Raw genomic sequence first — 56,523 nt, forward strand, 5'->3', positions numbered from 1 at the left:
CGGCGGCGCCCCTCCCGTCGCGCGGGGGCCCCCCCCGCGGGGGCGGGGGGTGGGGGGGCGCCCGGGGGGGGGGCCCCGGGCGGCGGGGGGCGCCCCCGCCCCCCCGCCCCGCCCACGCCGCCTGGCGGGCCCGCGAGTCCTTCCCCGACGGCATCCTGTACGCCGACCTGCGCGAGACCACGGCCCCCTCGGCCGTCCTGGAGGACTTCCTGCGCTGGCTGGGCTGCCCGGCCCAGGCCATCCCGGCCGGGCTGGAGCAGCGCGAGCGCCTGTTCCGCACCTACACGGCCAACCGCCGCCTGCTGGTCCTGCTGGACAACGCCGCCGGCGAGGCCCAGGTGCGCCCGCTGCTGACGTCCTGCCCGACGGTCGTGACCAGCCGCTCGTCGCTGGGCGGCCTGACCGGCGCGACCCGGCTGTCAGTCGGCGTGCTCGACCGGCAGGACGCCCTGGCCCTGCTCGTGGCCGGCTCCGGACGGCCCGCGGACGAGGCGCTGCACCGGCTTGCCCGCTTCTGCGGCGGCCTGCCGATCGCGCTGCGCATCGCCGCGTCCAGGCTGGCGGCCCGCCCGAACTGGACGGTGGACTACCTGGTGGGCCTCCTTGAGGACGAGCACAAGCGGCTCGACCGGCTGCATGCGGGCGACCAGACGGTCCGCAGCGTGTTCGCCATCGGCTACGACGGGCTGCCCGAACCGGCCAGGCGGACGTTACGCGGCCTCGGCGCCCTGTCGGCCCCCGACTTCGCCGACTGGCTCACCGACCGGCTCGGCGGCGGCGCCGAGGCCCTGGTGGACGCCGGCCTGCTGGAGACGCACGGCGTGGACGCGGCCGGCCAGATCCGCTACCGCATGCACGACCTGACCCGGCTGTTCGCGCGCGAGCAGCCGCTGCCGGGCGTGCTGGCCGAGGTGTCGGAGCTCGTTCTGGCCCGGGTGCGCGCCTCGCGCTTCTCGCTGGTGTCGGGCGACCCCGGCACGGCCGTGGCGACCAGGGACATCAGGGAGTCGGTCGAGTGGCTGGACGCCGAGCGGCCGTTCCTGGTGAGCCTGCTGGCCGATCTGCACGCCGCCGGGCTCGACGATCCGTGCTGGCGGCTGGCGCACCTGCTGGGGCCGTACCTGGAGCGGCACCGGTTCCTCGACGACTGGCGGGCGGTCTCGGAGCGGGCGCTGGAGTCGGCGCGGCGGGCCGGGGACGACCGGGGTGAGGCGCTCGTCCTGCTCGGCCAGGGCGACCTGCACCTGGCCGAGCGCGAATGGGACCTGGCCCACGAGAAACTGCGGCTGGCGCTCGGCATGTTCCTGCGGCAGGGCCGCACCCGCGACGTCAACCAGACCCGGCGCCGCCTGGGCCGGGTGCACCTGGAGCGGGACCGGCTGGAGGAGGCCGAGCGGGCGCTGCTGGCCTGCCTGGAGGCGGCCGACCACCAGCGGGACGCCGCCGACGCCGAGCGCGTGCTCGGCGCGGTGCTGCGCCGCGCGGGCCGGTTGGAGGAGGCCGCCGTCCACCTCCTGGCCGCCGTCGGTCACCTGACGGAGCTGGGCGACCGTCATCGGCAGGCCGACACCCTGCTCGACCTGGCCGCCGTACGGCTGGCGCAGGGTGCCAAAGCCGACGCCAGGTCGGCCGCCGAACGTGCCAGGGGCATCGCCGTACGGCTCGGCGACCGCCTGCTGGACGCGTACGCGCTGCTGGCCCTGGCCGGGGTCAACCGGGCCGAGGGGGCCGCCGGGCGCGCCCGCGAGCTGGCCACGGCCGCCCTGGAGGTCTTCGACGAGACCGGCGACCGCCGTGCCGCCGCCAACGCCCGCGCCTTCCTGTCCACCCCCTGACCCCGCTGCTGTGCGCCCCGCGGGTCCGCACTCCACTACCCCGCGGCCCTGCACCCCGCAGGCCATCACCCGGGCCCCGTCGCCCCCTCCCCACCCCCGCCCGCCGCGGTGGGTGGCCGGCTTGGTGACGAGTCCGTCGCGTCGGGTGGTGAGGGCCGGGGGCCCGGCTTACAGTGATCGTGTGGCCGATGACCTCAAGCCCGCCCGGACGACGTCCGCCCGCCGCGGCGCCGCGCTGGCCGTCGCCGTCGCGGCCGCCCTCCTGGTGCTCACCGCGATCATGCCCTGGGCCGGCGTTGAGGCCCGCAGCGACCTGATCGGCGCCGGCGTCTCCGACGACGTGCGCGGCGTCGACGTCAGCACGGGCCTCTACACGCTGCTCGCCGGGCTGGCCGCGCTGGCGCTCGGCGTCACGGGCCTGCTGGGCGGCCGGCCGCGCGTGGCGGCGCTGGCGGTGGTGCCGGGCGCGGTGGCCACGCTGCTGCTGGTGATGTTCGTCGCCGACCCGCAGCGCGTCGGCGACCGGCTCTCCATCGACCTGGGCGGGCTGCTGTCGGTCGAGCCGGTCATCAGGTTCGGCTGGTTCGCCGCGCTGGCCTGCTCGGTCGCGATCGTGGTGCTGTCCGTGCTGGCCCTGGTGCGCCGCGCACGCTGACCGCCCGGCCCGGCGGGATCACCGGCGGGATCATGGGCAGGATCACCGGCGGCGTCAGTCGAAGAAGCCGAGGCGGCGCAGCTGCTTGGGGTCGCGCTGCCAGTCTTTGGCCACGCTGATCCGCAGGTCGAGGTAGACCCGCGTGCCGAGCAGCGCCTCGATCTGCTTGCGGGCCTTGGTGCCCACGTCGCGCAGCCGCTCGCCCTTGTGCCCGATGACGATGGCCTTCTGGGAGGGCCGCTCGACGAACATGTGGGCGTAGATGTCGAGCAGGTCGTCGCGGCCCTCGCGGGGCATCATCTCGTCGACCACCACGGCGATCGAGTGCGGCAGCTCGTCGCGGACGCCCTCCAGGGCCGCCTCCCTGATGAGCTCGCCCACCATCACCTGCTCGGGCTCGTCGGTGAGCTGCCCGCCCTCGTACAGCGGCGGCGACTCGGGCAGGTGCTCGATCAGCACGTCGCCCAGCACGTCGAGCTGCTCGCCCGACTGCGCCGACACCGGCACGACCGCCGCGAACTCGGCCACCTGCGACACCGCGAGCAGTTGCTGGGCGACCTGCTCCCGGCTCGCCAGGTCGCACTTGGTCACCACGGCGACCACCGGCGTCTTCTTCACCGCCGCCAGCTTGTCGGCGATGAAGCGGTCGCCCTTGCCGATCGGCTCGTTGGCCGGCACGCAGAAGCCGATCACGTCGACCTCGGTGAGCGTGGACAGCACCAGGCTGTCCAGCCGCTCGCCGAGGAGGGTGCGCGGCCGGTGCAGGCCCGGCGTGTCCACGATGACGATCTGGGCGTCGGGGCGGTGCACGATGCCCCTGATGACCCGCCTGGTCGTCTGCGGCTTGGACGAGGTGATCGCCACCTTGGCGCCGACCAGGGCGTTCATCAATGTGGACTTGCCGACGTTCGGCCTTCCCACGAAGCAGGCGAATCCGGCGCGATGATTGTCTGGCGAAGTCACATTGTGCATTGTCGCTTATCAGCTGCCATGTTCACGCCACCAGGCGAACGCGTCGGGCAGCGCCAGGGGTGTCCAGGCCGGCGTCGTCAGGCCGCCGGCCTCGTGCTCGGTCACCCACCGGTAGTCGTTGATCTCCTCGCCGTCGGGGGTCGGCGTGCCGGAGGCGAGGGTGCAGGCGTACATGGCGATGACGTACGCCACCTCGTGGCCGTTGGGGTAGACCGTGCGGTACTCGGGGCCGCCGTAGACGCCGACCAGCCCGCGTACCTCGACCTCGACGGCCAGCTCTTCGCGCAGCTCCCTGACCACCGCGTCCTGCGGGCGCTCGCCGGGGTCGACGCCGCCGCCGGGGGTGGCCCACAGGCCGTCGTCGCCGTGCCGGGCCATCAGCACCCGCCCGGCGCGGTCGAAGACGCACCCGTTGACCGACGGCAGCATGAGCAGGTCGTTGCCGATCTTGGCGCGCAGCCGGGCCAGGAACGGCGACATGGCCACGTCAGGACCTCAGCGTGCCGTCGGGACCGGCCACGAGCAGGGCCTTGACGCCCAGCTCGGCCGCGACCGCCTCGTCGGCCGGGTCCGGCTCGCCCGCCGTCACCAGCGCGACCGCCTCCAGCGAGCGCGCGCCGCCGGAGACCGCCATGGCCACCGCGACCTGCACGGCCGACAGCGTCAGCGACGACAACGCGACGCCGGTCGCCGAGTACGTGCGGCCGGTCTCGTCGCGCACGGCGGCGCCCTCGGCGGCCTCGTTGCGCGCCCTGACCGCCCGCGCCAGGGTGATGATCTTGCTGTCTTCAGGATCGAGAGTCACGGGAACCAGGTTAGGCCGTGGACATCGACAGCAGGGCGGCGACCAGCTTCCTCGTCCGGTCCCGGTCGACGTCGCTCATGCCCGCGTGCACGACCGACACCAGCGTGTCGCCGTCCCGCGAGAGCACGACGTCGAGAGCGTACGGGTAGCCGTTCAGCCGTCCGCGCAGCCGTGCCGCGGCGGCCTCGTCCCCGGAGCGGGCGGCGTCGCCGACGTCCAGCCTGCGGGCCCGCAGGGCGGTGCCGCCCGACGTCCGGATCTCCCTGCACGACTCCAGGGCCTCGCTCAGGTCGTCGAAGCGCGCCTCGGCCTCCTCGCCGGCGTACCTGGCCAGGCCGACGGCCGCCCGCTCCCCCAGGCCGTCCCCCTGGTAGCTGACCGCCGCCTGGCCGGTGAGCCCCTCCTCGGGCGCGTGCCCGGCCGCCACGTCGAGCGCGGCCCGGCACGCCTGGTCCACCCGGCCGAACGGCACCCGCCAGGCCTGCTCGGGCCGTTGCGCGAAGCCGTCCGGCAGGCTCGGCCGCCTGGTCAGCACCTCACGGAGCTGGGCCATGGCCTGGGCGTCGACGACGGCCGCCACCTTCCCGTCCGCCCCGCCGCCGCTGCCCGCGCAGCCCGTCAGGGTCGCGGCCAGCAGCCCGTACACGATGATCCGCGCTTTCATGATTCCCCCTGGACCGCAGCCTCCCCCGGCGACGAATGCGGCAATCTCCGCAGAGGTTCCACCAAACGCAAAAAGGGTGCCCTCGCCCGGTTTCCAGACGAGAACACCCCTTACGCCGATCGACGTCCTGGCCGGCTAGCTGGCCGGAACGCCGTCGTCCCCCCAGGAGCGCCCTCCGGCCGCGAACCCCACCCGGCGTTCGGACGCTTCCTCGTGACACCCACCGCACCGGGTGTCAGGTATGAGACTGCCGGACCCCGCTTGCAGACGACTTGTAGAACGCTTGCGACATCTCCCCGCAAAGTGGTCAGTCACGGTCGGCGGCGGCCTGGACGTCGTCCTCCGCGGACGGCGCGACCCGGCGGACGACGACCGTGCTGATGCGGTTGCGCCGCCCGGCCAGGCTCTCGGCCGTCAGCTCCAGCCCGGCCACCTCCGCCTGCGACCCGGCGATCGGCACCCGGCCGAGCGCGTGGGCCAGCAGGCCGCCGACCGTCTCGACGTCGTCGACCTCGATCTCGGTGTCGAACAGCTCGCCCAGCTCGTCGACCGGCATGCGGGCGGTCACCCGCAGCGCGCCCTCGGACATGGTCTCCACGCGCGGGGCCTCCTGGTCGTACTCGTCGGTGATCTCGCCGACGATCTCCTCCAGGACGTCTTCGATGGTGACCAGGCCGGCGGTGCCGCCGTACTCGTCGATGACGATCGCGATGTGGATCTGCCGGGCCTGCATCTCGCGCATGAGCTGGTCGATGGGCTTGCTCTCCGGCACGTACGCGGCCCGCCGCATGATCGACTCGACCGTCTCCTTGCCGCCGCCCTCGCCCGACTCGTGAATCTTGCGGGCGATGTCCTTGAGATAGGCGATGCCGATGACGTCGTCCTCGTTCTCGCCCACGACCGGGATGCGGGAGAAGCCGCTGCGCAGCGCGAGCGACAGCGCCTGGCTGATCGTCTTGCCGCGCTCGATGTAGACCATGTCGGTGCGGGGCACCATGACCTCGCGGACCAGCGTGTCGCCCAGCTCGAAGACCGAGTGGATCATCTCGCGCTCGTCCGGCTCGATCACCCGGCGCTCCTCGGCCAGGTCGACCAGGTCGCGCAGCTCGGCCTCGGAGGTGAACGGGCCGTCGCGGAAGCCCTTGCCGGGGGTCAGGGCGTTGCCGAGCAGGATGAGCAGCTTGGGCAGCGGGCCGAAGATGCGGGTCAGGCCGTAGACGATCGGCGCCCCGGCCAGCGCGACCGGCTCGGCGTGCTGGCGCCCCAGCGTCCGCGGCATGACCCCGACGACGACGTAGCTGACCACGATCATGACGGCCGCGGCGGCCACATAGGCCCAGCCCTGGTCGTGCATGAGGTCGATGAACAGCAGCGTGGCGATGACCGTCGCCACCAGCTCGCAGCTCAGGCGCAGCAGCAGGAGCAGGTTGAGGTAGCGGGGCGGGTCGGTGACGATGGCCTGGAGCCGATCGGCCCCGCGCCGGCCCTCGCGCACGAACTCCTCCGCGCGCACCCGGGAGATGCGCGTCAGTGCCGTTTCCGCACTGGCGATCAGGCCACCGATGATCACAAGGGCGATGGCCCACAGCAACCAGGCGTTCACCGCGAGTCGCGCACCTCCTGCCAGGACTCGAGCATCTGGGCCTGCAGCCCGAACATCTCCTTGTGCTCCTCAGGCTCGGCGTGGTCGTAGCCGAGCAGGTGCAGGATGCCGTGGGTGCACAGCAGCTCCAGCTCGGCCTGGGCGCTGTGCCCGGCCTCCTTGGCCTGCCTGGCCGCGACCTGCGGGCAGAGCACGACGTCGCCGAGCAGCGCCGGGTCGGCCGGGCTCTCGCCGTCGCCGCGCGCGCCGCCGCCGGGACGCAGCTCGTCCATCGGGAAGGCCAGCACGTCGGTCGGGCCGGGCTCGCCCATCCACTTCTCGTGCAGCTCGGACATGGCGTCTTCGTCGACCACCACGATGGACAGCTCGGCGAGCGGGTTGATGCCCATCTCGCCGAGCACGTGCGTGGCCAGCGCGACGAGGTTCTCCTCGTCGACGCCGACGCCGGACTCGTTGTTGATCTCGATGCTCACGGGCGTCGTTTCCCCCGGTGGATGGCCTTCGGCTCCTGGGCGGCCTGGGTGGCGTCGTAGCGCCCGTAGGCGTCGACGATGTCGCTCACCAGCTTGTGGCGCACCACGTCGGCGCTGGACAGGCGGGCGAAGTGGATGTCGGGGATGCCCTCCAGGATGTCCTGGACGACCCGCAGCCCGCTCACCGTGCCCGAGGGCAGGTCGACCTGGGTCACGTCGCCGGTCACCACGATCTTGGAGTTGAACCCCAGCCGGGTCAGGAACATCTTCATCTGCTCGGCCGAGGAGTTCTGGGCCTCGTCGAGGATGATGAAGGCGTCGTTGAGGGTACGGCCGCGCATGTACGCCAGCGGCGCGACCTCGATCGTGCCCGCGGCCATCAGCTTCGGGATCGAGTCGGGGTCGACCATGTCGTGCAGCGCGTCGTAGAGCGGCCGCAGGTAGGGGTCGATCTTCTCGTAGAGGGTGCCGGGCAGGAAGCCGAGCCGCTCGCCCGCCTCGACCGCCGGCCTGGTCAGGATGATGCGGTTGACCCGCTTCTCCTGCAGCGCGCGCACGGCCTTGGCCATCGCCAGGTACGTCTTGCCGGTGCCCGCGGGCCCGATGCCGAACACGATCGTGTGCTGGTCGATCGCGTCGACGTACCGCTTCTGGTTGACGGTCTTCGGCCTGATCGTGCGGCCGCGGGAGGACAGGATGTCGAGCGAGAGCACCTCGGCCGGACGGTCGGAGGTCATGCGCAGCATGGCGATGCTCCGCTCGACCGCGTCGGGCGTGAGCTCGCCCCCGCTGCGCAGCACCTCGACCAGCTCCTCGAACAGGCGCACGACCGCGCCGCTCTCGTCGGGGCTGCCGGTGACGGTGATCTCGTTGCCCCGCACGTGGATGTCGGCCCTGAAGGCGCCCTCGATGACGCGAAGCAGCTCGTCACGGGAGCCGAGGAGGCTGACCATCGGGTATTCGTCCGGAATCAGCACCTTGGCTTGAGTGCGCGAGGGAGGTGCCGTGCGTCGGGATTCATGTAGTTCGGACATGGGCAGGCCAGCGGCCTGATGCCTCCCGGTCTGTTCGGTGTTCTTCTCCGCCCATCGTATCCGCCACCAGGCTGATTGCTCGCGTCAATATCAGCCGGGCGGCCACGTGAGGTCACGCCCTCCGAGAACATGGGCGTGCACGTGGAAGACGGTCTGGCCGGCGCCCGGGCCGGTGTTGAAGACGATCCGGTAGCCCCCCTCGGCCACGCCGTCCTGGACGGCGACGGCGTGCGCGGCCTTGAGCACGTCGTCGGCGAGCCCGTCGTCGGCGGCGGCCATGGACGCCGCGTCGGGATGGTGCGCGCGCGGAATGACCAGCACGTGCGTCGGGGCCTGCGGATTGATGTCGCGGAACGCCAGCGCCCTGGCGTTCTCGTAGACGACGTCGGCCGGAATTTCCTTGGCCACGATTTTGCAGAAGAGGCAGTCGCTCACGGCAGTACCCTATCGAGAGCGACCGTTCGGCAGTCCGTTGCGAATCGGTAATCCGTGGTGTCGTGCGCCCGAAGATCCGCGCGGTTAGGGTGAGTGTGCGACACTTCAGAGCAAAAAAGTTGATTCAGGGTCGGGCGAGCGCCACCTGGCGAGGAACACGACTGGGTAATGCACCCTAAGGAACCGGGGAAACCTTCAGAACCGGAAGAGAGTAAACCCTCTGGGAAGGCCGCGCGTCCCACTGATGTGACCACCGAAACCCTTCTGGCCGACAGGTCGATGGGGGCGGTGCCGGTCGGGTGGGATGCCGACATGGCCGTGACCGCGCTCTACAGCGCGCACTTCCGGTCATTGGTGCGTCTCGCGGTGTTGCTGGTGCGTGACATGGCAACTGCCGAGGAAGTCGTGCAGGACGCGTTCGTCGCCATTCACGGCGCCTGGCGCAGACTGCGCGATCCCGACAAAGCACTCGCTTACCTGCGTCAGTCTGTCGTCAACCGGTCCCGTTCCGTGCTGCGTCACCGCGCGGTCGTCGAGAAGTACGCACCCAAGGGCCTGCCGGACGCCCCGAGCGCCGAGAACGGCGCGATCGGCGAGCTGGAACGCTCCGCCGTCATCGAGGCGTTACGCGCCCTGCCGACCCGACAGAGAGAAGCACTGGTTCTGCGTTATTACGGAGATCTGTCCGAAGCTGAGATCGCCCACGCCATGGGCATCAGCAAGGGCGCGGTCAAGAGCCACACCGCCCGTGGAATGGCCGCGTTGCGGTCCGTCCTGGAGAAGATGTCATGACTCAGCCCCCCGACGAGTACGGCGACGTCCTGCGCCGTGCGCTCCGCGCGGAGGCGGACGCGGTCGTGCCCTCGCCGGAAGGACTGCAGATCATCCGCGCCCGCATCGAGCGGCGCGGCGTCCGTAACCTGTTCTGGTGGCGTGCGGGCGCGGCGGCGGTCAGCGCCGTGCTGGTGGCGGGGACGATCGTGATGGTCGTTCCCGGGCTGCGCTCCCAGATCTTCGAGACGCCCGTCAAGGTGGTGGACAACTCGACCACCACCCCCGGCAACTCCTCGACCAGGCTGTCCACGCCGCCCAGGCGCGACAGCCACAGCGCCGAGCCGCCGCCCGCGGTGGTCGTGCCGCCCAGCCACAGCGAGACCCACCGGCCCTCCGAGACGGCCAGGTCGACCAGGCAGCCCACGCCGTCGCCGACGCCGTCCTCGACGCCCTGTCCGAGCGGTGAGCCCGCCGGCGACCAGGAGTGCCCCGAGATCACGCCGACCCCCACGCCGACCCCGCCGGAGACGACCGAATCGCCGACGTCGTGCCCCTCCGACGAGTGCCCACCGGACGACGTGCCCACCGGCCCGAGCGACCTGAGCAGCCCGCTGGTGGACGTGCCGCACACGACACCCTGAGCTGGAATCACCAGCGCCCGGTACGCGCGAGCAGCACGGCCGCCGCCGCCACCCCCGCCGTGGAGGTGCGCAGCACGGTGGGCCCGAGCAGCACGGGCACCGCCTTGGCCGCGGCGAACCTGCGCAGTTCCTCCTCCGAGACCCCGCCCTCCGGCCCCACGACGACGACGATGTCGCCGCCGGGCGGCAGCGCCACCTTCGACAGCGGCTCGGCGGCCTCCTCGTGCAGCACGAGCCCCAGCGCCGCGTCGGCCAGCAGCCCCTCGACCTGGGCGGTGGAGGCGAGCTCGGCCACCTGCGGCAGGTGGAACCGGCGCGCCTGCTTGCCGGCCTCGCGGGCCGTGGCACGCCAGCGGCCCAGCGCCTTGGCGATCTTGTCGCCCTTCCACTGCGTGATGCTGCGCGAGGCGGCCCAGGGCACGATCACGTCGACCCCCACCTCGGTCATCATCTCGACGGCCAGCTCGCCCCTGTCGCCCTTGGGCAGCCCCTGGACGACCACCAGCCGCCGCGCGGGCGGCTCGACGGTGTAGCGGGCGAGCACGTCGAGCGCGAGTGCGTCCTTGAACACCTCGCGCACCACGCACTCGGCGACGTCGCCCGCGCCGTTGGTCAGGTCGACCCGCTCGCCGGCGCGCAGGCGCCGCACGGAGGCCGCGTGCCGCCCCTCAGGGCCGTCGAGCGTGAGCTCGGCGCCGTTGAGGTCCTCGGCGAGGAACACGGGGACGGTCACGGGTGATCGTCACCTGCCGTTGAAGGCGTCACGCAGGCGGGAGAAAAAACCCTGCTGCCCCGGGGCGAACTTTCCCGGCGGCCGCTCCTCGCCGCGCAGCCTGGACAGCTCGCGCAGCAGGTCCTCCTGCGTCTGGTCGAGCCGCATCGGGGTCTCGACGTTGACATGGATGAGCAGGTCGCCCCTGCCGGACTCGTTGAGCCGCTGCACGCCGCGCCCGTACATGGTGATGACCTGGCCGGACTGGGTGCCGGGGCGCACGTCGATCTCCTCGGAGCCGTCGAGCGTCTCGACGGCGAGGATGGTGCCGAGCGCGGCGGCCGTCATCGGGATCTGGACCGTGCAGTGGAGGTCGTCGCCGCGCCGCTCGAAGATCTCGTGCGCGCGTTCGACGATCTCCAGGAACAGGTCTCCGGGCGGGCCGCCGCCGGGGCCGACCTCGCCCTCGCCGGCGAGCTGGATGTGGGTGCCGTCCTCGACGCCCGCGGGGATGCGGACCTTGATCGTACGGCGGGTGCGCACCCGGCCGTCGCCCGAGCACTCCTGGCAGGGGTGGCGGATGATGCTGCCGAAGCCGCCGCACTGGGGGCACGGCCGCGAGGTCATGACCTGGCCCAGGAACGAGCGGGTGACCTGGGAGATCTCGCCGCGCCCGTTGCACATGTCACAGGTGTCGGGGTGGGTGCCGGGGGCCGCGCCGGCGCCGTGGCACACCTCGCACAGCACGGCGGTGTCCACGACCAGCTCGCGGGTGGTGCCGAACGCCGTCTCGCGCAGGTCGAGCTCGACCCGGATGGTGGCGTTGCGGCCCCTCCTGGCGCGCGAGCGCGGCCCGCGGGTGCCGCCCGCGGTGCCGAAGAAGGCGTCCATGATGTCGCTGAAGGGGAAGCCCGCGCCGAAGCCGCCGGCGCCCGCGCCCGCACCCGCGCCGCCGCCGAAGGGGTCGCCGCCCAGGTCGTACATCTGGCGCTTGTTCGGATCGGACAGCACCTCGTAGGCCTGCGTGATCTCCTTGAACCGCTCCTGGGTCTCAGGATCGGGGTTCACGTCGGGGTGCAGCTCGCGGGCGAGGCGGCGGTAGGCCTTCTTGATCTCGTCCTGACTGGCGTCACGGCGCACCCCGAGGGTGGCGTAGTAGTCGCTGTTTGCCACTTATCGACCTCTTAAGATGCAGCCAGGATCTGGCTGACGTAGCGTGCCACCGCGCGTACGGCGCCCATCGTCACGGGGTAGTCCATCCTGGTGGGACCCAGCACGCCGAGCCGGGCCAGTTGGTTGTCGCCAGAACCGTATCCGGTTGCGACGATGGACGTGCCGCGAAGGTAGGGGTTTTCCGAGCCGATGCGCACGGTGAGCGCGGACGGGGTGTCTGTGGATGTCTCGCCGAGCAACCGCATGAGCACGACCTGCTCCTCCAGCGCCTCCAGCACGTCGCGCAGGCCGGTGGCGAAGTCGGCGCCCGCGAGATTGGCCGCGCCGGCGAACACGATCTTCTCGTCATGGCGTTCGACGAGGGTTTCGAGCAGCACCGACAGGATCGTGGCCACGGCGGGCCGGTCCTCGGCGGGCAGCCGCTCGGGCAGGTCGGCGACCAGCTCGGGGACGTTGCTCAGCCCGCAGCCGTCGAGGCAGGAGTTGAGCACCGCGCGCAGATGGGCGATGCGGTCGTCCTCCACCACCTCGGGCAGCTCGATCACGCGCTGCTCGACGCGCCCGGTGTTGGTGATCAGCACGAGCATGACCCGCCGCTCGTTGAGCGGGACCAGCTCGACGTGCCTGACCGTGGAACGGGTCAGCGTCGGGTACTGCACGACCGCGACCTGCCTGGTGAGCTGCGCGAGCAGCCGCACGGTGCGGAAGACCACGTCGTCGAGGTCGACCGCGCCGGCGAGGAAGGTCTCGATCGCCCGCCGCTCGGCCCCCGACAGGGGCTTGACCTGCGAGAGCCGGTCGACGAACAGGCGGTAGCCCTTGTCCGTCGGCACGCGGCCCGCGCTGGTGTGCGGCTGGGTGATGTACCCGTCCTCCTCCAGAGCGGCCATGTCGTTCCTGACCGTTGCCGGGGAGACCTTGAGGTTGTGGCGCTCCGCCAGCGCCTTGGAGCCCACCGGTTCGTTGGTGGACACGTAGTCTTCGACAATGGCGCGGAGCACCGCCAGCTTCCGTTCGTCGAGCACGTGCTCACCTCCTGCCTCTGCCTAACAGGGAAACGACAGGTCTAGCACTCCGTGTTCCCGAGTGCCAAGTGTACGGCTCTCGCCCACAAGGTGCGATAACACCAGGTCCCATCCTGTTGCTAGCGACTTACAAGCGACAGGCCTCACACTTGCCGCATGACCGACAATTCCCAGCCCCCGCAGTACGGACCGCCCCAGGGGCAGGGTCCCTACTACGGTCAGCCGAACCAGTACGCCCAGCCCCCGTACCAGCCCCAGCAGCACGGCCAGCCGCCCTACCAGCAGCAACAGCCGCCCGCCCAGTACGGCCCCCCGCCCCAGTACGGCCAGCAGAACCAGTACGGCCAGCAGAACCAGTACGCCCAGCCCGACCAGTACGCCCACCCCGACCAGTACGGCCCCCACAACCAGTACGGCGGCCAGCCGCAGTTCCCGGCCAGGATCGACGGCAAGGCGATCAAGCCCCGCCTGTGGTGGATCGCCGTCGTGTGGGCCGTGGCCGTCGTGCTCGGCGTCGTGGGCGTGGTCGTGTTCGCCGGCGGCGTGCTGAGCAGCGTCTCGGACATGGCCCCGACGAGCACGTTCGCGTCGGGCGAAAGCGTGAAGGTCGCGATCGACCCCGCCAAGCGCCCGGCCGTCTACATCGCCACCGACACGCGGGTCAACTACCAGTGCGAGATCTCCGGTGGCCCGGCCCAGGCCAGGCTGGTCAAGGTCTCCGGCACCCAGACGCTCAGCGCCGGCGGCACCACCTGGCAGGAGATCCTCGCCGTCAACGCCCCCGCCAAGGGCGACTACCAGCTGACCTGCGCCACGCAGGAGGAGTCGTCGGCCCGCTTCGGCGTGGGCCGTGACGTGCTCTCCGCGGCGGGCGGCCTGTTCGGCGGGGTGGCGGCGCTGTTCCTGTTCCCCGGCGCCGGTCTGCTCATCGGCATCATCGGCACCGTCGTCGTCCTCGTACGGCGCAGCGGCGCGCGTAAGCGCCTTGCGGTCAGCGGGTGATTTGCTACGGTCCCCGTGTGTACGAGGGCGATGTGCTGGCGGGCAATTGGCGGCGGCCGGGCAAGGGCAAGATCCCGAAGGTGCCCGCCGAACTCGACCTGGTCGTGGAGGACGCCGACAGCGGCTTCTGCGGCGCCGTGGTGGCCTGCGACAAGGAGGCCGTCACCCTGGAGGACCGGTTCGGCAAACGCCGCCTGTTCCCGCTGGCGCCGGCCGCGTTCCTGCTGGAGGGCAGGCCCGTGACGCTGGTGCGCCCGGCGGCCGCGGCCCCGGCGGGGCCCAGGCGCAGCGCGTCCGGGTCCATCGCCGTGGAGGGGCTGCGGGCCCGGGTCGCCAAGGAGAGCCGGATCTACGTCGAGGGCGTGCACGACGCCGCGCTCGTGGAGAAGATCTGGGGCCACGACCTGCGGGTCGAGGGGGTCGTGGTCGAGTACCTGGAGGGCGTCGACGACCTGCCCGCCATCGTGGCCGAGTTCGCCCCCGAGCCGGGCCGCAGGCTGGGCGTGCTGGTCGACCATCTGGTGCCGGGGTCGAAGGAGAGCCGGATCGCGGCCCGGATCACCTCGCCGCACGTGCTCGTCGTGGGTCATCCGTACATCGACATCTGGCAGGCGGTCAAACCGTCCGTGCTGCGCATCCCGAGCTGGCCCGACGTGCCGCGCGGGGTGCCGTGGAAGGAGGGCGTGCTCGCCGCACTGGGCTGGCGCATGGAGCCCGCGGACGCCTGGCGGCGCATTCTGGGCGCCGTCTCGTCCTACGCCGACCTGGAGCCGGAGCTGCTCGGCCGGGTCGAGGAACTGATCGACTTCGTTACGGAGGCATCATGAGCCAGGCCCCGCCACCCCCCGACGACTCCACCCCGGACGTCCCGCCCTCTGACGTCCCGCCTTACGACGTCCCGCCTTACGACGTGCCGCCTTCTGACGTGCCCCGCGACCAGGGCTCGGGCCCCCAGCTCGGCTACGGGCAGCAGCCGGGTTCCCAGCCCGGCTACGGGCGGCAGCCGCCGAGCCGGCCCGGTCCGCAGCCCGGCCCCATGCCCACGCCGCCCCCCTACGTGCCCCCGCCGCCCGGCTACGGCCAGCCCCCCGGCCACGGCCAGGCTCCGGGCTACGGGCAGCAGCCGGGTTACGGCTACCCCGCCGGGCCGTACGTGCCCGGCCGGTTCGGCCCGCGCCGCGGCAGCGACGACACCACGATGGCCATGCTCGCCCACCTGCTAGGCCTACTGGTCTCGTGGGTCGGCCCGCTGGTCATCTACCTGATGAAGAAGGACGAGTCCCCTTATGTCAGGGACCAGGCGGCCGAGGCGCTGAACTTCCAGATCACGATGTTCATCGGCTACGCGGTGGCGATCGTGCTGTCGATCGTGCTGGTCGGCCTGCTGCTGTTCCCGATCATCTGGATCGTGTCGCTGATCTTCCACGTCCAGGCGGCCATCGCCACCAACCGGGGCGAGAACTACCGCTACCCGTTCGCCATCCGCCTGGTCACATGAGCTCGGTGATCAGGGCGTCGGCCAGCAGCCGCCCCTTGAGGGTGAGCACCATCCGGCCCGCCCTGAACGGCCCGGGCTCCAGCAGCCCGCGCGCCAGCGCGCTCGCCACGGACGTGCGGGCGCCGGGGGCGACCTCGGCGAGCGGGTAGCCGGAGATCAGCCGCAGCTCCAGCATCAGCCGCTCGGCGGCCCGGTCGTCGCCGGTGAGCACCTCGCGCGCGTGCGCGGGCGAGGTGTCCGCCGCCAGGCGCTGGGCGTAGGCGGCCGGGTGCTTGACGTTCCACCAGCGGGTGCCGCCGACGTGGCTGTGGGCGCCGGGGCCGGCGGCCCACCAGTCGCCGCCGGTCCAGTAGAGCAGGTTGTGCCGGCAGCGGGCCTGCTCGGAGGTGGCCCAGTTGGACACCTCGTACCAGGAGAAACCGGCCTCTGCCAGCATCTCCTCGGCGATCAGGTAGCGGTCGGCGGCGACGTCGTCGTCGGGCATCGGCAGCTCGCCGCGCCGGATCCGGGCCGCGAGCCTGGTGCCCTCCTCCACGATCAGCGAGTACGCCGACACGTGGTCGGGCCCGGCCTCGATCGCGGCGGCCAGCGAGGCCCGCCAGTCGTCGTCGGACTCCCCCGGCGTGCTGTAGATCAGGTCGAGGTTGACGTGCTCGAACCCGGCCGCCCGCGCCTCCTGGACGGCCCGCGCCGGACGGCCCGGCGTGTGCCGGCGGTCGAGCACCTGGAGCACGTGCTCACGCGCGCTCTGCATGCCGAAGCTGATCCGGTTGAAGCCGCCCTGACGGAGTTTGTCGAGGTAGGCGGGTTCGACGGACTCGGGGTTGGCCTCGGTGGTGACCTCCGCCCCCGGCCGCAGCCCGAACTCGGCGTCGATCGCGGCCAGGACGCGCGCCAGGTCCTCGGGCGGCAGCAGCGTGGGCGTGCCGCCGCCGAAGAACACCGTCTCCACGGGCAGGTCGGCGTCGCCGAGCACGCGCCGGGCGAGGCGCACCTCCGCCACGACCGTGTCGGCGTAGTCGCGGTGGGAGGCGCCGGGCCCTAGCTCGGCGGCGGTGTAGGTGTTGAAATCGCAGTAGCCGCAGCGGGTGACGCAGAAGGGCACGTGCACGTAGAAGCCGAACGGGCGCTCGCCGAGCCCGCGCAGCGCGCTGTCGGGCAGCTCGCCGGAGGCGGGCGCCGGATCGCCGTCGGGCAGGGTGGATGGCACGTCATCCAGTGTGCCTGCTCACGGGTGTGCTCCGAGCCATCGAAGGAGGCGGCACATGACGGGCGTGGGAATCGTGGGCGCGGGGATCTCCGGCCTGACGCTGGCCCTGCGACTCCAGCAGCTCGGCGTCGCGACCACGCTCTACAGCGAGGGCGACGCGGCCGACCTGGGCCGCGGGCGGCTGCCGAACACGGTCGGCAGGATGGGCCGCGCGCAGGACCGCGAGCGGGAGCTGGGCAGCCTGCACTTCCTCGACCCCGGCTGCCTGCTGGTCAGCGGCAGGCTCTCGATCAAGGGCGATCCGCCGCTGGAGTTCACCGGCCGCGTGACCGAGCCGTTCCACGGGCTCGACTTCCGGGTGCTGCTGCCGGCGCTCATGGACGACTACACGAGCAGAGGCGGCCGCCTGGTCGTCGATCCCCTCCCGCCGGACGCGGGCCAGGTCGCCCACTGGTCGCGCGACCACGAGCTGATGGTGGTGGCCACCGGGCGGCGCTCGGTGCGCGAGCTGTTCCCGCGGGTTCCGGCCTGGTCTCCGTACGAGGCGCCGCAGCGGATCCTGGCCGCCGGGCTGTTCCACGGGTTCGATCCCGGGCCGGCCTTCGGCTTCAACATCTCGCCCGGCTGCGGCGAGATCCTGTGCATGGCGATGATGACGCGGTCGGGCGTGCATGGCGGCGTCCTGGTCGAGGCGATCCCCGGCGGGCCGCTCGACGTGCTGGCCCGGGTGCCCGCCGACGAGTTCTGCAAGACCTTGCTCGCCCTGCTGCCCGAGCACGCGCCGCGCCTGGCCGAGCTGATCGATGCGGCCGCGTTCGAGCTGCTCGGGCCGGAGGACCTGTTGCAGGGCGCGATCACGCCGGTCGTGCGCGAGGCGGTGGCCGAGCTGCCCGGCGGCGGCGTGGCGCTGGCGATCGGCGACGCCTGGGTCACCAACGACCCGATCACCGGGCAGGGCGCGAACCTGGGCTCGGCCTGCGCCTGGATCGTGGCCGAGGCCATCGCGGCGGGCGGCCCTTACGACGCGGCGTTCGCGCGGGAGACGGCCCGGCGCATGTGGGTGGCGGCCGAGCCGGTCGTCGCGTGGACGAACGCCTTCCTGCGGCCGCCGGCCGAGCACGTCCTCGCCCTGCTCGCCGCCGCCGCGACCAGGCAGGAGGTGGCCGATCTGGTGCTGTCGCTGTTCGGCGACCCGGCGCGCGCGTGGCGGCTGTTCTCCAGCGCCGAGGAGGTGTCGCGCGTCGTTGACGGCACGGGGTGACGGTTCTACGATCGCGTCAACTTATAGGAAAGTTTCTTATAAATTCACCCCCCAGGAGCGCCCGTGAAGAAGATCCTCCTCGCACTCTCGCTCTTACTCGGGCTCACGGCGGTGTCCGCGCCCGCCGAGGCCCATCCCGGATTCAAGCGGGTCGCCTACTTCATCCAGTGGGGCGTGTACGGGCGCAACTACCACGTCAAGGACGTGGACACCAGCGGCGCCGCCGCCAAGCTCACCCATCTCAACTACGCCTTCGGCTTCGTCAACGCCGAAGGCTCCTGCTACTCGGCCGACCCCTGGGCCGACTGGCAGCGCCCGGTGCCGGCCGAGCAGAGCGTGGACGGCGTCGCCGACCAGCCGGGCCAGGCGCTCAACGGCAACCTCAACCAGCTGCGCAAGCTCAAGGCCAAGCACCCCGGCCTCAAGGTGCTGATCTCGCTCGGCGGCTGGACCGGGTCCAAGTACTTCTCCGACGCCGTGCTCACCGCCGAATCGCGGTCCGCGCTGGCCCGGTCGTGCGTCGACCTGTGGCTGCGCGGCAACCTGCCGGGCCTGGAGCCCGGCGCGGGCGCCGGCGTGTTCGACGGCGTCGACCTGGACTGGGAGTGGCCGGGCTCGGCGGGCAACGACGGGAACGTGATCAGGCCCGAGGACCGGCGCAACTTCACCCTCTTCGTCGAGGAACTGCGCGCCCAGCTCCGGGCCTTCTCGGCGAGCTCCCAGCTCACCGCCTTCCTCCCGGCCGCCGCCGCGAAGATCGACGCCGGGTTCGAGGTGCGCCGCGTGTTCCGGTCGCTCGACTTCGCCACCGTCCAGGGGTACGACCTGCACGGCACCTGGGAGTCGCGGACCGGGCACAACGGGAACCTGTTCAACGACCGGCGCGACCCCAACCCCGTCAGGTACAGCGTGGACCAGACCGTGCGCGACTACCTGTCGCGCGGCGCGCCCGGCCGCAAGATCGTCGTGGGTGTGCCCGCGTACGGGCAGGGCTGGACCGGCGTGACCGGCGGCGGCGACGGCCTCTGGCAGCCCGCGACCGGACCGGCCGCCGGCAAGTGGGGGCCGGGCAGCGAGGACTACAAGGACCTGGCGGCCAAGCCCGGCAAGCGCTACCGGGACGTGCGCACCGGCGCGATGTGGCTCTACGACGGCAACGAGTTCTGGTCCTACGACGACCCGGCGTCGCTGCTGGAGAAGGCGGCCTACATCCGGCTCAAGGGCCTGGGCGGCTCGATGATGTGGTCGATCGACCAGGACGACGCCCGCGCCTCCCTCACCTCGGCCCTGTACGCCGTCCTGCGCTAGACGGACGGCCGGCCGGGTGGGCGGGCTCTAGCCGCTCGCCCGGCCCGCGCGCGCGGCCAGCTCGTCCCATTCCGGGGCGTGGCCGGGGACCGCGAGCACCCGGGCCAGCGCGTCGGCGTCGCCGTGGCGGGCGCGGAAGGCGTCCGCCACGGTCATCCCGGTCTCCGGGCGCGAGACGATCTCCACCTCGTCCCCCGCGCCCAGCTCGCCCAGTTCGACCACGGCCAGGTAGGCGCCTGGCCGCGCGGCACGAGTGAAGCGCTTGAGCCAGCCCGGCTCGTCCATCCAGTTGCGGAACACCACGCAGGGGATGCGCGGGCCGGTGACCTCCAGCAGGGCGCTGCCGACGCGCCACCGCTCGCCCACGAGGGCGCCGTTGACGTCGAGGCCCGCGGTGGTCAGGTTCTCCCCGAAGCGGCCGTCGCGCAGGTCGCGGCCGAGCTCGCCCTGCCACCAGTCGTAGTCCTCGCGGGCGTAGGCGTAGACGGCGTGGGCGGGGGCGCCGTGGTTGGGCGTGTCGGCCCGCTCGTCGCCGGCCAGGCCGTTGCGCAGCACCTCCACCCGATGGGGCACGGCCCGCTTGTCGATCGCCGTACGGCCGAGCTTGCCGGCCCATTCCGCGTCGCGCGACAGCCCGACGTTGACGGAGAGGATGCGCATGCCGCGACGGTAGCGGACGGATGGGCCCGCGACGCACCGATTTTTCCGCCTTTCTCACCCTATCAATGGAGAAGAACGGACATGTGATTATTCGGCCTGTTCGCCGAGCCGTCACCCGCGACTGTCGTCGGGCTCCGGCGGCACCCGGGCGAGCTGGGACTCGGCGTCGAACTCGGCCAGCTGTAACAGGGTCTCCAGGGCCGCCTGCCTGGTCTCCTCGACCGAGCCGCCACGTTCGCCGAAACACTCGGCCGCGACGTCGAGCAGCGCCGCCACCACCGCCGCGTCGGGATAGGGCACGTCGACCACCACCCTGCCGTCGCCGCCCACCTCGGCGGGTCTCAGGTGAAGCCGCAGCAGCCGCCTGGTCTCCTCCGCCACGGCCACCCCCAGCACAGCGGCACGCTCGAATCGCTCAGAAGCAATCACGTCACCCTCCAGTAGCACTGGTGTTCGGGAACAGCAAAGGTAGCGACCGGCACCGACAGAATCGGCTCTCCCGCCCCGGGATGGCCCCGGGAAGGGCCCGAGAAGGCCGCGGGAAGGCCGCGGGAAGGCGGGGGCAAGGCCCGGAAGGCCCTGGAGACCGATCGCGCGGGCGGCCGGTGGGGTGGCTACGCTCGAACGGTGAGCGATTTGATCATCGAAGTCGCGGACCTGTCCGTCGAGCTCGGGGGCAATCCCGTGCTCCGGAGCCTCGACCTGGCCGTCGAGCCGGGTGAGGTCGTGGCGGTCGTCGGGCCCAACGGATCGGGCAAGTCCACGTTGCTGCGCTGCCTGGCCGGCCTCCAGCCCGCCACCTCCGGCGAGATCCGCGTGTTCGGCGCCGAGCCCGCCGACGACGCGCCCTTCTGGCGCCGCGTTGCGCTGCTCGGCGACGAGCCCGCCTGGTACCCGGGGCTGACGGCGCGCGAGCACCTGGAGCTCATGGGCGCCGTGTACGCCGAGGCGCGCATGACGGTGGACTCGGCGCTGGAGGAGTTCGCGCTGACCGAGCGGGCCGACGCGCCGCCGCTCAACCTGTCCACCGGCCAGCGCCAGCGCCTCTGCCTGGCCGCCACGCTGCTCAGGCCGAGCACGCTGCTGCTGCTCGACGAGCCCGAACGCGGCCTCGACGCGGCCTTCCGCGTCCGGCTCGGGGAACTGCTGGAGGAGTACGCCGACGAGGGCGGCACCGTGGTGATGGCCACCCACGACCAGGCCCTGGCCGACGCCGCCCGCCGGGTCTCCCCCGCCGGGGTGCCCGCATGAGCGGCCACGACGCCGTCGTCCGGGAGACCGGCCTGACGGGGAAGGCGGGCGGGCGGTGAGCGCGGGCGAGGTGAGCGTGCGGTCGGTGCGGGCGTTCGTCCGGGCGCGCGGGCGTGCCCCGGCCGGGCTGATCGATCGTTACGTCAGCCTGTTCGGCCTGTGCATGCTGCTCGCCGTCGTCGGGCAGCCGCTGTCCTCGGTGGTCTCCGGCCTGGGCGGGGCGGTCGAGCCGGGACGGATGGGCGCGGGGGTCGCCCTGGTGCTGCTGGGGTTCGCGGGCTGCCTGGCGCTGGCGCGGGCGGCCGGGCCGGTGATGGTGCCGGCGGCGGAGGCGTCCTGGTTGCTGACCTCGCCGCTGGACCGGCGGCGGCTGCTCGGGCGTTCCGGGCGGGTGCTCATGGTCGTCGCGCTGGTGGCGGGGCTGCTGCTCGGGCTCGGGCTGCTGGCGGCGCTCGGCGCGCCCGGCGCGCTGGTGTGGCGGCTGCTGGCCGCCCTGGCGGTGGCGACGGCGGCGAGCGTGGCGGGCATGGCGCTGGCGATGCTCGCCCAGTCCTCCCCGACCTGGAACCTGTGGCTGACCGGCGTGCTGGTCGCGCTCCTGGTGCTGGCCGTGGTCGCCGTCAGCGGGCAGGCCCGTACGGCGCTCGCGGCCGCCGCGAACGCGCCCCTGCCCGCGCTGGCCGCCACGGCGTCGGCCATGGCCGCGCTCGCCGCCGTCCTGGCCCGCCGGGCGTGGGGGTCGCTGGCCGCCATCCCCACCCGTCTGCTGCTGACCGCCTCCACCCGGGCCGGGCACGTCACCAGTGCCGCCGTCACCCTCGATCCCGGCGCGCTGACCTGGATCGCCGAGGACAACCACTGGCGGGCCAGGAAGCTCGCCTCGCGGCCGTGGCCGGGGCTGCCCGCGCCGCTCGCGCTGGCCTGGCAGGACTGGGTGCGGCTCGGCCGCCGGCCCTGGCGGCTGGCGGCCACTGCCGCGAGCGCGGCGTTGCCCGCCGTGTTCGCCCAGGCGGGCGCCGCTCCGGCGGCTCTCGGGCTGGTCGTGCTCGGCGGGGCGCTGGCGGTGGCGGCGTCCGGCACGTCCGGGGCGCGCCGGGACGCCGACAACCCCGCCCTGGCCCGGCTGACCGGCGTGGGCCGGCGTCCGGCGCTGGCGGCGCGGGCGCTGCTGCCCGGCCTGCTGGGCGGCGTGTGGGCGGCCCTGGCCCTGGCCGGCGTCGTGGCGGTGGGCGGGCTTCCGTCCGGCATCTGGGTGTTCGGGCTGCTCAGCGCGCCCGCGCTCGCGGCCGGCGCGCTGCGGGTGGCCAGGAGGGGGCCGGTCGACCATTCGATGCCGGTCATCGACACCCCCGGCGGCGCGGTCCCGACCGGCCCGGTGTTGTGGGCGGCGACAGGCGCCGACCTGGCGCTGCTCGGCTGCCTGCCCGCGGTGGTCGCCCTGGCCACCGGGCCGGCCGCGCCGGGCGGGTTCCTGGCGGCCCAGGCGGTGGCCGGCCTGGTGGCGCTGGCGGGCGTCCTGGTGCGGCCCCGTCCGGGCCGGCGTGCCCGCCCCTGAGCGGCCAGGCGACGGCTCACGCGACCCGGCTCAGAGCGGCCGGGCGACCGCTCTCGGCGGTCAGGCGACGTAGACGTCGCTCGGCACGCCGCCGTACGGGATCGTGCGCTGCCTGTGCAGGCCCGCCTTCTCCGCCACCCGGCGGGACGGCTCGTTGCCGTCCCCGATCAGGGCCACCACGGTGCCCAGGTCGCGCCCGACGCGCAGGGCCGCCCTGGCGAGCTCGACCGCGTACCCGTGGCCCCAGGCGGTGGGGCGGAAACGGTAGTACAGGTGGAGCACGTCCTCACCGTCCAGGGCCGCGTGCCGCAGGCCGCCGACGCCCAGCACCTGTGAGCCCTCGGTCAGCCGGGCGGCCCAGTAGCCGATCCCCCGGTCCGCCCAGTCGGCCAGCCACAGGTCGAGCATGACCCGGCTGGCCTCCAGGTCGACGGTGGGCCCGGCGGAGCTGTAGACGTTCGTGCGCGGGTCGGAGTGGATCTCGTGCACGGCTTCGAGGTCCTCCGGGCGGATCCGGGAGAGGACCATTCGTTCCGTACGCACCACTTCCACCCTTTCAGGGTATCCGCCGCCATCGCTAGGCTATCGGTAGCAATCGAAGAGCGATGAGGGAGCGCCGATGGACATCGCCCGCGTGCAGGCCTCGCTGCGTCTGATGGCGCGCGGCCTGGAGGAGCTGGCCGCCGCCCTGGGCGACGAGGAGCCGGGCGAGGCCGAGCGCACGGCCCGGGTCATCGCGGAGTGGGGCCGCCGCGGTCTCACCCAGAAGGAGGCGTCGGCGCTGTTCCAGCGGCACGGCTTCGCCCCCCAGACCACGGGCGGCTGGGCCCGCGGCGACTGGGTGGAGCTCGGCGACGACGGCCTGCGCTACCTCACCGCCAAATCGCACGCCTGGCTGGAGGAACGATCATGACCTTCTCGGTCCGCATCGCCGTACGCGGCTACGAGCTCGACACCCAGGGCCACCTCAACAACGTGGTCTACCACCAGTACGGCGACCACGCCCGCTGGGAGTGCCTGCGCGCGGCCGGCATCTCGATCGACGACCTGCGGGAGGCCGGCGTCGGCCCGGTGACGCTGGAGAACACCATCCGCTTCCACCGCGAGCTGCGCGCCGGCGACGAGGTGGAGGTGACCTGCGCGTTCGAGTGGGGCGCGGGGAAGACGTTCCGGATCAGGCAGGAGTTCAGGGGCGCGGACGGCGAGCTGGCCGCCGAGCTGACCGGCGTCGGCGGCCTGATGGACCTGCGGGCCCGCCGCCTGCTCCCCGACCCGGGCACGCACTGGCGGGCGCTCGCGCGAACGCCCGCCGTGCTGGGCCTGTAGCGGCTACTTCTTGCCCTTGTCGGCGGCGGCGCCGGAGTCGGTGGACAGCGCGGCGACGAAGGCCTCCTGGGGCACCTCGACGCGGCCGACCATCTTCATCCGCTTCTTGCCTTCCTTCTGCTTCTCCAGCAGCTTGCGCTTACGGGAGATGTCACCGCCGTAACACTTGGCCAGGACGTCCTTGCGGATGGCCCGGATGTTCTCGCGGGCGATGACCCGGGCGCCGATGGCGGCCTGGATCGGCACCTCGAACTGCTGCCGCGGGATCAGCTCGCGCAGCTTCTTGGCCATGTCGACGCCGTAGGAGTAGGCCTTGTCCTTGTGGACGATCGCGCTGAAGGCGTCGACGGCCTCGCCCTGCAGCAGGATGTCGACCTTGACCAGCTCGGCCTCCTGCTCGCCGGCGGGCTCGTAGTCGAGCGAGGCGTAGCCGCGGGTGCGCGACTTGAGCTGGTCGAAGAAGTCGAAGATGATCTCGCCGAGCGGCAGCGTGTAGCGGATCTCTACGCGGTCCTCGGACAGGTAGTCCATGCCGAGGAGCTGGCCGCGCCGCCCCTGGCAGATCTCCATGATCGCGCCGATGAACTCGGCCGGCGCCAGGATCGTGGACTTGGTGACCGGCTCGAAGACCTGCGCGATCTTGCCGCCCGTCGGGAACTCGGACGGGTTGGTGACCGTGAGCTCCTTGCCGTCCTCCATGACCACGCGGTAGACCACGTTGGGCGCGGTGGAGATCAGCGACAGGCCGAACTCGCGCTCCAGGCGCTCGCGCACGATCTCCATGTGCAGCAGGCCGAGGAAGCCGACGCGGAAGCCGAAGCCGAGCGCGGCCGAGGTCTCCGGCTCGTAGATCAGCGCGGCGTCGTTGAGCTGGAGCTTGTCGAGCGCCTCGCGCAGCTCGGGGTACTCGTCGCCGTCGATCGGGTAGAGCCCGGAGAACACCATCGGCTTGGGGTGCTCGTAGCCGGCCAGCATCTCCTTGGCGGGCTTGACCGAGGAGGTGACGGTGTCACCCACGCGCGACTGGCGCACGTCCTTCACGCCGGTGATCAGGTAGCCCACCTCGCCGACGCCGAGGCCGCGCTCGGCGGGCTTGGGCTCGGGCGAGATGACGCCGATCTCCAGCGTCTCGTGCGTGGCGTTGGTGGACATCATGAGGATGCGCTCGCGCTTGCTCAGATGGCCGTCGATGACCCTGACGTACGTCACGACGCCGCGGTAGGTGTCGTAGACGGAGTCGAAGATCAGCGCCCGCGCGGCGGCGTCGGCCTGGCCCACGGGCGCCGGGACGGTCGCCACCACGTGGTCGAGCAGCTCGCGCACGCCCACGCCGGTCTTGCCCGACACCTTGAGCACGTCGGAGGGATCGCAGCCGATCAGGCCGGCCAGCTCCTCGGCGAACTTCTCCGGCTGGGCCGCGGGCAGGTCGATCTTGTTGAGCACCGGGATGATGTGCAGGTCGGCGTTCATGGCCAGGTAGAGGTTGGCCAGGGTCTGCGCCTCGATGCCCTGCGCGGCGTCGACCAGCAGGATCGCGCCCTCGCACGCCTGCAGCGACCGGGACACCTCGTAGGTGAAGTCGACGTGCCCGGGGGTGTCGATCATGTTGAGGACGTGGCCGTCCCAGGGCAGCCGCACGGCCTGCGACTTGATCGTGATGCCGCGTTCGCGCTCGATGTCCATCCGGTCGAGGTACTGGGCGCGCATGGAGCGGTCGTCGACCACGCCGGTGATCTGCAGCATCCGGTCGGCAAGGGTCGATTTGCCATGGTCGATGTGCGCGATGATGCAGAAGTTGCGGATCAACGCGGGGTCGGTCTGGCCAGGCTGAGTGCGCACCGAAGTCCGTTTCGACAGGGTTGAGGTCAAGCGTCTTTCAGGGTGACATGCCCAGATGATTATCCGGACCGTCGTCCGCCGCGGCCTGCGCCTGGTCGCGCTGGCCTTGGCCGTCGTGGTGGCGCTGGCCGGCCTGCTCGCCGTCGCGCTCCGTCTCCAGTTTACCGGTGCCCCGGCGGCCTGGGCGAAGAGCACCGGCAACGACGCCCTCTGGCTCGGCCACGCCTGGGTCGACGGCCGCCGTACGGAGCGGGACGTGGAACAACTCGCCGTCCGTCTGCGCACCACCGGAATCAAGGACGTGTACGTCCATTCCGGCCCGTTCGAGTGGGACGGCCGCCTTGATCCCGCCAAGTACCCCAAGGCCGCAGATTTCGTGACATGGATGCATCGGCACCTGCCCGGCGTCCGCGTCTCCGCCTGGCTGGGCCAGTCCGTCAAGAACGGCCTCGACCTCGACGACGCCCGGTCCCGCACGAACGTCCTGGCCGGCGTGGCCGCCGTCATGAAGGCGGGCTACGACGGCGTCCACTACAACTTCGAGCCGATCGGCGACGGCGACACGAATTTCCTCGACCTGCTGGACCGGACGAGGACACACACGAAGCTGCTGTCCACCTCGACCCCGCAGATCGAGCCCTATCCCCTCATGCGCCCGGCGGGCAGGCTCGTCCTGGGCCACGACAAATACTGGTCGCAGGGCTACTTCCAGGAGGTCGTGAACCGGGTGGACCAGGTCGCGATCATGACGTACGACTCGGGGGCGCCCGCCCAGTCCCTCTACGGCGGTTACGTCGCCAGGCAGGCCGCGCTCGCCCTCGACCTCGTCCCGGAGGGCAAGTCCCTGTTCGTCGGCGCCCCCGCCTACCACGACCACGGCCTGCCCTGGCTGGACGCCGCCGAGAGCGTGGCGATGGCCGCCGAGGGCGCCCGGCTGGCCCTGTCCGACCACGGCCGCCGCGAACGCTTCGGCCTGGCCCTGTACGTCGACTTCGCCGCCACCGAAGAGGACTGGAAGGAGTACATGACCCGCTGGCTGGCCTAAACTGAGAACACCCGGGGCGTTGATTTGAGCAGCCACCTGGGTTATTGGTACCCTGTTCACTTGCGTGTGGCGCGCCCTCTCATCGAGCCCGCGCGCCCCATCCATCCTTAGACTTTCACCGAGGCTTCTTCGTGGCGAACATCAAGTCCCAGATCAAGCGCAACAAGCAGAACGAGAAGGCGCGTCTGCGCAACAAGGCGGTCAAGTCCTCTCTGAAGACGGCCGTCCGCAAGTTCCGCGAGGCCGCCGAGCAGGGCGACGTCGAGCAGGCCGCGGCGCTGCAGCGCGTCGCCGCCCGCCAGCTCGACAAGGCCGTCAGCAAGGGCGTCATCCACAAGAACCAGGCCGCCAACCGCAAGTCGGCGATCGCCAAGCAGGCTGCCGCTCTGGCCGCCAAGTAAGCTCCTGCCGCCCGGCGACACCCGGGCGAGCGCTGACGCCGCACTCCTTCCCGGGGTGCGGCGTTCTTGGTTTTGTGCACTTCTTGTCACAGTTTCGATATCACATCGGCATCGCCGCCGAGTATCGGCTGAGCATCCGTTAACAAGATCACCTTGCCTCCCGTCCGCCCTCTCCGTGAGGGTTCACCTAAACGGACGAAGGGGGACACATGCGGGGGCCGTTGGTCGTCAAACGGGCGTTCAGCGAGCCTTTGCTCCTCCTGGCCGCGTTCGGCTCGATCCTGCTCGCCACCACCACGCTGGTGGCGCTCACCATGTACGCCTCCTCCATCGCCGACGCCGGCGTGCGCAGGACGATGGAGACCGCCTCCCTGCGCCAGACGTCCGCGACGATCAGCGCGCCGGTCACGGACAAGACGTTCCCCGTCTACGACCGGGCGGTGCGCGCCGAGCTGGCCAAGGCGTACACCAAGGCGCCGGCGCTCACCACGAGCTTCCGCTCCGACTCCTACGCCATGCCCGGCCAGGAGCAGCAGGAGCGGCCCGAGCTGCTCAGGTTCGGCAGCTACGACGGCCTCGACCAGCACGCCAAGCTCGTCTCCGGCGCCTGGCCCAAGGCCGCCGACGGCCGGGTGGAGGCGGCGGTCTCGCTGTCGGCGGCCTCGGCGGCCGGGTTCAAGGTCGGCCAGGAGCTGACCACCGTGGGGCGGTTGTCGCCGGAGCCCGTCCAGGTGCGCATCACCGGCGTGTTCCAGCTCGACGACCCCTTCGGCGAGCGCTGGACCGGGGAGACGCTGCTCAGCAGGGGCGTCGAACGCGGCGACTTCACCACGTACGGGCCGCTGATGGTCTCGCGCGAGACGTTCATCGGCCGCTTCGCCACCAACGTGAACGCCACCTGGACCGCCGAGCCCGACCTGCGCTCGCTGACGCCGGCCCAGCTGCGCCCGCTGGCCGCGGCGGTCGGCGAGGTGGGCGCGCACCTGAAGGCCGGCGACTGCCCGAGCTGCGTGACCACCAGCCGCCTGCCCGAGATGCTCACCCAGCTCGACACCGCCTCGCTGGTGGCCCGCTCGACCATGCTGATCCCGGTGCTGCAGCTGCTGCTGCTGGCGGCGTACGCGCTGATGCTCACCGCGCGGCTGCTGGCCGACCACCGGCGCATGGAGGTGGCGCTGCTGCGCTCACGCGGCGCGGGCACGCTGCGGCTGGCCGCGCTGGCCGGGGGCGAGGCGATGCTGGTCGCGCTCCCGTGCGCGATCGTCGCGCCGTTGCTCGGGCCGCCGCTGCTCGGGCTGGTGAGCCGGCTGCCCTGGATCAAGGCGTCGGGCGTGCGGCTCGACCCCTCGGTCGGCCTGGGCACGTTCCTGGTGTCGGTGGCCGTGGCCGTGGCCTCCGCGGTGCTGCTGGTGCTGCCCGCGCTGGCGGGCGCGCGGCGCACGTACGTGGAGGAGCAGTCGGCGCGCGGTCGCGGCGGCGGGCGCGGACTGATCCAGCGCGCGGGCGCCGACGTCGCGCTGCTGGTCGTGGCCGGCCTCGCGATCTGGCAGCTCCAGCACTACGGCGCGCCGGTCACCACGACCGCGGGCGGCGGGCTCGGCATCGACCCGCTGATCATCTCCGGTCCCGCGCTGGCCCTGCTCACCGGCGGCATGCTCGGCCTGCGGCTGGTCCCGCGCATCTCCGCGGTGGCCGAGCGGATCACCTCCAGGCGCCCGTCCCTCGCCCCGGCGCTCGGCGCGTGGCAGGTCAGCAGGCGCCCGCTCAAGTACGCCGGCCCCGCGCTGCTGCTCACCATGGCCATCGCCATCGGCATCGTGTCCATGGCCACCGCCGCCACCTGGCGTGGTTCCCAGCTCGACCAGGCCCGCCATCAGGCCGGCGCCGACCTGCGCCTGTCCGGCCCGCCGGACGCCCCGGAGCTCGGCCCGCTGGGCCGCGGCACGGCGTTCACCGCCCTGCCCGGCGTGACCGCCGCCTCGCCCGTCTTCCGCGGCCAGACCGAGGTCAGCAGCGAGAACGCCATCCTCATCGGGATCGACGCGGCCAAGCTCGGCACGCTGTTCCAGCTCCGCCCCGACCTGGCCGACCGGCCCGTCGCGGAGATCTCCCGGGCGCTGACCGGGCCGCAGGCGGGCAAACTGGACCTGCCGGGACAGCCGGCCGCGCTCACCCTGCGCGCCACGGCCGACGCCGACCTGCCGGTGCGGCTGGTCCTGTCCGACGCGCTCGGGGTGTGGCGCGACGTGTCGCTGGGCGTGCTGAAGAAGGGCGAGAACACCCTCGACGTGGACCTCGCGGCGCTGGCGGGACGGAGCGGGAAGATCATGTACCCGCTGTCGTTGCGCGGGCTGGTCGTGAGCGCACCGGCCTCCGGCAGCGGGACTCTGACGGTGACCGGGATCAGCGCCGACGGGCGGCCGGTGACCGCGCCCGCCGTGTCGGTGAAGGCGGCCGGGCGGCAGCCCGCGACGGCCGTCTTCGGGTCGCCGCCGGTCCAGGGGCCGCTGCCCGTGGTGCTCACCGCCGGCCTGTCCGAGTCGCTCAAGCTGGGCGTCGGCCAGGTGGGACGGGCCAGCATCGACCGCAGGGTGATGGACGTCAAGGTCGTGGCCGTCGTGGAGACGATGCCGACGACGACCGCCGGGCAACACGCCGTACTGGCCGACTGGGGGACGATGCAGGCGCAGGATCTGGCGGCGGCGCAACTGCCCAGGCCCGCCACCGAGTGGTGGCTCGCCACCCCGGACGGCCGGGCGGCGGCCGCGCTCACCAGCCGTCCCGCATGGGACGTCACCGCGATCGACCAGCGCGCACTGGCCGCCAAGATGCAGGACGACCCGCTGGCCAGCGGCCTCCAGGGCGCGCTGATGCTGGGCTTCCTCGCGGCGCTGGTGTTCGCGGCGCTCGGCTTCCTGGTCAACGCGGCGGTCGCGGCCCGCGAGCGGATGAACGAGTTCGCGATCCTGCGGGCGCTCGGCGTGAACTCCCGGCAGATGTTCGGGATGCTGGCGATCGAGCAGACGTTCGTGATCGCGCTGTCATTGGCGGCCGGGACCGGGCTGGCCGTGGTCGTGGGCATGCTCGTGGTGCCGCACATCGTGCTGACCGGGCAGGCGTCGGCGGTCACCCCCGGCGTGGTGCTCGACATTCCGTGGGGCGCCACGGGCGCCATGCTCACCGGAGTGGCCGCCGTGCTGCTCGCCATCGTCGCCGGACTGGCACGCAACCTGCGCAGGCAGGGTCTCGGCATTCGGGAGGAACAGTGAGGATCCCGCTGCTGGCCCGTACGCACCTGGGCGCGGTGGCCGTGCTCTTCGTGCTGACGCTGAGCGCCTGCCTGCTCGTCGCGGGGCTGCCCAGGGCGATGCAGTCGTCGTTCGACCAGGCGCTGCGCGCGGCGCTCAGGACCGCGTCCGCCGAGCAGGCCGACCTGACCGTGACCGTCGGGTCGATGTCGAAGGAAGAGGACCTGCACGAGCGCGAGCAGTTCGAGTCCAGGGACCGGCGCTGGCGTCAGCTCCTGCCCCCGGCGCTGCGGCCGCTGGTGGTGCCCGCCGGCACGGGCGACAGTCACATGAGCGCCAAGACCGTGGTCACCCCGATCCACGGCTCGGGCGGCACCATGTTCATGAACCTCGGCTGGCTGTCCGACGCCGACCGGCGGGTGGACTGGGTCCAGGGGCAGGCGCCGGGCAAGCCCTCGACCATGCGGTTCGAGGGCGAGACGATCCCGCTGATCGAGGTGGGCCTGGTCGAGTCCGCGCTGACCGCGATGGACCTGAAGATCGGCCAGGTCAAGGTGCTCGGCGAGAGCCACTACGTGGCGGTGAAGCTGGTCGGCGCGTTCAGGGCCAAGAAGGCCGACGACCGTTACTGGAGCCACAACAGCGACATCCTGACCGTCACCAGGATGTTGCCGCCGGGCAAGCTGGAGTTCGAGAAGCACATCACGACGATCATGTCCGACGACGGGCTGACCGCGCTCAGCGGCGACGGGCGCAACCTGGCCTACTACTGGGTGCTCCCCATCGCCCCGGACGAGGCCGACGCGCTGGCCACGACCGACCTCCAGACGGCCGTCAGCGAGTTCGAGCGGGTGATCGGGTTGCAGGCGTCGGGCTCGTACAGCCCGTACCGGGTGCTGACCGCGCTGCCCAAGCTGCTGACGGACTTCCTGGCCGCCCAGTCCACCGCGCAGACCGTGATGTACCTGGTGCTCGGCGGGCTGCTGCTGGTCGCGGTCGGCGTGATCGTGCTGGCGGTGCAGCTGCTCTCCGGCCGGCTCGACCAGACGCTGGCGCTGACGCGGGCGCGTGGCGGGTCGCTGGCGCAGGTGGCGGGCACCGGCGCGGCGCTGACCGCGCTCGCCGTCGTGCCCTCAGGGCTGGCCGGGTACGCGCTGTCCTGGCTCGTCCCCGGGCCCGTGCTGCCGATCGTGCACGTCGGGCCGCTGCTGGTGGTGCTGGCCGCCGTCGGGTTCACCGCCGCCGGGCTGGCGGTCACCCACCGGGTGCCGCTGCACGAGCAGCGCGCGGACGTCAGCACCGCCCGCCCGTCCGCGCGCCGGCTCACGCTGGAGGTGCTGGTCGTGGTGCTCGCGCTGGCCGGGGCGTACCTGCTGCGCACCCGCGGGCTGGCCGCCTCGGCCGGGTTCGACCCGTTCCTGCTGGTGGTGCCGATCGCGCTGACGCTCGCCGCGGCGGTGATCATCCTGCGCTGCTACCCGTACCCGTTGCGGCTGCTCGTCCGGCTGACCGCGCGGCGGCCCGGAGCCGTGCCGTTCCTGGGGTTGACCAGGGCGGCCAGGGCGCGCGCCGCGTCGGTGCTGCCGGTGCTGATCCTGCTGCCCGCGCTCGGCGTGTCGGTGTTCGCCGCGGTGATCTCCGACGGGCTGGTGGGCACGCAGCGGCTGGCGTCCTGGCAGCAGGTGGGCGCGCCGGTCAAGATCACGTCCCGGATCGAGATCCCGGCCGACGTGATCGAGCGGGTGCGCAAGGTCGCCGGCGTCGAGCAGGTCGTGCTCGCGCAGACCGGCCGGGTCCAGGTCGGGTACGGCGCCGAGCGCGCCGAGGCCATCGCCGTGGACCTGCCCGAGTGGCGGCGGCTGCTGGCCGGGGCGCCGATCGGCGTGCCCACCGGGAGCGGCGCCTTCGTCTCGCCCGACCTCAAGGGACGGGGCACGTACGAGATCGGCTGGCAGTCGCGGCTCAAGGTCCCCGAGGGCGGTGTGATCACCTCCGTGCCCGGCTTCTACAACCAGGGCAAGTTCATGATCCTGCCGATGAACTCGCTCGTGCGGCCCGCCGTGAACACCCTGCTCATCCGCGGCAACCCCGCGCTCGACCAGCTGCGCCCGCTGGTCCCGCTCAGCACCGTGGAGTCCCAGTCGCTGGCCCTGGCCGCCATCCAGGACGACCCGCTGACCAGCACCGTGCGCACCACGCTGGTCGTGGTCACGGTGTCGCTGGCCGCGTACGCGCTGGTCGCCGTCATCCTCTCGCTGGTGATCGGCGCGGCCGACCGGGCCAGGGCGCTGTCGTTCCTGCGCACGCTGGGCCTGTCGGACCGGCAGGCGCAGCGGCTCACCGTCCTGGAGATCATGCCGATGATCCTGCTGACCGCCCTGGCCGGCCTGCTGCTCGGCCTCGGGCTGCCCGCGGCGCTCGGGCCCGGCGTCGACCTGTCCTCCTACGCCGGCGACCTGCCCGTCGGCGACTACTCCCTAGACCTGATCACGCCGACCGCGCTGGCGGCCGGGCTGGCCGTCGTGGCCGTGCTGGGCGCGTACACGCACACCGCCATCAGCCGCCGTCGCAGCCTCGGCGCCGTCCTTCGAGTGGGGGACCTCACATGAACCCGACCCTGTCAGAGCTGGAAGCCAAGGCCACGCGGGAGAAGACCGCGTTCGGCGCCGACGCGCACATCGTCTGCGACAACCTGGTGCGCATCTACAAGACCGAGGGCGTCGAGGTCGTCGCCCTGCAGGGCCTCGACCTGGTGATCGACAAGGGCGAGCTGGTGGCCATCGTCGGCGCGTCCGGGTCGGGCAAGTCCACGCTGCTCAACGTGCTGTCGGGGCTCGACGTGCCGACCGCGGGGGTGGCCAGGGTCGCGGGCACCGACCTGCTGGCGATGACCGCCAAGGACCGGCTGCGCTACCGGCGGTCCGTGGTGGGCTTCATCTGGCAGCAGACCGCGCGCAACCTGCTGCCGTATCTGACCGCCAGGGAGAACGTCGAGCTGCCCATGAAGCTGGCCGGCGGCGGCCGGGCGCGCCGCGCCCGCGCCGGCGAGCTGCTGGAGCTCCTCGGCGTCGGCTACTGCGCCGACCGCCGCACGCCCGAGATGTCGGGCGGCGAGCAGCAGCGGGTCGCCATCGCCGTCGCCCTGGCCAACGAGCCGCAGCTCATCCTGGCCGACGAGCCCACCGGCGAGCTGGACAGCGAGACGTCCGAGCAGGTCTTCGACTCCCTGCGCAAGGCGAACCGGGAGCTCGGCGTGACCGTGGTCATCGTGACCCACGACCCGCTGGTGTCGGAGCAGGTGGACCGCACCGTGGGCATCCGCGACGGACGTACCAGCAGCGAGACGCTGCGGCGCGAGGGCGCCGAGGGGCAGATCGTCGCCGAGGAGTACGCCGTGCTGGACCGGGTGGGCCGCCTGCAGCTCCCCCGCGACTTCATGAACGCCCTGGACATGGAACGCCGGGTGCGCCTCGAACTCGAATCCGACCACATCGGCGTCTGGCCCGCCCGAGAGGAGCCCTCCCATGAGCAATGAGCCCCTGGTCGTGGTGGAGGGGGTCCGCAAGGTCTACCGGAGCGGGCCCAAGGAGGTCGTCGCGCTGCGCGAGGTGTCCTTCGAGGTGTTCCCCGGCGAGCTGGTGGCGGTCCGCGGACGTTCGGGGTCGGGCAAGACCACGCTGCTCAACCAGATCGGCGGCCTGGACCGTCCGGACGCCGGACGGGTCGTCGTCGCCGGGCACGAGGTCACGTCCATGTCCGAGGACGCCCTGCTGGCGCTGCGCCGGGACGTGGTGGGCTTCGTGTTCCAGTCGTTCGGGCTGATCCCCGTGCTGTCGGCGGCCGAGAACGTGGGGGTGCCGATGCGGCTGGCCCGCGTGCCGTCCGCCGAGCGGGAGGAGCGGGTCCGGCTGCTGCTGGCGCTGGTGGGGCTGGACAAGCACATGAACCAGCGGCCGTACGAGCTGTCGGGCGGGCAGCGGCAGCGGGTGGCGATCGCCCGCTCCCTGGGCAACCGGCCCAAGCTGCTGGTGGCCGACGAGCCGACGGGGCAGCTCGACTCGCAGACCGGGCGGCAGATCATGGAGCTGTTGCGCGCGCTGGTGCGCAGCGAGGGGGTGACGGCGCTGGTCGCCACGCACGACCCCAACCTGATCACGCTGGCGGACCGGGTGCTGGAGATCAGCGACGGCGTCGTCCGGGAACCCTCCCTCACCTGACCCGTCCCTCCTCTGCCCGCTCCGCCCGCTCACCGGCGGGCGGAGCGGGCGCGGGCCTGGGCGAGCGCACCACGGCGGCGAGGTTGACGACGGCGACCACCACCCCACCGGTGACCATCAGCACCCCCATCCCGGTCAGGCCCGCCAGCGGCGCCGCGACGGCCAGCCCCACCGGCCGCGCCGCGAACGAGATGAGCTGGTCGAACGAACGCACCCGGCCCAACGCTCCCTCCGGGATCTCCTCGGCCACCACCGTCTCCCACAACGGGCTGAGCACCCCGAGCCCCACCATGGCCACGAAGTACGCCACCGCGACCACCACGGCCGACAGCCCGAACCCCACCGCCACCGGCAACGCCACCATCGGCAGCAGATAGAGCGCGGCCCCCACCTGAACCGCGACCAGCGGCCTGCGCACCGGCAACCGCGGCGCGACCAGCACCCCCGCCAGCAGCCCGACCGTGCCGCTCTGCACGATGATCATCCAACCGGTCTCGCCTCCCAGCCGCTGCACGGCCGCCACCGGCCCCAGGGTGAGGAACAACCCGGCCATGAAGTGCCACACGCCGTGCGACAGCACACAGGCCAGGAACCACGGCCGCCTCCTGACCTCCCCGAACCCCTCGGCCAGCTCCCGCCCGAACCCGACCCCCCACCGCCGACCGGCCTGCCCGCCGGGGACCGCATTCCGCTCCTCCGCGACCTTCTCGCGCCCCGCGCCCCCGGCAGCCGTACGGACCCCGCCGAGGGTCAGCGCCGAGCACGCGAACAACATCGCCGTGCTCCCCGCGGCCCACCCGGGCCCGGCGGCCAGCGTGAGCGTCCCCGCGAGCGCCGGGCCCAGGACGGCCGACACGCTGGTCACCACCCCGATCCGGGCGTTCACCCGCAACCGGTCCGGCCCCGGCACCACCGCCACCACCAGCCGCGGCACGGCCGGACTCCCGAACGCGATCGCCGCCCCCGAGACCGCCGACAACACCGCGAGGTCCGGAATCCGAGCCACCCCGGCCAGCAGCTCGACCGCCATGAGCCCCTGGGCCAGGCATCGCGTGAGGTCGGCGAGCAGCACGACCCGTCCGGGCCGGACGCGGTCGGCCAGCACGCCGCCGACCGGCAGCAGCAACAACAACGGCACCATCTCGCAGGCCAGCACCAGCCCCAGCGCCTCCCCCGACCCCGTGGCGCGCAGCACGGCCAGGGTCAGCGTGGTGGGGATCATGGCTGTGGCCAGCGCGGACATGCAGCGTCCGGCCAGCAGCCGGTTCCTGGGCCCGGCGAACAACGAAAACGACATGACCAGGAAGGTATTTCGTCAGCGAATGATTCGTCAACAAATTACTTGTTGGCGTATGATCCTGTGCCGTGGAGGACTCCGTCGATCGTCATCTGGCCCGCTGGCGCGGCAAGGCGCCCTTCGACGAGCGGGTGGAGGGCATCGTGACCCGCATGCAGTCGCTGGTGAAGCACCTCGGCCACGCCAAGGCGGCCGCGCTGGCCCAGACCGGCGTCCAGGACTTCGAGTTCCAGACGCTCCACAGGCTCGCCGCCCACAACGGCACCGCCACCCCGACCGAGCTGGCCGCCGAGCTGCTGCTCTCCCCCGCCGGCATGACGGGCCGCCTCGACACGCTGGAGAAGGCAGGTCTGGTACGCCGCGTCCGCAGCACCGAGGACCGCCGTCGCGTGGACATCGAGCTCACGCCCAAGGGTCACGACCTCTGGATGGAGGCCATGGCCGTCCTGGCCGTGCTGGAGGCGGCCATGGTGAACGCCCTCCCCCCCGACGACCAGGACACCCTGGACAACCTGCTCAAACAGCTCCTGCTCTACGTGGAGACGAACCCCAATCAATTGCATTGAGGCGGGCGGGCGTCCGGTGATACCCATGCTGGGATGACACTTCCGACCTCGGAGACCACATGGCCGTGACGCCGTTCCGCATAGAGGTTCCCGACGACGTACTCGACGACCTGCGCACCCGTCTCCGCAACGCCAGATTCACCCGCTCGCTGGACCACCGCCCCTGGGAAGGCGGAACCGACCCGGCCTACCTGCGGGAACTGGTGACGTACTGGGCCGACGGCTTCGACTTCCGCGCCCAGGAAGCCCGCCTCAACGAGCTGGACCACTGCAAAGCCCCCGTCCAGGGACGAGACCTCCACTTCGTCCGCATCCCCGGGACCGGCCGCGCGCCGCTGCCCGTCCTGCTCTGCCACGGCTGGCCGAGCAGCTTCATGGAGATGCTTCCCCTGGCGGCACGCCTGGCCGACCCCGCCCGGTACGGCGGCGACCCCGGCGACTCCTTCGACGTCGTGATCCCGTCGATGCCCGGCTTCCTCTACTCCGGCCTGCCGGACGAACCCCTCACCCGGCCCGCGATGGCCCGCATGCTGCACCTGCTGATGACCGAGGTCCTGGGCCACGAACGCTACGGGGCCTTCGGCGGCGACATCGGCGGCGCGGCCGTCGGCTGGCTCGGCGCCCTCTATCCGGACCAGGTGACCGGGATCCACCTCATCCACCCGCCCGCCCCCGCGTCCCTGGACGTCCCGCCGCTGACCCCCGACGAACAGGCGTTCCTGGACGCCGAGGCGGCCTACGACGAGCGCGACGGCGGCTACAGCGAGATCATGCTGACCCGTCCGGACACGATCGCCGCCGCCCTGCTCGACTCCCCGGCCGGACTGGCCGCGTGGATCGTGGACAAGCTGCGCGCCTGGAGCGACTGCCACGGTGACCTGGAGTCCCGGTTCGACCGCGACACCCTGCTCACCATGCTGACCCTCTACTGGGCCACCGGCTCGATCGGCACCTCGTTCAAGTCGTACTACGACTGGCCGAGCAACCCGCCCCGGCCGCCGATCACCGTGCCGTCCGCCGTGACCCTCAGCCACGAGCCCTCCGTGGCGAACCTTCCCCGCAGCTTCGCCGAACGCGCCCTGACCGACCTGCGCCACTGGAACACCCCGGCCCGGGGCGGCCACTTCATGGCCCTGGAGGAACCGGCCCAGCTGGCGACCGACATCACCACGTTCTTCCGCGCCCTACGCCCGGCCTGAGGAGCGTCGCCGCCGGGCGGGTGTTCGCTACCGGCCCGTACGGCTGGCGACGATCACCTGCACGGCATGCTCCAGGGCGTAGGCCGTGTCCGCGCCGCCGCCCTTGACCTGCTCGTCCGCAGTGGCCACCGCCTGGATCGCCCGGGACAACCCCTCCGGCCCCCAGCCGTTCAGCTGACGCTTGACCCGGTCGACCTTCCAGGGCGGCATCCCCACATGGGCGGCGAGCTGCCCCCCGCGCAGGTTGCGCGGGGCACTCCCCACCTTGGCCAGCGACCTCAGCCCACCGGCCAGCGCGCTCACCAGCAGCACCGGCGCGACGCCGGTGCCCAGAGCCCAGCGCAGCTGCTCCAGGGCCTCGGCCAGGCGCCCCTCGATCGCCGAGTCGGCCACGTTGAAGCCGGTGACCTCGGCCCGGCCCTTGTGATAGCGCGCCACGGCCGCCGCGCTGATCGTCTTGTCCTCGGTGTCGAACGCGAGCTGGCTGCACGCCGCCGCCAGCTCCCGCAGGTCGTTGCCCACCGCGTCGAGCAACGCCTGGGCCGCGTCACCCGCGATGTTCCGCCCGGCCCGCTTGACCTCTCCCTTGATGAACTCCAGCCGCTCGCCGGGCTTGGTGACCTTGTTGATCGTCACCACCTGGGCCCCGGCCTTCTTCACCCCGTCGACCAGCGCCTTCCCCTTCACCCCACCCGGGTGCGCCAGCACGAGAACCGTGTCGTCGGAGGGCTGCTTCGTGTACGACACCACCTCGGTGATGACGTCCTTCGGCAGGTCTTGCGCCGAGCGGATGACGACCACCGAGCGGTCGCCGAAGAGCGAGGGCGAGGTCAGCTGGGTCAGCTCGCCGGTGGCGACCTTTCCGCCGACGAGATCATGCACCTCGGCCCCGGGATCGCCGGCCCGCGCCGCCGCGACGACGGCGCCCACCGCCCGCTCGGCAAGCAGCTCCTCGTCGCCGAGGACCAGGGTGACTAGTGCTGGATCGGTTCCCGCCATGTCAGGCAGCATGCCATGCGGCACCGACAACCTGGTACTCGACCGTTGCAGTTCGTGTTGCGAACGACTATAGTTCGGGGCACGAACTACATTTGGCCGGAGTCATGATGACGAGTCGTACGGTTGTGATGATCGTTGGGGCCGCGGCGGCTCGGCGTTCCCCCGGACGTCGGGCGCCGAAGCCGCGATGCGCGAGGGCCTGTCCGGCAACCGCTTCGCCGAGCAGCCGGTCCGTCGGTGTCCCCGGTTGGCTGTGGGCACGATGATTCTCGGGGCGGAGACGTCCGAACCAGACAGTCACGCGATCACGGATCGCGCCCACGAGCACGGCATCGACTTCTTCGACACCGCCGACGTCTATGCCGACGGCCGCACCGAGCAGATCATCGACCGCCGGTTCGCCCAGGGGGACGGCAGGCGCGACAGTACCCTGACCAGGCTGGACGAGTTGTTCCCGCCGCCCGGCCCCCAACGGCTCCAAATCCGCACCAGAAGCGTACGCCTGGTGACCTCTTCTTTTTCTCCGTGTGACGCATGAAAGGCAATACTGTGTCTGCATCTGATGTGGTGTTCGGTTTCGGCGCGCATTCCGGTTTCGAGGACCTGCCCGAGCTGTTGCGCATGGTTCAGCAGGCCGACCGGGACGGGCTCGATCTCTTCTCGCTGTCCGACCATCCTTATCTCGGCGAGCGCCTGGACGCCTACGCCACGATCGGCTTCCTGCTGGGCGGCACGCGGCACATCGCCGGTCTGGCCAATGTCACCAACCTGCCGACCAGGCCCGCCCCCATGCTGGCCAGGACGGTGACGTCGTTGTCGGCGCTGTCGAACGGCCGCGTCGTGCTCGGCATGGGCGCGGGCGGGCTGTGGGACCGCATCGCCGACATGGGCGTGCCCCGGCAGACCCCCGGCGACGCCGTGGACGCCTTCGAGGAGGCGATCGTCCTGATCCGGAAGCTGTCGGGCGGCGGCGCACCGGTCACCCACGAGGGACGCCACTACCGGGTGCACGGGATCGAGCCCGCCCCCGTGGCCGCGCCCCCGGTATGGACCGGCTCGAACGGGCCCAAATCCCTGGCCGCCACGGGCAGGGTGGCCGACGGCTGGATCCCCGGCCACGCGGCCGACTGGCGCAGCGAGCGGTATCGCGCCTCGCGGCCCATCATCGACGAGGCGGCCGCCGCGGTGGGCCGCGACCCACGCGAGATCCGTACGATCTACAACTTCCCGGGCCGCATCACCGACCGCCCGCTGCCCGCCACCCGCGACCACGACGGACGCTGGATCGGCGGCTCGGTCGGGCAGTGGGTCGAGGAGCTGACCGAAGCGGTGCTGGAGCACGACGCCTCGGGCTTCGTCCTCTTCTCCGCCGGCCACGGCGCCACCGACCTCACCACGCTGGCCCGCTGGGCCCAGGAGATCGTGCCGTCCGTCCGCGAGGCGATCGCGAAGTAGCGCGACGGGCCGTCCGCCTGTACGCGGACGCTCTTCCGCCTGGAGGGGATCGGACAAATGTCACATAGCATCGCCAACCCCGAGACTCTGCACAACCCGGTCGGATATGGGTACAGCCACATCGCCCGCGCCTCCGGAGAGACCGTCTTCGTCACCGAGCAGTACGCCTCCGACCGCGAGGGCCACGCCGTCTCCGAGGACTTCGCCGAGCAGGTCAGGCAGTCGTTCGCGAACCTGGGCAAGGCGCCGGCTGAGGTCGGCCTCGACCACAGCCACGTGGTGCAGATCCGCACCCAGACCGTCGACCACGACCAGGACCAGGACAGGCTGGAGATCCTTCTCAAGGCCGTCCACAACATCTGGGGGACCTGCCGCCACTCAGACGCTCGCAGGAGTGGCCGCGCTCACCCTGCCCGACATGCTGTTCGAGGTGGACGCCGTCGCGATCACCGACTAGGCCGGCTGAGCGCGACCTGGCGGCGTCCACCATCCGTTCACCATCCGCGCGAGCACGGCGTGCCGGTGTTCGTGCACGCCGCCGACACCGTCCGAGCCCGCACCAGAGAAGCCCAAGGTTGCGGTCGGGCCTGTGCGTCTGGTCCGGCGTTCGGCTTCCTCTCGCCGGGCCACGCGGCCTCGGCTGACGCCGCCACCGGCCTCGACGGATGCGAGTGCCGGGCCCGAGGGAGGCCGCCGGGCCCAAGAGACAGGTGCCAGACCCGAGGGACCCGGGCACCGGGCACCGGGCACCGGACCTGAGGGAAGCAGGTGCTGGACCCGAGGGAAGCAGGTGCCGGGTTCATCCGCGGGTGCCGGCCGACGCCGTCCGAACCTCCTCCCCCACTCGGGCCGGTGAGGTGCGCCAGGGGGCGCCATGGCCGGGAAGCACCCAGGACGCCGGTAGCCGGGCGATCCGGTCGAGGGAGACGAGCGCTTCGGCCGGGTCGTCGGTGAAGGGGGCCGGCTGGGGGCCTTCGCGCCCGGTGAGGACGTGCCGGGTGGTCAGGGCGTCCCCGACGAAGACGGCGTCGGCGAGCGGGACGTGCACCGCCACACTCCCGGGCGAGTGCCCCGGCATGCCCACGATCACGGGGCTCCCGGGCAGGTCCAGGACGTCGCCGTCGCCGATCTCGGTGACTTCGCGGACGTGGCGGGTGCGCAGGCCGTTCTTGCGGATGGAGTACCCGAGGAAGCCGAACGCCGGCCCAAGCCGCACAGGCCCGACCGCGACCGTGGGTTTCTGCCCGGTACGGGCGCGAACGGCGTCGGCGGCGTGCACGAACACCGGCACGCCGTGCTCGCTGCGCAGGCGTTCGGCGAAACCGAGGTGGTCGGAGTCGCCGTGGGTCAGGACGAGTCCCCGGATGTCGTCCACGGACTTGCCGATGGAACGGAGTTCGCGCTGCAGGTCCCGCCAGTGGCCAGGCAGCCCGGCGTCGATGAGCGTGATGCCCTCGGCGGTGTCGACGAGATAGCATGCCACGACGTCATTGCCGAGGCGGTGCAGATGAGGCGCCAGTTTCATGGAACTTCTTCCGGGAGGTCTGGACGGAGGACTGGACTGAGGACGGAGTCTGACCGCGCGGCCCTCGGCCCGCGACCTGACGGCGAAGGCCGCAGCCTGACGGCGAGAACCGCGGCCTGACGGCGGGGCCACAGCCGGAGGGCGAGGGGCGCGGCCTGAGGGCGAGGGGCGCGGCCTGATCGCTAGCCCGACAGGCCGTGCAGTGCGGTGATGACGCCGCGGCCGACGGGGGTGGTGAAGTCACGCACCATGCTGGTGACGAAGCTCGCCACGGACGTCACAGTGCCACCCGCCGCTTCGATCTGGCGGAAGGCCGCGCTCTCCGTGCGCTCCGACATGCCGCCGCTCGCGTCAACCAGCACGATCACGTCATAGCCGTCAGCCAGGGCGTCGAGCGCGGTGTGCAGGACGACGATCTCCGAGGTCACACCACAGACGACCAGCGTCTTGCGGTCCTCCGTGGCGATCGCCTCGCGCCATGCCTGGTCGTCCCAGCAGCACGGTCCGCCGCGCACGAAGGGGGACGCCTCGGGAAGTTCGGCGATGACACCGGGCCCACCGGGCCTGGGGGCGACCGACACGGTGAAGGGGATGTCCAGCGCCTGCGCGACCGTGCCGAGCACGCCAGCCGACCGCCTGATGACGTCGGGGCTGTTCGTGCTGCTCAGGGCGACAATGCTGTCCTGCAGGTCGGCGAAGACGATCTGCACGGTACGGGGGTCGATCACTATTCTCTCCCGAAATCGTTCATAAGCTGAATGATAAGAGGACAGTAGCATGCCGCACATGAACGATGCCAAGTGAATCTGCCCCCGCTTTCGGCTCAGCGGGCCGACTCGCGACGCCCTGCCCGCACCCCTCAATCCCATCCGGGCACCCTCGAACGGCCCCACGCCCGACCGGCCGTGGGCCGCCGCGCCGCGAGGCCCGCCCGTGCCACCACCGCCGACCCCGACCCTCAGTGGCCATGGCCTCCCGAAAGCCAGGGCCCCTGGCCATACGCCAGTGGCCCTGGCCGGACGCCAGTGGCCCTGGCCTCCCAAAAGCGGCCGCCGCAGAGCGCCGCGTTTTCACGGCGGCTGATGGTCACACCTGCCCCTGACCTCTGCAAGCAGCGCAACCACTGCCGAGAGGTTGTGGAGCGGGCCGCCGGTGACTGTCCACGCCGGCGGCAAGCCGATCTCCCGGCAGGAACGCTGCATCAACCGCACAGAGGATCTGAGGGGCCGGCCTTCTGATGCGACAGAACACCCCGCAGCCGTCCGAGCGGCCCGCGTCGGCGGGGAGCCTTACTGCCCCGGGCTCCTCCGACCGGCCCAGAGACCCTCACTGGGCATGAAGAGACACCGTCTCTCGCCCCGCTGACATCCCCGTCCGGAAGATCGGCTCGCCACCAGGCGCGAACGGTCACCGCCCCAAGAACCGCTGGCATCCCCGTCCAGGAGATCGGCTCGGCATCGGGCGTGAAGAGGCACCGGCCCGAACCCCACCGTCACCCCCGTCCGGAAGACCGGCTTGCCACCAGCTGTGAGACGTCACCAGCCTGTGACCCGCTCATAAACCTCGACCACGGCTCCGGTGGCCACTTCCTGATCCGTTCGTGCGACCCGCCGGTGCCAGTTCCTGCCTCCTTCCGCCTCAATAGGCCTGGGTCGCGCTCGTTCGGCGTCGGAGCCCTCATGGCCCACGGGGGACTACGGCCAGGCTGCCTTCGTGTTCGACTACTGCCAGGTCACCCGATCGATCAGTGCGGTAGATGGCGGCGCCGAGGCGGTGGAGGAGGGCGAGGGTCGATGTGGCCGGGTGGCCGTAGTCGTTGCCGGCGCCCACGCTGATCAGGGCGGCCCGTGCACCCAGCGAGCCGAGGAAGGCCGGGGACTGGCGATTCGAGCCGTGGTGCGGGGTCTTGAGGATGTCGGCACGCAGGGCGAGGTGGCGTGCGAGATCGTCTTGTGCTTCGGTCTCCAGGTCTCCGGCGAGCAGGACGGAACCGGCGCGCCAGCGTACGTGGATCACGACGCTGGAGTTGTTGATCACACTGCCTTCGCCTTGGCCGTTGCTCCCGCCTGACGTCGGGTCAGGGGCGACGACGGTGAGCTCGGACGGGCCGAACCGCCATCGTGTGCCAGGTTCCGCGTTCCCTGCGGGAATCCGGTGTCGAGCCAGTACGGCCGAGATCCGCGCGCTGGACTGCACCGCCGTCGGCCGAGGGCTGACGATCACGGCTCCCACGTGTCGGTTCCTGAGCACGCCTGGCAGTCCGTCCACGTGGTCGGCGTGCGGGTGGGTCAGGACGAGCAGGGGAACGTCCTCGACTCCGAGCCTGCGCAGGCATCGATCCATCACGACCGGGTCCGGGCCGGTGTCCACGACCACGCCTCGTCCAGGTCCGGCCGCCACCACCAGCCCGTCGCCCTGCCCGACGTCGCACATCACCATCAACCACCCTTTGGGCGGCCAGGCTCCCGCCAGCGGACGGATCACCAGCACGGCGACCAGAGCGGCACCTGCCGTCAGCAGCGCCGTCGTCCGCCAGCGGCGGTGCCTGAGTACCGGGATCGCGACGGCCACGGCGAGGGCGAGGAGCCCCAGACCGGGGAGGCCGCCCGGCCAGGGCAGGATGGCGAGAGGGACGTTCACGGCCCAGCGAGCCACGGTGACGATCCAGCCCACCGCGTATCCGGCCGGGATGACCAGCATGCCGGCGGCGTCCGGCCAGATCGGGGCCACCAGGGCGGCGGCGAAACCGAGCAGGGTCGCGGGAGCCACGGCGGGAGCCACGAGCAGGTTGGCGGGCACCGCCACCAACGTCAACTGCCCCGACATGAGCACCAGGACGGGGGTCACGGCCGCTTGCGCGGCAGCCGACACGGCCAGCGCCTCCGCCAGCCATCTCGGCAAGCGGCGCATCCTTGCGACGGCACGTCCTCGACCGGTGGACGCGTCTTCGAGGGGAGAGGTCGCGCGGCAGTCGCCGGCCTCTTTAGATGCACTTGCCGCACGCCCCTGTACGTTGCCGCGTTCCCTTCCCTTCTCCGGTTTCCGGTCTGTCGTCGTGGGCGCTTCGGTCGCGTCGCGGTCGCCGGTCTCCGTCGGTGGTGGAGTGGAGAGTTTGTCGCGCCAGCGTGGTGCGAGGAGGAGGATGCCGGCGGTGGCCGCGACCGATAGGGCGAAGCCGTACGAACGTGCCAGTTCCGGCGCAAACAGAACCAGCAAGAGGACGGTTGCCGAGAGGGCGGCGAGGCCGTCCTTCGCCCGCCCGGTACCCAGGGCGAGGGCGGCGGCCAGGCCCATCAGCAGGGCACGCAGAACGCTCGGGGACGGCCTGGCCACCACGGTGAACGCGAGCATCGCGACAGCCGCGAAGACGGCTCTCAGCGGCAGGGAGAGGCCGACCAGGCGGGAGAGCGCCAGGGCGGCGCCTGCGACGATGGCGAGGTTCGCCCCGCTTACGGCGTTCAGGTGGCTCAGGCCCGCTTCTTTGAGGTCGGCGGCCACCTGAGGGTCGATGCGGGAGACGTCTCCGACGACCAGGCCGGGCAGGAGGCCGCGCTGGTCGGGCGGGAGAGGGTCGGCGGCTGTCCGGAGGCCGGTTCTGAGGGTGCCCGCCATGGTGTGCATGGACGAAGGTGGTGTCAGGATGCGGGGCTCGCCTCGTACCAGGAGGATGGCTGCCACCAGGTCGCCGGGCGTTGGTTGCGCCAGGCGGCCGGTGACCTGCAGGCGTTGGCTCGGCAGCAGGGCGCTCCAGGCGTTGCCGCCGGCGAACACCGTGATGGGGACGTCGACGGCCTGGCGTTCCGGTGGCGGGGATGCCTGCGCGACACCTCCGTCACTGCCTCCAGGGACGTCGGGACGGTTCTCCTCAGGCCGACCGGCAGTGGAACTGCCTCTCTGCCGCGTAGCCGACTCGATGATCTTGAGAGTGGCCGGGATCACGTAGCTGTCCCGGTTGAAGTGGCCGCTTCTGCGTGGCCTGCGCTTCGGGTCGTCGGACAGGACGATCTGAGCGGTCACGTTCGCGTTCCTGGCGGCGAGTTCAGCCACTGGGCCGGTGGTCAGCGCCTGGACGCGGAAGGCGACAGACGCGGAGGCCGCCGCCGCGCAGATGAGGGTCGCGAGCACCACGTTTCGCCAAGCCCCCAAGAAGGGCGAAGGCCGACCGGGAGGGATCCGTCCTGAGGGAGGGGGCGACGAACGTAGCGAACGGTGGCGCGTGAACGGCAGGAGCAGTGGAAGGGCGGACAGAACGGATCCGAACGACGCAGGCAGGAACCTGCTGATCAGCGAACCGATGAGGGGCCAGCGGGTGAACGGTGAGCGGGTGCGCCAGGTCAGGGCGCCTGCGACAAGGGCGGTGATGGCGGCTGTCGTCATCCCCACCATGGGCGATTGGCCGAGCATGATCAGGGCGCTGGCCCAAGCGGACAGCGCCGGGAGGACCAGCGTCCAGGAACGCTTGTGCTCGCCGCCGTCTGCGGTGGCGAGGCGCAGAGGGTCGGTGGCGGCAGGGCGCGGAGGATCGGTGGTGGCGAGACTCAGAGGGACGGTGGTGGCGGGGCGCATGGGGATTTCAGAAGGGCCGGGGGCCGAGTGGGCGTCGAAGGGCGGCATGTCAGACGCGGACCTTCGGCTTGATTTCTTCATACTTTCTCGGGCCGATGCCACTCACCTCGCGGAGCTGGTCCACGCTGGTGAAGCCGCCGTGGGCGGTACGGAACTCGGCGATCCTGGCGGCCAGCACCTCTCCCACTCCCGGGAGTTCTTCCAGTTGGTCGGGGGTAGCGGCGTTGAGGTCGAGGATGGCTGTGGCGGGGTCCGAGCCGGAATATCCGGGAGGTACGGCGGCGACGACCGCAGAGGGGGCACCTACGATGATCTGCTCTCCGTCGATCAGGCGTCGGGCCAGGTTGAGGGGGCCCGTGGAGGCGCCGTGTTTGAGCCCGCCCGCCGCCGTCACCGCGTCCGTCACGCGGGAGCCCTGCGGGAGCAGGTAGACGCCGGGGTTGCGGACCTTGCCCGCCACCTGGACGGTCACCTTGGCAGCGGTCGGGGACGGGGATGGAGGGGTTGTCGCGGGTGGCGGCGGGAGGGGCTCCGGAGTGGGCTGGGAGCGCCAGACGAAGAAGACGGCGACCGCGACGGCCAGGGCGCCGACGGCGACGAGCACGCGCAGACCGGGCTTGCTGAGGTCGATGGTGCTGGACGGCTGGGCCGAGGTGATGGCGTCGCGGAACGCTTGGAAGGTCGGGGGCATGGGAGCGGGACTGCCTGTGATCCGCCGAGGGATGCCTGGGGGCGCTCCTGTGGCGGCCTGAGGCTCGATCCCCGGCCCGTTCCGACGCCCAACCCGACGCTCGGCTCTGGGGACGCTCTCCTGCGGCTCATCCTGCCGCTCTGCCTGCTGCTCAGGCTGCGACATCGCCTGAGGCCCCGCCGAACGCCCGCCCCCCGATTCAGGCCGAGGCTCACCCCACAGCTCGGACGAAGGCTCACCCCCGCCCTCACTCCCCGGCTCGCAGAAAGGCGCAACCCCACGGTCGCCCCACAGCTCGGAAGCTGACTCAACCCCGCGCCCATCCCACCGCCCGGAAGACGCGAACGCAGGAGCACCGAGCACAGGAGCACCGAGCGCAGGAGAAGCGCTCGCGGAAGAGGCGGACGCAGAAGAAGTAGGCGCAGAGGGTGGTGGGGATGTGCTGAGTCGGGAGGTCGGAAGGTTCTGGGCCTCGTCGCCGTATGGATGTCGGTTGCGTCGTCCCGGACGCGGCCGCCGGGCAGGACTCGTGATCGACCGGAGCCTGGATTCGGCTATGGTCCGCTCTGCCGTCGGGTCCTGAGATCGCACGCCGACGAACCTAGGGATGCCACCCCCACCTCCGAGCCACCGAACCGAATTCTGGGGACGACGGAGCCAGGACACGAGATGCCCGTGGAAAACACAGCACCCACCAGAGGAAGGCCCTCCGAAAAAGCCGATTCACCCCTCGTACGCCGTAACAGTCACCCCCAGCATCCCCGGCCCCACGTGAGCCCCGATCACCGCCCCCACCTCCACCACCCGCACCTCACGAACCCCCGTCACCCGCTTCGACAACCGCTCCCCCAACGCCTCGGCCCGCCCCCGAGCCCCCATGTGCTGCACCGCCACCCCGGCCCCGTCCAGCTCCACGGCCGCCTCCACCGCCAGGTCCTCCAGCCGTGCGATCGCCCGTCCCGACGTCCGCACCTTCTCCAGCAGGGAGATGCGCCCGTCCACGATGTGCAGCAGCGGTTTGATCATGAGGGCCGACCCGAACAACGACGTGGCGGCGCCGATGCGGCCGCTCCGTCTCAGGTACTCCAGGGTGTCCACGTAGAAGAAGGTCCGGGTGACGGCGGCGGTGCGGCGGGCGGCGGCGGCCACGTCGCCCAACGAGGCTCCTGCGGCGGCCGAGCGCGCCGCCGCCAGCACGGGATAGCCCAGGCCCATCGCGATGGACCGGCTGTCGATCACCTCCACCGGCACCGGCGCGTCCTTGGCCGCCGCGTGGGCGGACTCGACGGTGCCGGACAGTTCGCCGGACAGGTGGATCGAGACCACGCCCGTGGCGCCGGCGGCGGCCAGCTCGTCGTAGCAGGCCGCGAAGCGCGCGGGCGACGGACGTGAGGTGGTGACGGTGGCCAGGTCGCCGGTGAAGGTGTCCTCGTCGCGCGGGATGCCGCGGGCGACCACTTGTACCGGCACCACCGTCACACCGGGCACAGCGGGCAGGTAAGCAGTGGAATCGGTGACAACGACGACAGAGGGCGGCATATCCCGAGATTAGCCACCCGTTCCCGAGTCCGGGCTTACTGGACCGGCGTGCCGCCCCGCCAGACCCGGCGCGGCTTGAGCCCGAAGGACCAGGCGAAGGCGCCTTCGTGGTCGGCGTCCCACTGGACGATGTCGGCCAGCCGCCCGGGAGCCAGCACCCCGCGGTCGGGCGCCCCGAGGACGGTCGCGCCGCCCAGCGTGGCCGCGCGCAGCGCGTCGTTGACGCTCATGCCGAACGCCGACACCGCCATGGCGATGACCAGCGACATCGAGGTGATGCCGCAGTAGCCGGGGTTGTGGTCGCTGCCGAGGGCGATCTGCACGCCGTGCTTGATCATCTGACGGACCGGCGGCACGTGGCCGCGCTGCAGCGCCGTGGCCGGGCAGACCACCGCGGGCACGCCGTAGCGGGACATGATCGCGATGTCCTCGTCGGACATGTGGTGCAGACCGTCGGCGGAGGCGCAGCCGAGCTCGGCGGCCAGCTGCACGGCGCCGCGACGGCTGAACAGGCCGGCGTGGATGCGCGGGAGCAGCCCCACGTTGCGGCCCGAGGCGAGGACCCAGCGGGACTCCTCGGTGGTGAAGTGGCCCTCGTCGCAGTAGACGTCGACGCTGTCGGCGCCGGCCGCCGCCGCGTCGGCGCACCAGGCGCCCACGGCCTCGACGTACTCGCGCTGACGGCCGAAGTACTCGGGAGGCACGACGTGCGCCGCGAGGAAGGTGACGTGCACCCGCGGCATCATCGGCTCCTTCTCCAGCTCGCGCAGGAGCCGCACGTCGGCCAGCTCGCCGTCGCGGGTGAGGTGGTAGCCGGTCTTGGCCTCGACGGTGGTGGTGCCGCTGAGCAGCCAGCTCCGCAGCCGCTCGCGCACGCCGTTGCACAACGTCCAGGGGTCGGTGCCGCGCGTCACGGTGACGGTGGAGCCGACGCCGCCGCCCGCCGCGGTGATCGAGGCCGCGCTGGAGCCGCCGGTGCGGATGGCCAGCTCGGCGTAGCGGTTGCCGGCGTAGACCGGATGCGTGTGGGCGTCGATGAGGCCGGGCGTGACGAGCGCGCCGCCGAGGTTCTCCACGTGATCGACGTCGACGATGTCGTCGACGACGCCGGGCACGCTCTGCGGGAGGTCGGGCGCCCGCCCGACCCAGGCGATGCGGTCGTTGTGCACGAGGATGGCCGCGTTGCTGAGGACCTCGTTACCCGTCCACAGGCGGCCGATGTTGGTCAAGAGCCGAACGGTCATCGCACCACCGCCCCCTGCAGGCGCAACACCCAGCGCACGGCCTGTGCCGCGCCCACTGAGTCCGCTCCGGGTCCGGACGACATGGGGGGTCTCCTGCTCTCATCCGCGTGATGTTGTGCGGTGACCGTATCGCCGGAGACATGACCCGGCGATTTCAGTTCAGTTACGTTATTTCACAGCCGGGCTTGGTGTACAGGGTTATTCGGAAGAAAGACCACTCATCCCATCCGTCACCCAGCCACGCCTTGCCCCCCTGGCCCCCGCTGACGACTGCCGCACTCAAGGTCATCATCCGAAACCCAGAACCGAAACCAAAAAACCAGACCAACGTTAGGTCTGGCCATCCTAGCAACCCCAGGGTTCCGGGACCACTGCACTATTTGGGCAGCTCTGCGCTACTTTGAGCGAGAGCTGCCCAGCCGTCCCGCTAAGAGACGCGTTCGACCGGCTTGCCTACCCGCTCCAGCTCCTGGAACAGGCTCGGCAGCACGCGGGCGTGCAGGACGGTGCCGTCCTGGACGTGTTCCACGGAGAGCACCTCGCCCTCCTTGTGGGCCCGCGAGACCAGGTCGCCCCGGTCGTAGGGCACCAGCAGGTGGACCTCGTGGTCGAGGCGCGGCAGCCGCTCCTCGATGAGCCGCATGAGCTCGGGGACGCCCTTGCCGGTGCGGGCGGAGACCACGATGCTGTCGCGCTCGCGCCTGGCGATGCGGTCGAGCACCTCCTGGTCGGCCGCGTCGGCCTTGTTGATCACCACGACCTCGGGCACCTCGGAGGCGCCCTCGATGTCGGCGAACACCTCGCGGACGGCCGCGAGCTGACCCTCGGGGTCGGGGTGCGAGCCGTCGACGACGTGCAGGATCAGGTCGGCGTCGGCGACCTCCTCCAGCGTGGACCGGAACGCCTCGACGAGCTGGTGGGGCAGGTGGCGCACGAAGCCGACGGTGTCGGCGATCGTGAACAGCCGGCCCTCCGGCGTGCGGGCGCGGCGCACGGTCGGGTCGAGCGTGGCGAACAGCGCGTCCTCGACCAGCACGCCCGCACCGGTGATGCGGTTGAGCAGCGAGGACTTACCCGCGTTGGTGTAGCCCGCGATGGCCACGGCCGGGACCTCGCGCCGCTGGCGCCGGTGGCGCATGGTCTCGCGCGAGGTGGACATGCCGCTGATCTGGCGGCGCAGCTTGGACATGCGGTCGCGGATGCGGCGCCGGTCGAGCTCGATCTTGGTCTCACCGGGGCCGCGGCCGCCGATGCCCACGCCGCCCGCGGCGCGACCGCCGACCTGACGGGACAGGTTGCCGCCCCAGCCTCGCAGCCGCGGCAGCAGGTACTGCAGCTGCGCCAGCTCGACCTGGGCCTTGCCCTCACGGCTCTTGGCGTGCTGGGCGAAGATGTCGAGGATCAGCGCCGTACGGTCGATGACCTTGACCTTGACCGTCTCCTCCAGCTGGCGGAGCTGGCCGGGGGTCAGCTCGCCGTCGCAGATCACGGTGTCGGCGCCGGTCGACTCGACCACGTCGCGCAGCTCCAGGGCCTTGCCCGAGCCGATGTAGGTGGCCGGGTCGGGCTTCTGGCGCCGCTGGATGAGCCCTTCGAGCACCTCGGACCCGGCGGTCTCGGCCAGGAGCTTGAGCTCCAGCAGGGAGTTCTCGGCGTCTTCGGCGGTTCCGGAGGTCCAGACACCGACGAGGACGACCCGCTCGAGCCGCAGCTGCCGGTACTCGACCTCGGAGACATCCTGGAGTTCGGTGGAGAGGCCCGCCACGCGGCGCAGCGCCTGGCGCTCCTCGAGGTCCATGTCGCCGGTCTCGAACTCGTCGAGCGCGGTGTATTCGTGCATTCGTGTCATCTCTATGAGGGAACGTCTGGACACCTCGGTGTCTTCCCACGATGGTGGCACGACATCCCCGGCGTCATCACCTGGTTATCCCGCCGAGAGTGTCACGTTGCCGGAACTGGCGGTCAGCGAGATCTTGTGGGGGGAGCTCGGGTCGGACTTGACCGAGACGGTGGCGTCGCCGGAGTCCACGTCGGTCTTCACGTCGTAGGACCCCGTGGGCACCCTCAGGACGACGTCGCCCGAGTCGGCCCGCAGCTCCGCGCTGTCCGGCGCGCTGGCGTACTTGAGCTCGACGTTGCCCGAGTCGGCCTGGACGTACACCTTCTTGCCGGTCATGCCGGAGCCTTCGAGGTCGCCGGAGTCGAGCTTCGCGTCGAGCTGACCGCTCAGCGCCCGCAAGGTGATGTCACCCGAGTCGCTGTCGAGGTCGACGGCCAGCCCCCGGGGGATCTCGATCTTGTAGTCGACGCTGCAGTTCCCCCAGTTGGACGGGCAGTCATACGTCACGAAAAGCGCCTGGCCCTCGACCTTGTGCTGCGGCTTGGGCTTGTCGTCGCCCCGCCAGCGCAACGTCTCGACGACCCGGACGGCGGTGCCGTCGGTCTCGGTGATCACCGTGTCGCCGGCGTCGCTCTTCAACTGCAGCTTGGAAACCTTGTCCGTCACCTGGTAGGACACGGTGTCCTGGTTCGTGGAACCGCCGAAGCTCTCGATCCGGCAACCCGTCAGCACCAGCGCGGCGGCCAGCAGCCCGCCCGCCACAGCAATCGTCTTCATGCCCCCGATCTTTTCGCGGGCATGACCCCCTCCGCATCGGGGATGCCCCCGAAGACGCCCCAGGGGTACCCCAGCCTTTGACCCGGGAACCCTGAGCGGAGTAGCTTCACTTCCACAATCCAGAATCGGTTTTCCACTCTACGGAAAAGAGGGGGACATGGAGATCACCGGCCCGATGCTCGAACGGTTCGACGAGATCCTCACGCCGGAGGCGCTCGGCTTCGTGGCGGCTCTCCAGCGGGAGTTCGGCGCCAGGCGACTGGAGCTGCTCGAAGCCCGCCAGACCCGTCAGGCGGGGCTGTCGGCCGGCGGGACGCTCGACTTCCTGCCGGAGACCAAGGAGGTCAGGGAGGGCGACTGGCAGGTCGCGCCGCCGGCCCCGGGCCTGGAGGACCGCCGTGTCGAGATCACCGGGCCGGTCGACAGGAAGATGACGATCAACGCGCTCAACTCCGGCGCCAAGGTGTGGCTGGCCGACTTCGAGGACGCCAACTCGCCCCTGTGGGAGAACTGCGTGTCCGGGCAGCTCAACCTGCGCGAGGCGCTCGACCGGGCGATCGACTTCGAGACCGGCGGCAAGACGTACGCGCTGCGGCCCGACGACGAGCTGGCCACGATCGTGGTGCGCCCGCGCGGCTGGCACCTGGACGAGAAGCACGCCCAGGTGGACGGGCGGCCGGTGTCGGCGTCGCTGTTCGACTTCGGGCTCTACTTCTTCCACTGCGCGCAGCGTCAGCTGGACAAGGGCAAGGGGCCGTACTTCTACCTGCCGAAGATGGAGTCGCACCTGGAGGCGCGGCTCTGGAACGACGTGTTCACCCGGGCCCAGGAGCTCCTGGGCATCCCGTACGGCACCATCAGGGCGACCGTGCTCATCGAGACCTATCCGGCGGCGTTCGAGATGGAGGAGATCCTCTACGAGCTGCGCGACCACTCGGCCGGGCTCAACGCGGGCCGCTGGGACTACCTGTTCAGCGTGATCAAGAAGTTCCGCACGCGGGGGCGGGAGTTCCTGCTGCCCGAGCGGAACGCGGTGACGATGACCGCGCCGTTCATGCGGGCCTACACCGAGCTGCTGGTGCGCACGTGTCACAAGCGCGGCGCGCACGCCATCGGCGGGATGGCGGCCTTCATCCCCTCCCGGCGCGACCCCGAGGTCAACGCGGTGGCGCTGGAGAAGGTGCGGGCGGACAAGACGCGCGAGTCGGGCGACGGGTTCGACGGCTCCTGGGTGGCGCACCCCGACCTCGTGCCGGTGTGCCGCGAGGTGTTCGACGGCGTCCTGGGGGCGCGGCCCAACCAGCTCGACCGGCTGCGCGAGGACGTCCGCGTCTCGGCCGCCGACCTGCTGTCGGTCTCCGAGACGCCCGGCGAGATCACCGAGACAGGGCTGCGCAACAACGTCGACGTGGCCCTGCGCTACCTGGCCGCCTGGATGGGCGGGCTGGGCGCGGTCGCGATCCACAACCTCATGGAGGACGCCGCGACGGCCGAGATCTCCCGTTCGCAGATCTGGCAGTGGATCCACAACGACATCACGCTGGCCGACACCGGTGAGCAGGTGACCAAGGAGCTGGTCGAGCGGATCATCGCCGAGGAGCTGGCCCGGATCTCGGCCGAGCCGGGCTACGACGAGCGGCTGTTCGGGCAGGCGACGGCGCTGTTCAAGGAGGTCGCGCTGGACGACGACTTCGCCGAGTTCCTGACGCTGCCGGCGTACGCCCAGATGCCGTAGATGTTGAAATTTCCGCTTATGTCCGGCGCGCCAGCGCCGGACATAAGCGGACCCCGCGAAATCCAGCCGATAAGCGGGCCCCGCGAAATCCAGCCAATAAGCGGACCCCCCGAAACCCAGCCAAACTGCCTCCGAAAACTGGCCAGACCGGCGGAAACAGTCGCACACTAGAGGTGACGGATCTGGAGAGTGACTGGTGCTCGACACGCTGACGGCGGCGCTGCGCTCGCTGCTGCCTCCCGACTCGGTGATCACCGATCCGGTACGCCTGCGCACCTACGAGTGCGACGGGCTGACCAGCCACCGGGCGACGCCGGGCGTGGTCGTGCTGCCCGCGACGGCCGAGCAGGTCGCCGGGGTCGTCCGGATGTGCAACGACTTCGGGGTGCCGTTCGTGGCCAGGGGGTCGGGCACGGGCCTGTCCGGCGGCGCGCTCCCCCGCGAGGACGGTGTGCTCATCGTCACCTCGAAGATGCGCCGGATCCTGGAGATCGACCTGCCCAACCGCAGGGCCGTGGTCGAGCCGGGCGTGACGAACCTGGCGATCACCGAGGCCGTGCGCGACGCGGGCTACTACTACGCCCCCGACCCCTCCAGCCAGCAGGTCTGCTCGATCGGCGGCAACGTGGCGGAGAACTCCGGCGGCGCCCACTGCCTCAAGTACGGCTTCACCGTCAACCACGTCGAGGCGTGCGAGATCGTCACCCCCTACGGCGACCTGGTCGTCCTCGACCGCATGGACCCGGGCTACGACCTGCTCGGCGCGTTCGTCGGCTCGGAGGGCACGCTGGGCATCGCCACCAGGATCACCGTGCGGCTGAGCCGGGCGCCGGAGGCGGTGACCACGGTGCTGGCCGCGTTCGAGGACATCGAGCGGGGCGGCCGGGCGGTGTCGGCGATCATCGGAGCGGGCATCGTGCCGGCCGCGATCGAGATGATGGACGCGCTGGCCATCGAGGCCGCCGAGGCGGCGGTCGCCTGCTCCTACCCGCGGGGGGCGGGCGCGGTGCTCATCGTCGAGCTGGACGGGCCGCGGGAGTCGGTCGAGCGGGAGTTCGCGCGGCTGACGGAGATCTGCTCGGACGCCTTCGAGCTGCGCGTGGCGGCCGGTCCCGAGGAGCGCGCGGCCATCTGGAAGGGGCGCAAGTCGGCCTTCGCGGCGGTCGGCCGGATCAGCCCGGCCTACATCGTCCAGGACGGTGTCGTGCCGCGCACGTCGCTGCCGGGCGTGCTGGCGGCCATCGACCGGCTCTCGCGCGAGCACGGCATCAGGGTGGCCAACGTCTTCCACGCCGGCGACGGCAACCTGCACCCGCTGGTGCTGTTCGACGACGCCGAGCCGGGGGCGGGCGAGCGGGCCGAGGCGGTCTCGGGCGCGATCCTCGACCTGTGCGTCGAGCACGGCGGCTCGATCACCGGCGAGCACGGCGTCGGGGTGGACAAGGCCCGCTACATGCCGAAGATGTTCACCGGCGCCGATCTGGACACGATGCAGCTCGTCCGGTGCGCGTTCGACCCGGGCGGCCTGTCCAACCCGGGCAAGGTGTTCCCCACGCCGCGGTTGTGCGGCGAGGTGCCGGGCGTGCGCAAGGGCGCGCACCCGCTGGTCGAGTCGGGCAGGGCGGAGCAGTTCTGATGGCGGATCCGTTCTCGGGCACCGGCGTGCCGGTCAGGGCGGCCGGGCCCGAAGACCCGGCGCACGAGTGGGGGGCCCGGTGGGTGGCGCTGCCGGGGACCGTCGAGGAGGTCGCCGCCGTGCTGCGCGCGTGCGCCGCGGCCGACCTGGCGGCGGTGCCCTCGGGAGGCGGCACGAAGCTGCACTGGGGTCCGCCGCCGGAGCGGTGCGACGTGCTGCTCGGCCTGTCCCGCCTGGACGCGGTCCTGGAGCACGCGGCGGGCGACCTGGTGGTGCGCGCGCAGGCCGGCGTGCGGACTGCGGCGCTGGCCGCGGCGCTCGCGGCGCGCGGGCAGGAGCTGGCGCTCGACGTGCCGTTCGCCGGGCAGGCGACCGTCGGCGGCACCCTCGCCGCCGCCCTGCCGGGCCCTCGCGCCTTCCGCTACGGCACCGCCCGCGACCTGCTCATCGGCGTCACGGTGGTGCTGGCCGACGGCACGGTCGCCCGGTCGGGCGGCAAGGTGGTCAAGAACGTCGCCGGTTACGACCTCGGCAAGCTGTTCACCGGCTCGTACGGCACCCTCGGGGTGATCGCGGAGGCCACGTTCCGGCTGCATCCGCTGCCCGGCGAGCGGTGCTGGGTGGTCGCCGGGATGCCCGCGGACGACGTGCCGGACGTCGCGGCGGCGCTGGCGGCCGCGCAGGCCGAGCCGAGCGCGGTCGAGGTGGACCGTCCGGAGCCGGGCGGGCCGGTGACGCTGGCGGTGCTGGTGGAGGGCACGGCCGCGCGGGCACGCGCCGCGGCGCTGCGCGACCTGACCGGCGGCGGGGCGGTGACCGGCGAGCCGCCGTC

General features: G+C 71.9%; 52 protein-coding genes and 1 pseudogene (1 of these 53 only partly in view). 27 read left to right on the forward strand and 26 right to left on the reverse strand.

Annotated features, from left to right (window positions below):
* A pseudogene (locus ACIBQ6_RS23745) lies at positions 1 to 1,835 on the forward strand (SARP family transcriptional regulator); the annotation flags it as partial.
* Between the two features lie 181 nt (positions 1,836 to 2,016).
* A complete protein-coding gene (locus ACIBQ6_RS23750) occupies positions 2,017 to 2,490 on the forward strand; it encodes a hypothetical protein (RefSeq protein WP_387672486.1) in 474 nt (157 codons plus the stop codon).
* 54 nt (positions 2,491 to 2,544) lie between these two features.
* Here ACIBQ6_RS23750 and era read toward each other — a convergent pair whose 3' ends face one another.
* From era to ACIBQ6_RS23790, 8 genes are all read right to left on the reverse strand, one after another.
* The gene (era, locus tag ACIBQ6_RS23755) at positions 2,545 to 3,453 is read right to left on the reverse strand and encodes a GTPase Era (RefSeq protein WP_387672483.1); all 909 of its coding nucleotides are present in this window, start codon (positions 3,451 to 3,453) and stop codon (positions 2,545 to 2,547) included.
* Between the two features lie 18 nt (positions 3,454 to 3,471).
* Positions 3,472 to 3,942, reverse strand: a complete 471-nt coding sequence (locus tag ACIBQ6_RS23760; RefSeq protein WP_358292776.1) for an NUDIX domain-containing protein — start codon at positions 3,940 to 3,942, stop codon at positions 3,472 to 3,474.
* A 7-nt stretch (positions 3,943 to 3,949) separates the two neighbouring features.
* Positions 3,950 to 4,267 carry a cytidine deaminase gene (locus tag ACIBQ6_RS23765; protein ID WP_397175585.1) on the reverse strand — a complete coding sequence of 106 codons (318 nt, stop codon included), beginning with the start codon at positions 4,265 to 4,267 and terminating at the stop codon, positions 3,950 to 3,952.
* Between the two features lie 10 nt (positions 4,268 to 4,277).
* Complete coding sequence (locus tag ACIBQ6_RS23770; protein ID WP_358292037.1) at positions 4,278 to 4,931, reverse strand: hypothetical protein; 654 nt, start codon at positions 4,929 to 4,931, stop codon at positions 4,278 to 4,280.
* Between the two features lie 307 nt (positions 4,932 to 5,238).
* Positions 5,239 to 6,534 carry a hemolysin family protein gene (locus ACIBQ6_RS23775; RefSeq protein ID WP_397160652.1) on the reverse strand — a complete coding sequence of 432 codons (1,296 nt, stop codon included), beginning with the start codon at positions 6,532 to 6,534 and terminating at the stop codon, positions 5,239 to 5,241.
* Entirely contained in the window at positions 6,531 to 7,007 is a 477-nt protein-coding gene (gene ybeY, locus ACIBQ6_RS23780; protein ID WP_352329052.1) for an rRNA maturation RNase YbeY, read from the reverse strand. Before ybeY ends, ACIBQ6_RS23775 begins: the two co-directional genes overlap by 4 nt.
* Positions 7,004 to 8,041 carry a PhoH family protein gene (locus ACIBQ6_RS23785; RefSeq protein WP_352352470.1) on the reverse strand — a complete coding sequence of 346 codons (1,038 nt, stop codon included), beginning with the start codon at positions 8,039 to 8,041 and terminating at the stop codon, positions 7,004 to 7,006. Before ACIBQ6_RS23785 ends, ybeY begins: the two co-directional genes overlap by 4 nt.
* 90 nt (positions 8,042 to 8,131) lie before the next feature.
* Positions 8,132 to 8,476, reverse strand: a complete 345-nt coding sequence (locus ACIBQ6_RS23790; RefSeq protein WP_358292033.1) for a histidine triad nucleotide-binding protein — start codon at positions 8,474 to 8,476, stop codon at positions 8,132 to 8,134.
* Positions 8,477 to 8,755: 279 nt separating this feature from the next.
* Here ACIBQ6_RS23790 and ACIBQ6_RS23795 point away from each other — a divergent pair, with 279 nt between their 5' ends.
* Positions 8,756 to 9,268 carry a SigE family RNA polymerase sigma factor gene (locus ACIBQ6_RS23795; RefSeq protein WP_049573205.1) on the forward strand — a complete coding sequence of 171 codons (513 nt, stop codon included), beginning with the start codon at positions 8,756 to 8,758 and terminating at the stop codon, positions 9,266 to 9,268.
* Positions 9,265 to 9,891: a hypothetical protein gene (locus ACIBQ6_RS23800; RefSeq protein WP_397214504.1), complete on the forward strand. Its 627-nt coding sequence runs from the start codon at positions 9,265 to 9,267 to the stop codon at positions 9,889 to 9,891. The genes ACIBQ6_RS23795 and ACIBQ6_RS23800 overlap by 4 nt, the downstream gene beginning before the upstream one ends.
* A 7-nt stretch (positions 9,892 to 9,898) precedes the next feature.
* On the opposite strand, the gene ACIBQ6_RS23805 is transcribed toward ACIBQ6_RS23800, so the two are convergent.
* From ACIBQ6_RS23805 to hrcA, 3 genes are read right to left on the reverse strand one after another with little or no spacing between them, the layout of a single operon-like run.
* The gene (locus tag ACIBQ6_RS23805; RefSeq protein WP_387672470.1) at positions 9,899 to 10,624 is read right to left on the reverse strand and encodes a 16S rRNA (uracil(1498)-N(3))-methyltransferase; all 726 of its coding nucleotides are present in this window, start codon (positions 10,622 to 10,624) and stop codon (positions 9,899 to 9,901) included.
* A gap of 9 nt (positions 10,625 to 10,633) precedes the next feature.
* Complete coding sequence (gene dnaJ, locus ACIBQ6_RS23810; RefSeq protein WP_352324081.1) at positions 10,634 to 11,776, reverse strand: molecular chaperone DnaJ; 1,143 nt, start codon at positions 11,774 to 11,776, stop codon at positions 10,634 to 10,636.
* An 11-nt stretch (positions 11,777 to 11,787) separates the two neighbouring features.
* Complete coding sequence (gene hrcA, locus ACIBQ6_RS23815) at positions 11,788 to 12,801, reverse strand: heat-inducible transcriptional repressor HrcA (RefSeq protein ID WP_358292027.1); 1,014 nt, start codon at positions 12,799 to 12,801, stop codon at positions 11,788 to 11,790.
* A gap of 156 nt (positions 12,802 to 12,957) precedes the next feature.
* On the opposite strand from hrcA, the gene ACIBQ6_RS23820 reads away from it, so the two are divergent.
* Genes ACIBQ6_RS23820 through ACIBQ6_RS23830 form a run of 3 tightly spaced genes read left to right on the forward strand, consistent with a single transcriptional unit; the run spans position 12,958 to position 15,301 of the window.
* A complete protein-coding gene (locus tag ACIBQ6_RS23820; protein ID WP_397214507.1) occupies positions 12,958 to 13,803 on the forward strand; it encodes a hypothetical protein in 846 nt (281 codons plus the stop codon).
* A gap of 17 nt (positions 13,804 to 13,820) precedes the next feature.
* Positions 13,821 to 14,630, forward strand: a complete 810-nt coding sequence (locus ACIBQ6_RS23825; RefSeq protein WP_358292024.1) for a DUF3097 domain-containing protein — start codon at positions 13,821 to 13,823, stop codon at positions 14,628 to 14,630.
* The gene (locus tag ACIBQ6_RS23830; protein ID WP_397214509.1) at positions 14,627 to 15,301 is read left to right on the forward strand and encodes a DUF4870 domain-containing protein; all 675 of its coding nucleotides are present in this window, start codon (positions 14,627 to 14,629) and stop codon (positions 15,299 to 15,301) included. The genes ACIBQ6_RS23825 and ACIBQ6_RS23830 overlap by 4 nt, the downstream gene beginning before the upstream one ends.
* On the opposite strand, the gene hemW is transcribed toward ACIBQ6_RS23830, so the two are convergent.
* Entirely contained in the window at positions 15,294 to 16,511 is a 1,218-nt protein-coding gene (gene hemW, locus ACIBQ6_RS23835) for a radical SAM family heme chaperone HemW (protein WP_397214512.1), read from the reverse strand. The genes ACIBQ6_RS23830 and hemW overlap by 8 nt on opposite strands.
* 55 nt (positions 16,512 to 16,566) lie before the next feature.
* Between hemW and ACIBQ6_RS23840 the strand changes: the two genes are divergently transcribed.
* Entirely contained in the window at positions 16,567 to 17,772 is a 1,206-nt protein-coding gene (locus tag ACIBQ6_RS23840) for a styrene monooxygenase/indole monooxygenase family protein (RefSeq protein ID WP_397214514.1), read from the forward strand.
* Between the two features lie 63 nt (positions 17,773 to 17,835).
* Positions 17,836 to 19,080: a glycoside hydrolase family 18 protein gene (locus tag ACIBQ6_RS23845; RefSeq protein WP_397214516.1), complete on the forward strand. Its 1,245-nt coding sequence runs from the start codon at positions 17,836 to 17,838 to the stop codon at positions 19,078 to 19,080.
* Positions 19,081 to 19,107: 27 nt separating this feature from the next.
* Here the strand turns inward: ACIBQ6_RS23845 and ACIBQ6_RS23850 are convergent, their stop codons facing one another.
* Positions 19,108 to 19,740, reverse strand: coding sequence for an MOSC domain-containing protein (locus tag ACIBQ6_RS23850; RefSeq protein ID WP_397214518.1), 633 nt, complete (start codon positions 19,738 to 19,740; stop codon positions 19,108 to 19,110).
* A 111-nt stretch (positions 19,741 to 19,851) separates the two neighbouring features.
* The gene (locus ACIBQ6_RS23855; RefSeq protein ID WP_358292014.1) at positions 19,852 to 20,169 is read right to left on the reverse strand and encodes a hypothetical protein; all 318 of its coding nucleotides are present in this window, start codon (positions 20,167 to 20,169) and stop codon (positions 19,852 to 19,854) included.
* A gap of 198 nt (positions 20,170 to 20,367) precedes the next feature.
* Between ACIBQ6_RS23855 and ccmA the strand changes: the two genes are divergently transcribed.
* Both ccmA and ACIBQ6_RS23865 read left to right on the forward strand, forming a co-directional pair.
* Positions 20,368 to 20,991, forward strand: a complete 624-nt coding sequence (ccmA, locus tag ACIBQ6_RS23860) for a heme ABC exporter ATP-binding protein CcmA (RefSeq protein WP_358292012.1) — start codon at positions 20,368 to 20,370, stop codon at positions 20,989 to 20,991.
* Between the two features lie 55 nt (positions 20,992 to 21,046).
* Positions 21,047 to 22,546, forward strand: coding sequence for a DUF6297 family protein (locus ACIBQ6_RS23865; protein ID WP_397214521.1), 1,500 nt, complete (start codon positions 21,047 to 21,049; stop codon positions 22,544 to 22,546).
* 60 nt (positions 22,547 to 22,606) lie between these two features.
* Here the strand turns inward: ACIBQ6_RS23865 and ACIBQ6_RS23870 are convergent, their stop codons facing one another.
* Positions 22,607 to 23,089, reverse strand: coding sequence for a GNAT family N-acetyltransferase (locus tag ACIBQ6_RS23870; RefSeq protein ID WP_397214523.1), 483 nt, complete (start codon positions 23,087 to 23,089; stop codon positions 22,607 to 22,609).
* A gap of 76 nt (positions 23,090 to 23,165) precedes the next feature.
* On the opposite strand from ACIBQ6_RS23870, the gene ACIBQ6_RS23875 reads away from it, so the two are divergent.
* Together ACIBQ6_RS23875 and ACIBQ6_RS23880 are read left to right on the forward strand one after the other, a co-directional pair.
* Positions 23,166 to 23,459, forward strand: a complete 294-nt coding sequence (locus ACIBQ6_RS23875) for a hypothetical protein (protein ID WP_358292007.1) — start codon at positions 23,166 to 23,168, stop codon at positions 23,457 to 23,459.
* Positions 23,456 to 23,872: an acyl-CoA thioesterase gene (locus tag ACIBQ6_RS23880; RefSeq protein ID WP_358292005.1), complete on the forward strand. Its 417-nt coding sequence runs from the start codon at positions 23,456 to 23,458 to the stop codon at positions 23,870 to 23,872. The genes ACIBQ6_RS23875 and ACIBQ6_RS23880 overlap by 4 nt, the downstream gene beginning before the upstream one ends.
* Before the next feature lie 3 nt (positions 23,873 to 23,875).
* Here ACIBQ6_RS23880 and lepA read toward each other — a convergent pair whose 3' ends face one another.
* Positions 23,876 to 25,711, reverse strand: a complete 1,836-nt coding sequence (lepA, locus tag ACIBQ6_RS23885; RefSeq protein WP_397214526.1) for a translation elongation factor 4 — start codon at positions 25,709 to 25,711, stop codon at positions 23,876 to 23,878.
* A 55-nt stretch (positions 25,712 to 25,766) separates the two neighbouring features.
* Here lepA and ACIBQ6_RS23890 point away from each other — a divergent pair, with 55 nt between their 5' ends.
* The 6 genes from ACIBQ6_RS23890 to ACIBQ6_RS23915 all read left to right on the forward strand — a co-directional run bounded on the left by ACIBQ6_RS23890 (position 25,767) and on the right by ACIBQ6_RS23915 (position 34,622).
* Positions 25,767 to 26,756, forward strand: a complete 990-nt coding sequence (locus ACIBQ6_RS23890) for a hypothetical protein (protein WP_358292002.1) — start codon at positions 25,767 to 25,769, stop codon at positions 26,754 to 26,756.
* A 131-nt stretch (positions 26,757 to 26,887) separates the two neighbouring features.
* Positions 26,888 to 27,157: a 30S ribosomal protein S20 gene (rpsT, locus tag ACIBQ6_RS23895; RefSeq protein WP_106235424.1), complete on the forward strand. Its 270-nt coding sequence runs from the start codon at positions 26,888 to 26,890 to the stop codon at positions 27,155 to 27,157.
* Between the two features lie 209 nt (positions 27,158 to 27,366).
* On the forward strand, positions 27,367 to 30,426 hold the full coding sequence (locus ACIBQ6_RS23900; RefSeq protein ID WP_397214528.1) for an FtsX-like permease family protein: 3,060 nt from the start codon (positions 27,367 to 27,369) through the stop codon (positions 30,424 to 30,426).
* Entirely contained in the window at positions 30,423 to 33,014 is a 2,592-nt protein-coding gene (locus ACIBQ6_RS23905) for an FtsX-like permease family protein (RefSeq protein WP_397214530.1), read from the forward strand. The genes ACIBQ6_RS23900 and ACIBQ6_RS23905 overlap by 4 nt, the downstream gene beginning before the upstream one ends.
* A complete protein-coding gene (locus ACIBQ6_RS23910) occupies positions 33,011 to 33,940 on the forward strand; it encodes an ABC transporter ATP-binding protein (protein WP_352352447.1) in 930 nt (309 codons plus the stop codon). Before ACIBQ6_RS23905 ends, ACIBQ6_RS23910 begins: the two co-directional genes overlap by 4 nt.
* Complete coding sequence (locus ACIBQ6_RS23915; RefSeq protein ID WP_358291996.1) at positions 33,930 to 34,622, forward strand: ABC transporter ATP-binding protein; 693 nt, start codon at positions 33,930 to 33,932, stop codon at positions 34,620 to 34,622. The genes ACIBQ6_RS23910 and ACIBQ6_RS23915 overlap by 11 nt, the downstream gene beginning before the upstream one ends.
* Here ACIBQ6_RS23915 and ACIBQ6_RS23920 read toward each other — a convergent pair.
* Positions 34,615 to 35,919: an MFS transporter gene (locus tag ACIBQ6_RS23920; RefSeq protein ID WP_397214532.1), complete on the reverse strand. Its 1,305-nt coding sequence runs from the start codon at positions 35,917 to 35,919 to the stop codon at positions 34,615 to 34,617. The two genes, ACIBQ6_RS23915 and ACIBQ6_RS23920, sit on opposite strands and share 8 nt — an antisense overlap.
* Positions 35,920 to 35,987: 68 nt before the next feature.
* Between ACIBQ6_RS23920 and ACIBQ6_RS23925 the strand changes: the two genes are divergently transcribed.
* Entirely contained in the window at positions 35,988 to 36,485 is a 498-nt protein-coding gene (locus ACIBQ6_RS23925; protein ID WP_358291992.1) for a MarR family transcriptional regulator, read from the forward strand.
* 59 nt (positions 36,486 to 36,544) lie between these two features.
* The gene (locus tag ACIBQ6_RS23930) at positions 36,545 to 37,684 is read left to right on the forward strand and encodes an epoxide hydrolase family protein (protein ID WP_397214535.1); all 1,140 of its coding nucleotides are present in this window, start codon (positions 36,545 to 36,547) and stop codon (positions 37,682 to 37,684) included.
* A 27-nt stretch (positions 37,685 to 37,711) separates the two neighbouring features.
* Here the strand turns inward: ACIBQ6_RS23930 and holA are convergent, their stop codons facing one another.
* Positions 37,712 to 38,683: a DNA polymerase III subunit delta gene (holA, locus tag ACIBQ6_RS23935; RefSeq protein WP_397214537.1), complete on the reverse strand. Its 972-nt coding sequence runs from the start codon at positions 38,681 to 38,683 to the stop codon at positions 37,712 to 37,714.
* 187 nt (positions 38,684 to 38,870) lie between these two features.
* On the opposite strand from holA, the gene ACIBQ6_RS23940 reads away from it, so the two are divergent.
* Genes ACIBQ6_RS23940 through ACIBQ6_RS23950 form a run of 3 tightly spaced genes read left to right on the forward strand, consistent with a single transcriptional unit; the run spans position 38,871 to position 40,897 of the window.
* Positions 38,871 to 39,221: an aldo/keto reductase gene (locus ACIBQ6_RS23940; protein ID WP_397214539.1), complete on the forward strand. Its 351-nt coding sequence runs from the start codon at positions 38,871 to 38,873 to the stop codon at positions 39,219 to 39,221.
* A gap of 11 nt (positions 39,222 to 39,232) precedes the next feature.
* Positions 39,233 to 40,138 carry an LLM class flavin-dependent oxidoreductase gene (locus ACIBQ6_RS23945; protein WP_397214541.1) on the forward strand — a complete coding sequence of 302 codons (906 nt, stop codon included), beginning with the start codon at positions 39,233 to 39,235 and terminating at the stop codon, positions 40,136 to 40,138.
* 57 nt (positions 40,139 to 40,195) lie between these two features.
* Positions 40,196 to 40,897, forward strand: a complete 702-nt coding sequence (locus ACIBQ6_RS23950; RefSeq protein ID WP_397214543.1) for a RidA family protein — start codon at positions 40,196 to 40,198, stop codon at positions 40,895 to 40,897.
* A 40-nt stretch (positions 40,898 to 40,937) separates the two neighbouring features.
* Here ACIBQ6_RS23950 and ACIBQ6_RS23955 read toward each other — a convergent pair whose 3' ends face one another.
* From ACIBQ6_RS23955 to ACIBQ6_RS23990, 8 genes are all read right to left on the reverse strand, one after another.
* Positions 40,938 to 41,663 carry an MBL fold metallo-hydrolase gene (locus ACIBQ6_RS23955; protein WP_397214545.1) on the reverse strand — a complete coding sequence of 242 codons (726 nt, stop codon included), beginning with the start codon at positions 41,661 to 41,663 and terminating at the stop codon, positions 40,938 to 40,940.
* A 182-nt stretch (positions 41,664 to 41,845) separates the two neighbouring features.
* On the reverse strand, positions 41,846 to 42,373 hold the full coding sequence (locus ACIBQ6_RS23960) for an isochorismatase family protein (protein ID WP_397214547.1): 528 nt from the start codon (positions 42,371 to 42,373) through the stop codon (positions 41,846 to 41,848).
* A 967-nt stretch (positions 42,374 to 43,340) separates the two neighbouring features.
* A complete protein-coding gene (locus tag ACIBQ6_RS23965; protein ID WP_397214549.1) occupies positions 43,341 to 46,277 on the reverse strand; it encodes a ComEC/Rec2 family competence protein in 2,937 nt (978 codons plus the stop codon).
* A 1-nt stretch (position 46,278) separates the two neighbouring features.
* A complete protein-coding gene (locus ACIBQ6_RS23970; protein ID WP_397214551.1) occupies positions 46,279 to 46,920 on the reverse strand; it encodes a helix-hairpin-helix domain-containing protein in 642 nt (213 codons plus the stop codon).
* Between the two features lie 723 nt (positions 46,921 to 47,643).
* Positions 47,644 to 48,459, reverse strand: coding sequence for a DegV family protein (locus ACIBQ6_RS23975; protein WP_397214553.1), 816 nt, complete (start codon positions 48,457 to 48,459; stop codon positions 47,644 to 47,646).
* Positions 48,460 to 48,494: 35 nt separating this feature from the next.
* Complete coding sequence (hutI, locus tag ACIBQ6_RS23980; RefSeq protein WP_125633626.1) at positions 48,495 to 49,703, reverse strand: imidazolonepropionase; 1,209 nt, start codon at positions 49,701 to 49,703, stop codon at positions 48,495 to 48,497.
* Positions 49,704 to 50,130: 427 nt separating this feature from the next.
* A complete protein-coding gene (gene hflX, locus ACIBQ6_RS23985) occupies positions 50,131 to 51,543 on the reverse strand; it encodes a GTPase HflX (protein ID WP_352322792.1) in 1,413 nt (470 codons plus the stop codon).
* 84 nt (positions 51,544 to 51,627) lie between these two features.
* On the reverse strand, positions 51,628 to 52,320 hold the full coding sequence (locus ACIBQ6_RS23990) for a DUF4097 family beta strand repeat-containing protein (protein WP_397214555.1): 693 nt from the start codon (positions 52,318 to 52,320) through the stop codon (positions 51,628 to 51,630).
* A gap of 157 nt (positions 52,321 to 52,477) precedes the next feature.
* On the opposite strand from ACIBQ6_RS23990, the gene aceB reads away from it, so the two are divergent.
* From aceB to ACIBQ6_RS24005, 3 genes are all read left to right on the forward strand, one after another.
* Positions 52,478 to 54,055, forward strand: coding sequence for a malate synthase A (gene aceB, locus ACIBQ6_RS23995; protein ID WP_397214557.1), 1,578 nt, complete (start codon positions 52,478 to 52,480; stop codon positions 54,053 to 54,055).
* 196 nt (positions 54,056 to 54,251) lie between these two features.
* The gene (locus ACIBQ6_RS24000; protein WP_397214559.1) at positions 54,252 to 55,691 is read left to right on the forward strand and encodes an FAD-linked oxidase C-terminal domain-containing protein; all 1,440 of its coding nucleotides are present in this window, start codon (positions 54,252 to 54,254) and stop codon (positions 55,689 to 55,691) included.
* Positions 55,691 to 56,523, forward strand: the 5' portion of a protein-coding gene (locus ACIBQ6_RS24005; RefSeq protein ID WP_397214561.1) for an FAD-binding oxidoreductase. 361 nt of this gene lie beyond the right edge of the window; the window shows 833 of its 1,194 coding nt (coding positions 1-833); it begins with the start codon at positions 55,691 to 55,693; its stop codon lies off the right edge, out of view. The genes ACIBQ6_RS24000 and ACIBQ6_RS24005 overlap by 1 nt, the downstream gene beginning before the upstream one ends.

It is taken from the genome of Nonomuraea sp. NPDC049655 (assembly GCF_044465465.1).
Taxonomy (GTDB): Bacteria; Actinomycetota; Actinomycetes; order Streptosporangiales; family Streptosporangiaceae; genus Nonomuraea.

Coding starts and splice junctions, on each gene's coding strand:
- ACIBQ6_RS23840 (WP_397214514.1), top strand. CDS start 16,567: ATGACGGGCGTGGGAATCGTGGGCGCGGGGATCTCCGGCCTGACGCTG.
- hflX (WP_352322792.1), bottom strand. CDS start 51,543: ATGCACGAATACACCGCGCTCGACGAGTTCGAGACCGGCGACATGGAC.
- ACIBQ6_RS23890 (WP_358292002.1), top strand. CDS start 25,767: ATGATTATCCGGACCGTCGTCCGCCGCGGCCTGCGCCTGGTCGCGCTG.
- ACIBQ6_RS23975 (WP_397214553.1), bottom strand. CDS start 48,459: ATGCCGCCCTCTGTCGTCGTTGTCACCGATTCCACTGCTTACCTGCCC.
- ACIBQ6_RS23795 (WP_049573205.1), top strand. CDS start 8,756: ATGGGGGCGGTGCCGGTCGGGTGGGATGCCGACATGGCCGTGACCGCG.
- ACIBQ6_RS23990 (WP_397214555.1), bottom strand. CDS start 52,320: ATGAAGACGATTGCTGTGGCGGGCGGGCTGCTGGCCGCCGCGCTGGTG.
- ACIBQ6_RS23880 (WP_358292005.1), top strand. CDS start 23,456: ATGACCTTCTCGGTCCGCATCGCCGTACGCGGCTACGAGCTCGACACC.
- ACIBQ6_RS23800 (WP_397214504.1), top strand. CDS start 9,265: ATGACTCAGCCCCCCGACGAGTACGGCGACGTCCTGCGCCGTGCGCTC.
- ACIBQ6_RS23760 (WP_358292776.1), bottom strand. CDS start 3,942: ATGTCGCCGTTCCTGGCCCGGCTGCGCGCCAAGATCGGCAACGACCTG.
- holA (WP_397214537.1), bottom strand. CDS start 38,683: ATGGCGGGAACCGATCCAGCACTAGTCACCCTGGTCCTCGGCGACGAG.
- ACIBQ6_RS23965 (WP_397214549.1), bottom strand. CDS start 46,277: ATGCCGCCCTTCGACGCCCACTCGGCCCCCGGCCCTTCTGAAATCCCC.
- ACIBQ6_RS23950 (WP_397214543.1), top strand. CDS start 40,196: ATGTCACATAGCATCGCCAACCCCGAGACTCTGCACAACCCGGTCGGA.
- ACIBQ6_RS23930 (WP_397214535.1), top strand. CDS start 36,545: ATGGCCGTGACGCCGTTCCGCATAGAGGTTCCCGACGACGTACTCGAC.
- ACIBQ6_RS23770 (WP_358292037.1), bottom strand. CDS start 4,931: ATGAAAGCGCGGATCATCGTGTACGGGCTGCTGGCCGCGACCCTGACG.
- ACIBQ6_RS23820 (WP_397214507.1), top strand. CDS start 12,958: ATGACCGACAATTCCCAGCCCCCGCAGTACGGACCGCCCCAGGGGCAG.
- ACIBQ6_RS23875 (WP_358292007.1), top strand. CDS start 23,166: ATGGACATCGCCCGCGTGCAGGCCTCGCTGCGTCTGATGGCGCGCGGC.
- aceB (WP_397214557.1), top strand. CDS start 52,478: ATGGAGATCACCGGCCCGATGCTCGAACGGTTCGACGAGATCCTCACG.
- ACIBQ6_RS23830 (WP_397214509.1), top strand. CDS start 14,627: ATGAGCCAGGCCCCGCCACCCCCCGACGACTCCACCCCGGACGTCCCG.
- ACIBQ6_RS23970 (WP_397214551.1), bottom strand. CDS start 46,920: ATGCCCCCGACCTTCCAAGCGTTCCGCGACGCCATCACCTCGGCCCAG.
- ACIBQ6_RS23785 (WP_352352470.1), bottom strand. CDS start 8,041: ATGTCCGAACTACATGAATCCCGACGCACGGCACCTCCCTCGCGCACT.
- hutI (WP_125633626.1), bottom strand. CDS start 49,703: ATGACCGTTCGGCTCTTGACCAACATCGGCCGCCTGTGGACGGGTAAC.
- ACIBQ6_RS23850 (WP_397214518.1), bottom strand. CDS start 19,740: ATGCGCATCCTCTCCGTCAACGTCGGGCTGTCGCGCGACGCGGAATGG.
- ACIBQ6_RS23900 (WP_397214528.1), top strand. CDS start 27,367: ATGCGGGGGCCGTTGGTCGTCAAACGGGCGTTCAGCGAGCCTTTGCTC.
- ACIBQ6_RS23915 (WP_358291996.1), top strand. CDS start 33,930: ATGAGCAATGAGCCCCTGGTCGTGGTGGAGGGGGTCCGCAAGGTCTAC.
- ACIBQ6_RS23955 (WP_397214545.1), bottom strand. CDS start 41,663: ATGAAACTGGCGCCTCATCTGCACCGCCTCGGCAATGACGTCGTGGCA.
- ACIBQ6_RS23940 (WP_397214539.1), top strand. CDS start 38,871: ATGCGCGAGGGCCTGTCCGGCAACCGCTTCGCCGAGCAGCCGGTCCGT.
- ACIBQ6_RS23920 (WP_397214532.1), bottom strand. CDS start 35,919: ATGTCGTTTTCGTTGTTCGCCGGGCCCAGGAACCGGCTGCTGGCCGGA.
- ACIBQ6_RS23910 (WP_352352447.1), top strand. CDS start 33,011: ATGAACCCGACCCTGTCAGAGCTGGAAGCCAAGGCCACGCGGGAGAAG.